The organism is Pleomorphomonas koreensis DSM 23070 (assembly GCF_000425185.1).
Lineage (GTDB): Bacteria > Pseudomonadota > Alphaproteobacteria > Rhizobiales > Pleomorphomonadaceae > Pleomorphomonas > Pleomorphomonas koreensis.
Window position 1 is genome coordinate 241,414 of sequence record NZ_KE384327.1, and the last position, 54,788, is coordinate 296,201.

The following is a 54,788-nucleotide window of genomic DNA, read 5'->3' on the forward strand; positions in this document are numbered from 1 at the left end:
CTCGTCGGCCGGGCCGACGGCGGCGTCGTAGAGGCGGCCGAGGTCGCGGCGGGCGACGCGGCGGCCGGCCTCGAAAAGAACGGCGCCGCCGAGCAGGGCGGCGAAGCCGGCCAGCACCGGCAGCGGCGCGGCGACCAGCGGCGCCAGCACGGTGGCGGCGGCGGCGGCGAGCGCCAGCGTGGCGGCAACGGCGAACAAGACCTTCCGCCACAGCACCCGCGACAGGAGCCGGAAAGACTTCGGCCGTGCGGCCGATGCCGGACCGGCAGGCGACGGCTCCGGGCGCGGCGAGGGGTCGGGCGAGAACTCTGAATGGCCGATCATATCCGTCACGGGGTGCGGCGCGGTCGAGCGGCGTTCCCTGCTGGGCATCCGCCGGCCTCATCCGTCCGGAGGAGACCCGCAGAGGCTAGACCGGCAAGGTTGCCAATCGGTTGATGAGCGGGCGAAATCCGCCGGCCTTGCCGGCCGGCGCCGTCCTGTTCGTCGGGTGGCCGCTCAGGCCGCCCGCGCCCGCCGGTCGGGACCGGTGCGGTAGGCGATGGCTTCGCCGACGTGCATGCGGCCGACGTCGTCGGCGCCGTCGAGATCGGCCAGCGTGCGCGCCACCTTCAGCACGCGATGATAGCCGCGCGCCGACAGCGACAGCCGCTCGGCCGCCTGGCCGAGCAGGGCGAGGCCGGCGGCGTCGGGCGCCGCCACGCCGTCGATCACCGCGGCCGGCGCCGTGGCGTTGGTGACCGACGCATCGAGGCCGAGGGCGGCGTAACGTTCGGACTGGAGGACGCGGGCCTTGGCCACGCGCGCGGCAACGGCCGACGACGGCTCGCCGGTCCGCCGCGCGCCGATCAGGTCGGACGCCGACACCGCCGGCACCTCGACGGTGAGGTCGAAGCGATCCATCAGCGGCCCCGAGATGCGCTCCTGGTAGTCGGCGGCGCAGGCCGGCCCGCGCCGGCAGCTGTGGCCCGGCGTGCCGGCGAGGCCGCAGCGGCAGGGATTCATGGCGGCGACCAGTTGGAAGCGGGCCGGATAGGCGACGCGATTGTTGGCGCGGGCGATCACCACGTCGCCGGTCTCCAGCGGCTGGCGCAGGCTGTCGAGCACCGCCGGGCTGAACTCCGGCAATTCGTCGAGGAACAGCACGCCGCGATGGGCGAGCGACACCTCGCCGGGCCGCGCCCGGGCGCCGCCGCCGACCAGCGCCGCCATCGACGCCGAATGGTGCGGTGCCCGGAACGGCCGGCGGTCGCTGAGCCGGCCATCGGCCAGCGTGCCGGCGATCGAGGCGATCATCGAGATTTCCAGCAGCTCCTGCGGCTTCAGTGCCGGCAGGATGGACGGCAGGCGGCTGGCCAGCATCGACTTGCCGGAGCCGGGCGGCCCGACCATCAGGAGGTTGTGGCCGCCGGCCGCCGCCACCTCGAGCGCCCGCCGGGCGCTTTCCTGGCCCTTGACGTCGGCGAGGTCGGGCAGCGACGCCAGGACGTCGGCCACCTTGGGCTCGGGCCGGGTCATCACCTGCGTGCCCTGGAAGTGGTTGACGACGGCGATCAGGCTGATCGGCGCCAGGATCGGCATGTCGGCATCGGCCCAGGCGGCCTCCGGGCCGGAGGCGCGCGGGCACATCAGGCCAAGCCCCTCGGCGTTGGCGGCGATGGCGGCCGGCAGCACGCCGGCTACCGGCGCGATGGTGCCGTCGAGGCTGAGTTCGCCGAGCACCACGTAGTCGGCCAGCGCGTCGGCCGGCAGCGCGCCCATCGCCGCCATCAGGGCGAGGGCGACGGGGAGGTCGTAGTGACTGCCCTCCTTGGGAAGGTCGGCCGGCGCCAGATTGACGGTGATGCGTTTGGCCGGCAGCGCCAGGCCGGAGGCGGCCAGCGCCGCCCGCACCCGCTCGCGGCTCTCAGTCACCGCCTTGTCGCCGAGGCCGACGATGGTGAAGCCCACCTTGCCCGGTCCCATGTGGACCTGAACGTCGACCGGCGTCGCCTCGACACCCTGAAAGCACACGGTCCTGACGTGGGTGACCATCGTTCGTTCTCCCGAGCCACCACAACCTAAACGGACATACGATTGCATGTCAAGAACGAGAAGGGAACGAAAGGGGTCTTTATGTTCCAGCGGCGGTTGTCTGCCCCGATACTGGCCAGACGACCGGGCCGATCCGCCAGCCAGCGATCGGCACCGGCCTCCTGGAAGGCCCCAGAGAATGCTTACCCGGCAAACAGACCGACGAGCCGTTTCGGCTTTCTTAACCTTGTTAGGCGATTCTTGTGATGAAAAAAGTTCCATAAAAACTACCGGATTACGCGGATCGCATCCGCGAACGAGGTGATGATGGGTGCCAGGCCTTCCGAAATCGCTCTCAAGCGTTCCCCGCCGCAGCAACAGGCAACCGGCCTGCCGGATGCGAAGCTCGACGGGCGGCTGACCGCGCTGTTCGAGAGTGCCGATCCCGATTCCCAACTGAGGCAGATGATTGCCGACGGTCTGCGGCCGGAGGCCCTTCGCCGGGGTATCGAGGCGCACATGTCGTCGGTGCTTGCCGAGGCGCTGCGCCGGTCGGCCTGGGTGTTCGGCCGGTCGAGCGAGGCGGAGCGGCTCTGCCTCGCCTACGCCCGCATCGTGGCGGCCCTGGAACAGCTCGCGGCGAAAAGCGAGCACGAGGCAACCATCGCCGAGCTGCGGGTCTGCCATCAGGTGAGGACGCTGCAGGGCCTGGCCAAAACGGTGGTCGGCGTCAACGCGGTTGCCGTCGAACTGGCCGGGCTGTCCGACAACGTTGGCGAGCTGGCCGTCAGTTCCCAGGCGATGGCCAGCGCCACGGCGGAGATGGTCGCCTCGATCGGCGAGATTTCGCGTTCCAGCCATGAGGCGCTCGGCCAGTCGCGCCTGGCGTCGGAGGCGACGGTGCAGTCCGGCCAGGCGGTGGAGCGGCTCGGCACCGCCATCTCCAACATCAGCTCGGCGACGCGGGAAACCAAGGAGAAAGCCTCGGCGCTGGCCGACGCCTTCGATCACATCGCCCAGATCCTCACCGTCATCGACGTCATCGCCAAGCAGACCAACCTCCTGGCGCTCAACGCCACCATCGAGGCGGCGCGGGCCGGCGAGGCCGGCAAGGGCTTTGCCGTCGTCGCCTCGGAAGTGAAGGTGCTCGCCAACCAGACGGCCAGCGCCACCGAGAACATCGGCAGCCGCATCGAGGGCATGCGGCAGGTGATCACCGGCATGACCGAGGCGATGACCCGCACCGAGGCGGCCGTCGGCTCGGGCGAAGGGGTGATCACCGAGGTGTCCGGCTCGATGGGGCGGATCGGCGGCCTGGTGTCCGGTATCCTGGGACGCATCGATTCCATTGCCGCGGTGCTCGAGGAGCAGCAGGCGGCCAGCGCCGAGATCGCCGCCTCGGTGGAGGCCGGGTCGAAGCTCGCCCAGCATAACCGCGAACTCATCCAGACGATGGCCGGCAAGCTGGAGGCCAGCAACCTGCAGACCGAGGAGCAGGCCACCAGCCTGTTCCAGGCCGCCGAGGGGCAGGCCATGATGATCGAGATCGCCAAGATCGATCATATCCTGTTTAAGAAGCACATCGTCGACGCGCTGCTCGGCCACCGCAGCTACCCGAGCGCCAGCGTGCCGGATCATCACTGCTGCCGGCTCGGCAAATGGTACGACAGCTTCAAGGATGCAAAAATCCGGGCGTCGGCCGAGTTCCGCGCGCTCGAGGTGCCGCATCAGCGGGTGCACCAGGAGGCGAAGGCCACGCTGGAGATGCGTGAGCAGGGCCGGAACCCGGAAGCACTGAGCCATCTTGCGGCACTCAACGAGGCCGGCGACGAGGTGGTGCGGCGGCTGGAGGACCTCGGCCGCAGCGCCTTTGCCTGCGACGCAGCCTGACGAGGGGTCGGCGCCAGTCTCGGGAAATCCGGAGAATCGATTGCAGGCGGCATCGGCATTACTGTCGATGCCGCCGACACTCTTGCACCCAGCGCTGGATGCATACCACCGGCGCTCGGGCTTGCCGATCGGAGCCACCGTCGACTTAACGACGCATCAATGGCCGGCGGCTTGAGTTTCAATCCATAAAAGCAACAAGGATCGGATCCGCCATCCCCACCTGCATCTCTTCTTGCGGACGACCACTTCGCTGATGGTCGCCGCCTTCGTCCTCCTGTTGGCCGGCACCGTCGACTGGGCGGCCGGCGCGGTTGAAACGACGTCGCGGCAGGTCGTCGCCTTCCCGATAAGCGTTGCCGCCAGAACGGCTGGCGGGTTGCTTTCTTTCAAAAGCCGGCTCTCCGAAGAACGGTTCCGTCTGTTCATGGCAGCCATGCGCAACAAAATGTCGGACTCGCCCTGTAGTCGCTTAACATGAGCAGCACATTCGTCTAACAAGCCGGTCTCCGGACCATCCCCGGCGCGCCGCCGCCGGGACCGGACACCGACCAGACGAACGGAAAGCCATGTCCAGCACAACTCTCGCCGCGCCGGTCGCCCGCCCCGGCAACTCGCGCACTCGCGTCATCCTCGCCAGCCTCGTCGGCACCACCATCGAATTCTACGATTTCTACGTCTACGCCACGGCCGCCGTGCTGGTGTTCCCGCACCTGTTCTTCCCGGCCGGCAACGACACCACGGCGCTTCTCTCCTCCTTCGCCATCTTCGGCGCCGCCATGGTCGCCCGGCCGCTCGGCGCGCTGTTCTTCGGCCATCTCGGCGACAAGCGCGGCCGCAAGGTGACGCTGGTCGCCGCCTTGCTCACCATGGGCATCGCCACCTTCCTGATCGGCTGCCTGCCGACCTATGCCTCGGTCGGCTGGCTGGCGCCCTTCCTGCTGGTGGTGTTGCGCCTCACCCAGGGATTTGCCATCGGCGGCGAGTGGAGCGGCGCGGCGCTGGTCGCCACCGAGAACGCGCCGGCCGGCAAGCGCGCCTTCTACGGCACCTTCCCGCAGCTCGGCGCGCCGATCGGCTTCATCATCGCCAACGGCCTGTTCCTGATCATCTCGGCGGCGCTGCCCACCGACGATCCGACGCGGCCGTCGCTGGCCTTCCTCGACTGGGGCTGGCGCATCCCGTTCCTGTTCTCGGCGGTGATGGTGGTGGTCGGCCTCTGGGTGCGCTTCAGCCTGGTGGAGAGTGCCGCCTTCGAGAACACCGTGAAGACCGGCAAGGTGCGCCGGCTGCCGATGGCCGACGCCGTCCGCCATCACGGGCGCGAGCTGGTGCTCGGCACCTTCTACATGCTGGCCACCTACGTGCTGTTCTACCTGATGACCACCTTCTCGCTGAGCTACGGCCGCGCCGCCACCACGGCGGCGGTGCCGGGCCTCGGCTACGACTACCGCACCTTCGTCACCATGATGATCGTCGGCGTGGTGTTCTTCGGCGTCTTCACCATGGTCTCCGGCCCGTGGGCCGACCGCTGGGGCCGGCGGCGGACGCTGCTGTGGGTGACGGCGGCGATCATGCTGTTCGGCCTCCTCTGGGTGCCGATCCTGTCGCTCGGCAGCTTCGGGGTGATGGCCTTCCTGATCGTCGGCTTCACGCTGATGGGCATGACCTTCGGACCGATGGGCGCGCTGTTGCCGGAGCTGTTCCCGGCCAACGTCCGCTATACCGGCTCGGGCATCTCCTACAACGTCTCGTCGATTCTCGGCGCCGCCGTGGCGCCGTTCATCGCCGTGGCGCTGTGGACCTACGGCGCCGGCAGCCCGTTCTGGGTCGGCGTCTATCTGACGGTGATGGCCGGCCTCACCTTCGTGTCGCTGCTGCTCGGCAAGGAAACCAGCGGCGTCGACATCGACGCCTGAGCCACCACCGCGAAGCATGAAAAGACGGTCGCCCCCGGGCGGCCGTTTTTTGTTGTCCCGGGCGCCGTAGTCTCCTATAAGAGACGAATGGATACTATCGAAGACGAAACCGGTGCCCGGCTTGCCGCCCGCATCCGCCTCGAACGCGAGGGCCGCGGCTGGTCGCTGGCCGACCTCGCGGCGCGTTCCGGCGTCGGCAAGGCGACCATCTCCAAGATCGAGCGTGGCGACGCCTCGCCGACCGCCGGTGTGCTGGTCCGCCTCGCCGCCGCCTTCGACCTGACGCTGGCCAGCCTGCTCGTCCGCGCCGAGGCCGGCGCCGACCGGCTGATCCGCGCCGCCGACCAGCCGACGTGGCGCGATCCGGCCACCGGCTATCTGAGGCGGCAGGTGTTTCTGAGGCCCGATCATCCGCTGGAAATCGTCGAGGTGACCATGCCGCCGGGCAGGAGCGCCCTGTTGCCGGCCGCCTCCTATGCCTTCATCCGCCAGGTTGTCTGGCTGATCGAGGGCGAACTGGCGATCACCGATGCGGACGGCCGCCACGCGCTCGCCGCCGGCGACTGTCTCGGTTTCGGCCCGCCGGCCGACGTCACCATCGCCAATGAGAGCGACGTGCCCGCCCGCTATGTGGTGGCGCTGACCAGGAGCTAAGATGCCCGATATCCGCCCGCTTCTTCCCGACGATGCCACCCTCGACGCGCTCACCGCGCTGCTCGTCGAGACGGTGGCGGCCGGCGGCTCGGTCAGTTTCATGGACCCGCTGCCCCCGCAGGACGCCCGCGCCTTCTGGCGGGAATCGCTCGCCGCCGTCGCCCAGGGCAAGCGGGTAGTGCTCGGCGCCTTCGACGGAAACGACCTCGTGGGCACGCTGACGCTGCTGCTCGACTGTCCGCCCAACCAGCCGCACCGAGCCGAGTTCGCCAAGATGATGACCCGGCCGGACCATCGCGGCCGCGGCGTCGCCACGGCGCTGATCGTCGAGGCTGAAAGGATCGCCCGCGACCGGGGGCGGACGCTGATCGTGCTCGATACGGCGAGCGACGGCGGCGCCGGGCCGCTCTATGAGCGCTGCGGCTTCCGTCTGGCCGGCGAGGTGCCGAACTATGCGCTGAAGCCGCAGGGCGGCCTCACCGGCACGCTCTTCTATTACAAGGAATTGCGCCGCAATTCGTAGAGCATGACGCCGGTGGCCACCGCGAGGTTGAGGCTGTCGGCCCGGCCGGCCATCGGAATCTTGACGCGGACGTCGCAGGCCGCCGACATCGGCTCGCTGAGGCCGGCCTGCTCGTTGCCCATCACCAGCACCGTCGGGGCATGGGCCTCCACCTTGCGATAGTCGTGCGTCGCCTTGAGATGCGTGCCGACCAGGCGGACGCCGGACGCCCTGGCCCAGGCGACGAAGGCGTCGCGGCCGGTCTTCACCAGCGGCACGTGGAACAGCGAGCCCATGGTGGCACGCACCGCCTCGAAGGAGAAGGGATCGCAGGTGTCGCCGATCAGCACGACGCCCTTCGCCCCGACCGAATCGACCGTACGGATGATGGTGCCGAGGTTGCCGGGGTCGCGCACCTCTTCGAGCGCCACCCAGACCTCGCCCTCGCCCACCTTGACGTCGGCGAGCGGCCGCAGGCGCTGGCCGAACACGCCGACCACCATCTGCGGATTGTCGCGGCGGGTGATCTTGGCGAGCACCGCCTCGCTCATCTCCAGAACGTCGCCGCCGCGCGCCCGGACGGCGGCCGCCGCTTTCGCCACATGCGGCTGGTCGCGCACCGCCGGCGCATAGGCGACGGCGGCGATCGGCCAGTGCTCCTCCAGCGCGTCGGTGACCAGCTTCAGCCCCTCGCCGAGAAACTGCCCGGTTTCCTCGCGCGCCTTCTTCATGGCGAGCGCCCGGATGTCCTTGACGACCGGGTTGGTCAGCGAGGTGATCTGCCGCACGGCGCCGGGCGCCTTTTCCCTGTCGGCCATGGCTCAGGCTCCGATAAAACGGGAATACATCGAGGTGGCGAGCAGCCGGCCGGGCCGGGCGGGATCGCCGGTCTCGCGCACCGCCAGCTCGCCCGACGAGATCGTGCCGGGGCGGTGGCCGAGGAGATCGGCCGTCACCTCGTGGATGGACAGGAAGGAGGCGCGGATGGCATAGGCCGTCAACACCGCAAACGACGGCCCCGGCGCCAGAAGCTGGCGGGTGAGGTCGAGCAGATGCGGCAGGTCGGCTTCGAGCGACCACACCTCGCCCTCCGGACCGCGGCCGAAGCGCGGCGGGTCGAGCAGGATGCCGTCATAGCGCTTGCCGCGCCGGATGTCGCGCTCGGCGAATTTCACCGCGTCGTCGACGATCCAGCGGATCGGCGCCGCGTCGAGGCCGGCCAGCGCCTGGTTCTCGCGGCCCCAGGCCACCGATTTCCTGGAGGCGTCGACATGCGTCACCTCGGCGCCGGCCTCGGCGGCTACAATCGAGGCGACGCCAGTGTAGCCGAACAGGTTGAGCAGCCTTGGCTTGTCCGGTCCGCGATGGGCCTTCAGCCGCTCGGCCATGAAGGTCCAGTGGGCGATCTGCTCGGCGAAGATGCCGACGTGGCGGAAGGCGGTCAGCCGGCAGACGACGGGAAGGCCCATCACCCGCATCTCCCAGGCGGTGCCGATGCCCTCGGCCGTACGCCAACGGCCGGGGCCGTCCTCCTCGACGTCGCCGGTGAAGGCGGCGCCGGCCGCCGCCCAGGCCGACGGATCGAGCCGGCGCGGCCCCATGGCCTGCGGTTCCGGCCTCACCACGACGAGATCGCCGTAGCGTTCGAGTTTTTCGCCTTCGCCCATGTCGAGGAGGCGATAGTCGTCCCAGCCGTCGGTGACGAGCAGCGAGCCGACCTGTTCCTCGGCGCGGCGCGGGCCTAGCACCGCCGGCATCGGCCGCTTCGGGGCGGCGGCGCCCGACGGCCGGGCCGGGCCGCGGGGCTCCCTCGCGGATTCGGTCGGGCGCGGCTCCGGCCGGCGGGATGGCGGTTTCGGGGCGAAGGGCGGCTTGGCCAAGGCGGAGGTTCCGGGCAAGGAAGGATCTTCGGCCCCTTATACACGGCCGCCGGCCGGAATGAAGGCGGCTTCCCCTGTCTTTGATCGATCCCGCCCTTTACGGCCCTTCCCCGACGAGGCTACAAGGACGCGACCGCGCGGGGCCCGTCCCGCCCAGACTTCAACGGAGAGATCCATGCGCCCGTCCCGCCGTGCCCCCGACGAGTTGCGTCCCGTCAGCCTCGAACGCGGCGTGTCGCGCCATGCCGAAGGCTCCTGCCTGGTCAAGTTCGGCGACACCCACGTGCTGGTCACCGCCTCGGTGGACGAGAAGGTGCCGCCGTGGCTGCGCGGCGGCGGCAAGGGCTGGGTGACCGCCGAATACGGCATGCTGCCGCGCGCCACCGGCGAACGCATGAAGCGCGAGGCCGCCGCCGGCAAGCAGTCGGGCCGCACCCAGGAAATCCAGCGGCTGATCGGCCGATCCTTGCGCGCCGTCGTCGACCTGATCGCCCTCGGCGAGCGGCAGATCGTCATCGACTGCGACGTCATCCAGGCCGACGGCGGCACCCGCACCGCCTCGATCACCGGCGCCTTCGTGGCGCTCCACGACGCCATCGAGTGGATGCGCCGCCGCAACCTCGTTCCCGCCCAGGCCAAGGTGCTGCGCGACCACGTCGCCGCCATCTCCTGCGGCATCTCCGACGGCGTGCCGGTACTCGACCTCGACTATATCGAGGATTCCTCGGCCGAGACCGACGCCAACTTCGTGATCACCGGCTCGGGCGGCCTCGTCGAGATCCAGGGCACCGCCGAGGGCGCGCCCTTCTCGGAAGAGGAATTGCAGAAGCTGCTGAGCCTCGCCAAGGGCGGCATCGCCAGGCTGATCGACTTGCAGAAGGCGGCCATCGCGTCGTGACGGAGAGAGACATGACCGAACACCGCCGTATCGACGGCAAGCGGCTTGTCGTCGCCACCCACAACAACGGCAAGCTCCGGGAATTCTATTTCCTGCTGGGCGGCCTCCCCATCGAACTGGTGTCGGCCGGCGACCTCGGCCTGCCGGTGCCGGTCGAGGACGGCACCACCTTCGTCGAGAATGGCCGCATCAAGGCGCTGGCTGCCGCCCGCGCCTCGGGCGCGGTGGCGCTGGCCGACGATTCCGGCCTCTGCGTCGAAGCGCTCGACGGCCGGCCCGGCGTCCACACCGCCGACTGGGCCGGGCCCGACCGCGACTGGTCGATGGCCATGCGCCTCGTCGAGGAGGAATTGCAGCGGGTCGGCGCCACGACGCCGGCGGCGCGCAAGGCGAATTTCGTGTCGCTCCTGTGCCTCGCCTGGCCGGACGGCCACACCCAGGAATATCTCGGGGAGCGCGAGGGCACGCTGGTCTGGCCGCCGCGCTCCGGCGACTTCGGCCACGGCTACGATCCGGTGTTCCTGCCCGACGGCGAGACGAAGACCTTCGGCGAGATGACCGAGGCCGAGAAGCACGGTTCGATCTGGACGTCTCCGGGGCCGCTGTCGCACCGCTCGCGGTCGCTGAAGCTCTTGGTCGAGGACGCCTTTCCTGCCGATCTCCGACCGTGAAGGACCACTGAATGCGCGAGCGGGACCTTCTTGCAGAAGCGGAACCGGCGGCGGCGGGTACGCCGGACGTCGGTTTCGGCGTCTACGTCCACTGGCCGTTCTGCGCCCGCAAGTGTCCCTATTGCGACTTCAACAGCCACGTGCGGCCGAAGGGCATCGACGAGGCCGGCTATCTTGCCGCCATGCAGCGGGAGATCGCCGCCCACGCCCGCCTGACGCCCGGCCGCACCGTGACCTCGGTGTTCCTCGGCGGCGGCACGCCGTCGCTGATGCAGCCGCAGAGCGTCGGCCGTCTCCTCGAACTGATCGGCAGCCACTGGCAGATGTCGGCCGATGCCGAGATCACCCTCGAAGCCAACCCGTCGTCGGTGGAGGCCGACCGCTTCCGTGGCTACCGGGCGGCCGGCGTCAACCGGCTGTCGCTCGGCGTACAGGCGCTCGACGAGGACGCCCTCAGGTTCCTCGGCCGGCTGCACAACGCGGGCGAGGCTTTGCGCGCGCTCGAACTGGCGCGTACGACCTTCCCGCGCCTCTCCTTCGACCTGATCTATGCCCGGCCCGGCCAGAGCCTTGCCGCCTGGGAGGCGGAACTCCGGCGGGCCATCGGCTTTGCCGCCGACCACCTGTCGCTCTACCAGCTGACCATCGAGCCGGACACCGCCTTCGAGAAGCTCCAGGCCGCCGGCAAGCTGACGATCCCCGACGCGGACGCCGCCGCCGACCTCTACGAGCTGACGCGCGCGATTACCGGCGAGGCCGGCCTGCCGGCCTACGAGATCTCCAACCATGCCGCGCCGGGCGGCGAGAGCCGGCACAACCTCCTCTACTGGCGCTATGGCGAATATGTCGGGCTCGGCCCCGGCGCCCACGGCCGCATCGTGCTCGGGGATGACCGCGCCCGCCTCGCCACCGTCGCCGAGCGCAACCCGGAAGCCTGGATGCAGCGCATCGCCGAGGTCGGCAACGGCGTCATCGAGACCGAGGAGATCGTCGGCGAAACGGCCGGCGACGAGATGCTGTTGATGGGCCTCCGCCTCGTCGAGGGCATCGACGTCGCCCGCTACCGCCGCCTGGCCGGCCGCGGCTTCGATCCGGAGCGCGTCTCCGACCTCGTCGCCCATGGCATGGTCGAGGTGCTGCCGGACGGCCGCATCCGCACCACGCCGGCCGGCGCCTTCGTGCTCGACGCCGTGGTTGCCGATCTGGCGGCTTGAGGGTTACAACCTCGACGCAGGCTTCGGCTTCGAGCCGTCGGAAAAGCGCGACAGGCGAAAATGCCGCGGGTCGACGAAGGGCGTCGCTCCCGTGACGAGGTCGGCGACCAGCCAGCCGGCGCCCGGCCCGATGCCGAAGCCGTGGCCGGAAAAGCCGGTGGCAACGACGAGACCGGCAAGGCTTTCCGTCTCGGAGATCACCGGCACCACATCCGGCGTCACGTCGATGAAGCCGGCCCAGGCCTGGACGATGCGTGCCTCCCGGAACGGCGGGAAGCGGCGCTTCAGTTCGCCCATGGTGCGGCGCAGGAAGCGGAGGTCGGGCTTGGGGTCGAGGACGCGCGTCTTCTCGTAAGGAGAGACCTTGTCGAGCGGCCGGGTCGGCCAGTCGTCGATGTCGCGGAAGAACCGCTCCCCGAAGCCGAGCGACAGGTGTTTCCAGTCGGAGGCGAGCGCCGGCAGGAAGTCGAGCGCGAAGCGGAAATGATCGGGCGTGAGGGCGGCGACGTTGGCGATGCCGTTGGCCACCGTCAGCCCACCGTCCGCCCGCTTGCGGATGCCGATCACGTCGTCCCAGATGCCGGCGTCGGGGCCGCCGGTCACCGGCGCGGTGCGCGATACCGTCGAGCGCATCTTGAGCTGCGGCAGTGTCAAGCCGAGGTCCTTCAGGAAGCGCCGCGACCAGGCGCCGGCCGCCAGCACCACGCGCTTGGTCCTGATGGTGCCGCGCTCGGTGACCACCGAGACGATCTCGCCGGCCGCCGTCTCGAGGCCGCGCGCCGCGCAGTCGGTGAGGATGACGGCGCCCTTGGCGCGTGCCGCCAAGGCGATGGCCGGCGCCGCCTTCTGCGGCTCGGCGCGGCCGTCGCTCGCACACCACAGGCCGGCCGGCGGCGGCGACAGGTCGTCCTTCATCACCGCCTTGACCGCCTCGCCCTCGATCACCTCGGCGGAAATTCCGTGCCCGGCCGCCGCCTTCACCCAGTTGCGATAGCCGTCGATTTCGCGCGCCCGGCGGGCGGCGAAGAAGATGCCGGTCTCGCGGAAGCCGGTGTCGCCGACACCGTGGGCACCCATCTCGCGCCATAGCCGCATCGCCTCGCGGATCAGGTCGAACTCGCGCGGATCGCGGTCGGCCTGCCTGACCCAGCCCCAGTTGCGGCTCGACTGCTCGCCGGCGATGTGGCCCTTCTCGAGGAGCACCGGCTTCAGGCCGCGCTCCGCCAGATAGAGGGCGGCGGTGGTACCGACGATGCCGCCGCCGACGATCACCACATCGGCCTCCTTCGGCACGACGATGTCGGACGCAACGGGATCGACCTGCGGCCCCATGATGAAAGCTCCCCGGAAGGCGCCGGCTGATGCCGGCCCGAAGGTTTTACGCCAAATGGCCGGCCGATCCAGTCCGGCAGCTTCCGAAGGCGGCGGCAAATGGAGTATTTTCGTCGCCATCCGGCGCGTCCGGTGCCCGGACGGGTTCGGGCCAGCGGCCTATGCCCGTTCGCGCCGACCTCACAGCCTGAACAGCCACTCGTGCTCGGGCGCGTTGTGGAACTTCCAGGTCCGTGTCGGCCCGGCCATGACGTTGAGATAATAGCTGTCGTAGCCGTGAAGCGTCGCCACCGGATGGTAGCCCCTCGGCACCATGGCGACGTCGCCGTCCTCGAGCGCCATCGCCTCGTCGAGGCTGCGGTCGTCGGTGTAGACGCGCTGGAACACCCAGCCCTGCGCCGGATTGACGCGGTGGTAGTAGGTTTCCTCGAGGCAGCTTTCGGTCGGCAGGTCGTCGACGTCGTGCTTGTGCGGCGGATAGGACGAGGTGTTGCCGGCCGGGGTGATCACCTCGACGACGATCAGCGAATCGGCCGGCTCGCCCTCCGGCAGGATGCCGGTGACCAGCCGCGTGTTGCGGCCCTTGCCGCGCGTCTCCTGGACGAGGCCGGCCGGGTCGATGTGGCGGGCCGGCCGGGCGCCGCGCTTGCCGGGCGCCGAGCAGACGCCGAGGGTGACCTCGGTGGCCGCCTTCACAGACCAGCTGGCGCCGGCCGGTACGTAGACGGCGTGCGGCTTGCCGGAGAACGGCGTCATGCGCTCGCCGATCAGCCCGAAATCCTCGGTGCCGGCGGTGACCACCGCCCGCCCCTCGATCAGCACCAGACAGGCCTCGCGATCCTCGGTATCGGCGAAACTGGTCTCGCCCGGCCTGAGCCGCACGACATCGAAGCCGACATAGGTCCAGCCGGCGCTGTCCGGCGTGATCGAGATCACCTTGCCGTGGTCGCCCGACGGACGGACGCGCAGATTCGGCATGACCTTTCCTCCCTCCATCGGCCCGACCCGGCCGAAGCCGGCCCAAGTGTAGCCCCGCGCGTGGCGCGCGTCGAGAAAGACAGCCTGCTCCTGGACCATGTCCGGCAAACTGGAATTTGCCGGACATGGTCCCGTCATGCGGTGTGACGCAATTCCGGACGCAAAACCGGTTCCCACTTTTGCTGGAATTGCTCCCAAATGCCAAACGGCGCGCCTCCTCCCGGAAGACGCGCCGTCCTTATCAGGCTCGAAAGCCGGTCCGCCTCAGTTGGCGGCGCCCTGCTGCTGCTGCTGCATCTGCTGCAGGCGGGCGAGATACTGCTGGTAGAGCTGGACGAAGTCGATCGGGTCGATCAGCAGCGGCGGGAAGCCGCCGCGGATGACGGCGTCGGCGATGATCTGGCGCGCGAAGGGGAACAGCAGGCGCGGGCCTTCGATGTTGACGTAAGGATGCAGGTGCTGCGACGGCACGTTCTGCACGCTGATCAGGCCGCCGTAGGTCAGTTCGACGTTGAAGATCACTTCCTCGCCGATCGCCGCCTTGGCCTCGAGATGCAGGTCGATCTCGTAGTCGCTCTGGCTGCGCTGGCGCGAGTTGACGTTGACGCCGATGGAAATCTGCGGCGCCGTCTCGCGCGCCCTCAGGCTGTCGGGCGCCTTGGGATTCTCGAACGACAGGTCCTTGACATACTGGGCAACCACGCTCATCGACGGCTGGGCCTCGGCGGCGCCGTTCTCGGGCTGAACCGAACTCATGTATCGCACTCCTCCGGCCAGCCGGGGCGAGGACGCCCGCCAGGGTGACCCATTGTTTGTCGAGGCCGTTTCCCGGCCTTTTCGCGGGTTCGAGCGCTATCAGGCTTGGCCGGCGAGATCAAGACCGATCGCCGCGCTCGTCGGACGGCGGCTCGGGCGGCAGGCTCCTCGAGCCGCCGGACCAGGGCGAATCGCCGTTGCCGCCGCCGCGGCTCCACTCGTCCTCGTCGAGGTCGACGACGCCGTCCTCGCTGCGGCGGCGGCCCGTCGACATGGTGGTCACCGTCAGGCGGGCGGCGATGGTGGCGATGATCAGCCGCCGAACCGGCGCGAACAGCAGCAGGAAGGCCATCAGGTCGGACAGGAAGCCCGGCAGGATCAGCAGGAAGGCGGCCAGCAGCACCATGAAGCCGTCGAGCAGCGTGCCGGCCGGCATGCGTCCGGCCGCCAGTTCGGCCTGCACGCGGCGCATCAGGCCGAAGCCCTCGTAACGGAGCAGCGCCAGCCCGCCGAAGGCGGCGAGCAGCACCAGGCCGACGGTGTTGATGACGCCGAGGTGGCTGCCCACCCAGACGAGCGCCGCGATCTCGGCGATCGGCCAGGCGAGGAGGAGAAGCGGCAGGGCGGGCGTGAGGCGCATGGCGGTTCCGGTCGATGAGTGTCCGGGACCATGATGCGCCGGCCGGGCGGCGGCATGCAAGGGCGGCCCCTCCCCCGATGGTCGCAGCGAGCGGCCTCGCCGCCGAATTCACCCCGAATTCACCCCAAGTCCGTCTTTCCCTTGCCGCCGCCGTCGCCTACATAGGCAGGCGACACTGATTGCGATGCTGCGCCGGCACTGCGCCACCTGGGGCGCCAACTGAGGGAAACGATGCTCGGATGAACGCCTTCCTCGATCTCACCAGCCTCATCTTCCTCGTCATCGCCGTGGTGATCTTCTGGCGCCTCAGGAATGTGCTCGGCACCCGCACCGGCAACGAGAAGCCGCCGTTCGATCCCTTCGCCGGCCGCAAGCCCGACGCCATCGAGCCGCCGCCGGCCGGCGACAACGTGGTGACGCTGCCGCGCGAAGGCCGGCCCGACCCGCGCGAGGCGGTGCTGGCCCGCATCGACGAGGTGGCGCCGGCCGGCCATGCCAACTCCGGCCTCAAGGCGATCGTCGCCGTCGACCGCAATTTCGACCTCGACGCCTTCCTGGGCGGCGCCCGCGCCGCCTACGAGATGATCGTCTCGGCCTTCGCGGCCGGCGACCGCGATACGCTGAAGCCGCTGCTCAGCCGCGAGGTGTTCGACGGCTTCTCCGGCGTGCTGGCGGCGCGCGAGGCGCGCGGCGAGAAGATCGACTTCACCTTCGTCGGTATCGACCGGGCCGACGTGGTCGACGCCGGCGTCGAGAACGGCATGGAACAGGTGACGGTGCGCTTCTCTTCACAGCTGATTTCGGTCACGCGCGGCCGCGACGGCTCGGTGGTCGAGGGCGATCCGCAGAAGGTCGCCGAGGTGACCGACGTCTGGACCTTCGCCCGCGAGGCGCGATCGTCGGACCCGAACTGGAAGCTGGTCGCCACCGACGCCGGGGACTGACCTCATCTTGGCCGACCTCGCATCCGTCGGCCGCCTCGTGGCGGTCACCTTTACCGATCTCCCCGGCTGGGCCGACGACGACCACGCCGCCGCCTTCGCCGCCTTCCGCCGCTCGGCTGTCCGCCTTGTCGAGAAGCCGCCGACCGGCAAGCTGCTCGGCCCGGACGCCGCGGCGCTGGCCGACAAGGGGCGACTGGCGCTCGCCCTAAGCGAGACGGTCGACGCCGCCGCCGCCCGCGCCTTCTTCGAGGCGCATTTCCAGCCCTTCCGCGTCGAGCCAGCCACGGGCGACGGCTTCATCACCGGCTTCTACGAGCCGGAGGTCGAGGCGCGGCTAAGGCCGTCGCTGGCCTTTCCGGTGCCGATCCTGGCGCCGCCCGCCGGCCTGCGCGAGCTGACCGAGGCCGACGACCGGCGCAACCTCGATCCGGCGCTGACCTGGGCCATCGACGACGGCGGCCGCCTTCTGCCCTGCCCGGAGCGCGGTGCGGTGATGGCCGGCGCCCTCGACGGCCGGGCGGCGCCGATCGCCCATGTCGCCAGCGCCGTCGACGCCTTCTTCATCCACGTGCAGGGGGCGGCCCGGCTGAAGCTGCCGGACGGCGAGGTGCTGCGCGTCACCTTCGCCGCCAAGAGCGGCCACCCCTATTTTCCGGTGGCGCGGCTGATGCTGGAGCGCGGCGTCGCGGCGAGCCCGGCCGAGGCCACCGCCGATGCATTGCGCGCCTGGCTGGCCGGCCTGTCGCCGCAGGAGCGGCGGGCGGCGCTGTCGCGCAACCGCTCCTACATCTTCTTCCGCGAGGCGCCGGTGCCCGATCCGGCGCTGGGGCCGGTGGCCGCCGCCGGCGTGCCGCTGACGCCCGGCCGGTCGCTGGCCGTCGACCGCGCGCTGATCACCTTCCACGCGCCGGTCTACGTCGAGGCCGATCTCCCCGGCGGACCGTTCCGGCGGCTGATGGTGGCGCAGGATACCGGCTCGGCCATCCTCGGCCCGGCGCGCGGCGACATCTTCTTCGGCTCGGGCGAAGCCGCCTTCGCGGCGGCGGCGCGGGTGCGCGATCCCGCCCGCTTCGCCCTTCTCAAGCCGCGGGAGGGCTGAGGGCATGTCCCGCCGCAAAGGTCGGCCGCTCGCCCCGGAGGAGGAGGAACTCTGGCGGGCGGTGAAGAAGACCGTGACGCCGCTGCGGCCGGAAAAGCTGACGCCGCCGCCGGCGCTCGCCGCCGCTCAGCCGGAACCCGAGCGGCCGCTCGTCCGCCTGCCGCCGGCCACCACCGCCGCATCGCCGCAGAAGCCGGCACTGCCTAAGCTGCATCCGTTCGGCAAGCGCGAGCGGCAGGCGGTCAACCGCGGCCGCACGGCGATCGACGGCCGGCTCGACCTGCACGGCTTTCGCCAGGACGAGGCGCACGCCCGCCTGTCCGGCTTTCTCCACTATGCCCAGGCCGCCGGCTGGAAGGTGGTGCTGGTGATCACCGGCAAGGGCCGGCCGGGCGGCGACTTCCAGAGCCTGCACGACCACGAGCGCGGCGTGCTCAGGCGCGTCGTGCCGATGTGGCTGAGCCTGCCGGATTTCCGCTCGGTGGTACTCGGCTACGAGGACGCCGGACCGGTGCATGGCGGCGGCGGCGCCCTCTACATCCGCATCCGCAAGAGGAAATGACCGGAGACCGGGTCCGGCAGGCCGGGACCCGCGTGAGAGGTGAAGGATGACCCCGTTCGGCGCCCGGCTGCGCGACCTCCGTCAGGCGCGCGGCATGACCATGAAGGCGATGGCGGCGGCGATCGGCGTGTCGCCGGCCTATCTGTCGGCGCTCGAGCACGGCAAGCGCGGCCGGCCGAGCTGGGACCTGCTGCAGCGGATCATCGGCCACCTCAACATCATCTGGGACGAAGCCGAGGAGCTGGAACGGCTGGCCGGCCTGTCGCATCCGCGCGTCGTGGTCGACACCGAGGGCCTCGGCCCCAAGGCGACCGAGCTTGCCAACCGCCTCGCCAGGAGCATCGGCCGCCTCGACGAGGCAACGCTCGACCGGCTGCTCGACATCCTCGGCAAGGATCGAGACTAGCCGCCCACCGCCCGGAGCGGCAGCGTCAAGAGATAGGCCGGCAGCGTCACCACCGCGCCGGCGGTGCTGCCGACCAGATCGCCAAGCCCCTGGCCGACGCCGCGAGCCGTATCCGAGAAGCTGTCGCGGCCGGTGGCCAGCCGGTCGCCGTGTCTCAGGCGCTCGCCGAGACGGGTGACGAACTCGGGCAGGGCGACGGCAAACTTGTTGTGGGCGAACGAATCGGTGGCCGCGGTGGCCGAGAGGTCGATGACGATCACCCCGAGGTCGGCGATGGCCGCCTTGTCGTCGGTATAGGCGCCGAGGCGCGGCTTCTCGCCGGCGATCAGCCCCGACAGCCACAGCGCCTGGTCGTCGGAGGAGGAGAACAGCAGGAAGGGATATTTCGGCCGGCCGATCACCCGCATCTCCGCCTTGAACACGCCGACGTCGATATCGGGGGCGGCCAGCACCACGGTGCGCAGCTTGCCGCCGAAATCGCCGTGGCCGGCGATCTTGGCCTGCCGCAGCGCCTCGACGGTCGCCCAGTTGCCCATGGAATGGGCGAAAACATAGAGGTTTTCGACGCCGCTGTCGGCGGCAAGGCTCAGGAGCTGTTCGAGGCCGTCGCGGGCCAGCGTGGCGCTGTCGCGATCGTAGACGTAGTCGAACAGCGAGCCGCGCGACGCCCAGGTGAACAGCACCGGCACGCCGTCGAAGCCGGTGTCGTGGACGATCTGGGTGGCGCGGAACACCGCCTCGTCGAAATCGGTGTTGAAGCCGTGGACGATCACCGCCACCGAGCGCCGGCCCTTCGGCAGGGCGGCAAGACGCGCCGACAGCCGCGCCTTGAAGGCGGCGGCGCCGTCGACATAGGCGAGCGACCGTGCCACGAACTGCTTCTGCGGATCGCCGGGCAGCGGCGACGGCCATTCGATGTTGCCGGTCTTGTGGCCGGGCGGCACGGAGATCGAGAGGTCGGCGAAATCGAGCTGGCCGGCCCGCTCGCCGTTGAACATCGCCGGCCCTGTCGCCACCCGCTCGCGCGTCGCCGCCACCAGGAGCGCGTGCTCGGTGGCCTCCGGCGCCGCCGCCGTCACGACCTCGAGGGCGCCGCCGCTGGGACGCGAGCCGGCGCAGGCGGCAAGCAGCAGAAGGACGGGCAGAAGGACGTAAAACGGGAAACGCATGACGATCCATAACCGGTGGTGGCGGCACTCTAGCCGACAACCGGCGGCAGGGCCAAGCCGCATTTTCCCGGCCTCCCGGCTTTATGCGCCGCTGGATGCATTTCGGGCACGGCGCGCCGCGAAACGCCGCTCGGCGCCGCGCCAAAGGTCGTGTCCCCCGGCTTCGATCGACGGCCTGCACTGGACAATCATCGGTGGGAAGTGCCATGACGTCGGAGATTGTCCGTCGTTCGCGCTGTTTCCGGGATCGTCAACCATGCCCGCCGTCAAGATCGCCGACGTCGCCGAGGCCGAGGCTTTCCTCGCCGCCCATCCCGACGTCGTCCAGTTCGAGTGCCTGCTGACCGACTGCTCCGGCGTGCAGCGCGGCAAGCTGCTGCGCCGTGCCGAGCTGATCGGCGCCTACCGGGCGGGACGGCCGCTGCCCTGCTCGGTGCTGTCGCTCGACATCAAGGGCGCCGACGTCGAGGAGACCGGCCTCCTATGGGAGACGGGCGACGCCGACCGCATCTGCCGGCCGGTGGCCGGCACGCTGGTCCGCTCGCCGTGGCGGACGGTGCCGACCGGCCAGTTCATCCTCACCTCCTTCGAGACCGACGGCATGGGCTCGGCCAGCGATCCGCGCCACGCGCTCGGCCGCGTCGTCGAGAACGCCCGTGCCCTCGGCTTCCATCCGGCCGCCGCCGTCGAGCTGGAGTTCTACCTTCTCGACGGCAAGGCGGCGGCCGAGGGCCGCCTGACGCCGCCCACCGCTCCCAACGGCTTCCGCCAGACCGACCTCCAGGCCTGCCTGGTGCAGGATCTCTCCGACTTCTCGGACCTGCTCGAAGCAATCTATGCCGCCGCCGAGACGGCCGGCCTGCCGGCCCGCACGCTGATCTCGGAGTATTCGCCCGGCCAGTTCGAGATCGTGCTGGAACACCGCGCCGATCCGCTGCGGGCGGCCGACGACGCCATTCTCTGGAAGCGTCTGGTCAAGGGCGTCGCCGAGCGCCACGGCTACGTCGCCACCTTCATGGCCAAGCCCTATGCCGACTTCGCCGGCTCGGGCGCCCATTTCCACGTCAGCCTCTCAGACGATGCCGGCCGCAACCTGTTCGCCGGCGACGAGCCCGAGGGCAATCCGCTGCTCAGGCAGGCGATCGCCGGCCTTGAGACGACCATGGCCGAGAGCATGGCCATCCTCGCCCCCAACGCCAACAGCTTCAGGCGCTTCAAGCCCAACTCCTACGCGCCGCTCGGCCCGGCCTGGGCCATCGACAACCGCTCGGTGCCGATCCGCGTCACCGGCGGCCCGCCCGAGACGCGCCATCTCGAACAGCGCGTCGCCGGCGCCGACGTCAACCCTTACGTCGGGCTCGCCGTGGTGATCGCCGGCATGATCGAGGGCATCGAGCGGCGGCTAACCCCGTCGCCGCCGATCGTCGGCAACGGCTACGCGCAGGTGCCGCCGTCGCTGCCGCGCTTCTGGCCGGAGGCGCTCCGCCGGGCGCGCGCTTCCGACTTCCTGAAGCGGCGGCTCGGGGAGCGCTTCACCGACATCTACCTCACCATCAAGGAAGCCGAGTGCGACCGCTTCTTCGCCGAAGTGAGCGACCGCGACATCCACTGGTACCTGCGGCTGGCGTGACCTTCGTCAGCCCTTGTCCTTGATCTTCAGGAACTTCGGGCCCTTGCCGAGGATCTTGTCGTCGATCTCGCCGATGGCGGCGAGGTTCTTGCGGGCGTAGTCGAGCTGACCGAGCAGGTAGCGGATGGCGTTGAGCCGCGCCCGCTTCTTGTCGTTGGACCGGACGACGATCCACGGGCTGAGGTCGGAGTGGCTGGCCTTCAGCATGCGGTCGCGGGCCGCGGTATACTCGTCCCACATGCCGAGCGCCTTGAGATCGACCGGCGACAGCTTCCAGATGCGCAGCGGATCGTGGCGGCGATCGTGAAAGCGCTTCAGCTGCATCTCGCGGCCGATGTCGAGCCAGATCTTGATCAGCACGATGCCGTCGTTGATCAGCATCTTCTCGAAGCTCGGCACCTCCTCCAGGAACAGGTTCGCCTCTTCCGGCGTGCAGAAACCCATCACCGGCTCGACCACGGCGCGGTTGTACCAGGACCGGTCGAAGAAGACGATCTCGCCGCGCGTCGGCAGCTCCTTGACGTAGCGCTGGAAATACCACTGGCCGCGCTCGACGTCGGACGGCTTGGACAGCGCCACGTGGCGGGCCGAACGCGGGTTCATGTATTCGAGGAAGGTGGAAATGGTGCCGCCCTTGCCGGCGGCGTCGCGCCCCTCGAACAACAGGACGATGCGCTGGCCGGTGTCGTTGGCCCATTTCTGCAGCTTGACCAGCTCGATCTGCAGAACGCGCAGTTCCTCGACATAGGCCTTTTCCTTGATCGCCTCCTTGTAGGGGTAGCCGCCGGAGCCGAGCGCCTCCATCTCGATCTCCTCGGGGAGATAGGGATTGTCGAGGTCGAAGGTCATCTTGCCGAGCGTGATCGGCGGCGCGTCGGGCGCCTGCGTCGCCAGCACGGCGGCGCCCTCTCGGGCGGCGATCAGTTCGGCGTTCGATATGAAGCGACGCGACAGCCCGCCCGTCGATTTGTCTTTCTTTCCCATACGCTTTCCCCCAGACTCCGGCCGCCACCGCCATGCAACGAGTGTCACAAAAGACGATTATCAATGTGACAGGATCCGAGTTTCCGCTTAAGGACGCGTGAATGCAATGAGCCTGCCGCCGGATAGGCCGGAGAGAAATGACACCCCGCCGGAGGGACGCGGCCGTCTGGCCGAGGCTCTGGCCGAGGGGCGCCTCAAGGTGGTGCTGGCGGCGGCCGCCGTATTCTGGCTGGTGCTGTTCCTCGCCGCCGGCCTTCGGCCGATCGTGGCGCTGCTCGGCCTCCTCGCCACCGCCGGCGCCGCCCTCGCCGTATTGCCGGCCGGCGGCACGGCGGCGCGGCCGCAGCCGCTCGACCGCTATCCGGCCCGCCGCTGGCCGGACACCGGCATGAAGCTGCTGCTCGACGGCATGGAGGAGCCGGCCTTCCTCACCGACGCCGACGGCATGCTGCGCTACCAGAACGCCGCCGCCGCCGCCGAGTTCGGCCCGGCGCGCGTCGGCGATCCCCTGGCCTTCAAGCTGCGCGTGCCGGACATCCTCGAGGCGCTCAACCGCGCCGGCCAGGGCGAAAGCGTGCCGCCGGTGCGCTTCACCGAGCGCGGCCCGGCCGAACGGCATTTCATCGTCCGCTGTTCGCCGCTGCGCCTGCCGCGCCCCGAGCCGCGCCGGCGGCCGGACTTCGTGCTGGTGCGCCTCCGGGACGAGAGCGAGGCCGTCCGCCTCGACCGCATGCGCACCGACTTCATCGCCAACGCCAGCCACGAACTCAGGACGCCGCTCGCTTCGCTGACCGGCTTCGTCGAGACGCTGCTCGGCCCGGCCCGCCGCGACGAGGCCAACCGCGAGCGCTTCCTGGCCATCATGCTGGAGCAGGCCCGCCGCATGGGCCGGCTGATCGACGACCTGATGTCGCTGTCGCGCCTCGAAATGAAGGCGCACGTCCGGCCGACCGGCGCCGTCGACCTCGCCGAGGTGCTGCCGGCGGTGGCCGACATGATGGCGCCGGTGGCGGCCGGCCGACAGGCGACGATCAGCGTGGCCGCGAGCCCGGCGGCGCCGGTCAGCGGCGACCGCGACGAGCTGATGCAGGTGTTCGCCAATCTCGTCGAGAACGCCGTCAAATACGGCCGCGACGGCGGTCGCATCGGCCTCTCCCTCACCGGGGAGACCGGCGACGACGGCCGGCCCGGCTTCCGCGCCGGCGTGACCGACGACGGGCCCGGCATTCCCGCCGATCACCTGCCGCGCCTCACCGAGCGCTTCTATAGGGTGGATGCGGCGAGAAGCCGCGAGCAGCACGGCACCGGCCTCGGCCTTGCCATCGTCAAGCACATCGTCAACCGCCACCACGGCCGTCTCGCCATCCGCTCGGAGGTGGGCGTCGGCACCACGGTAAGCGTCTGGCTGCCGCGGCGGCCGGGGCCGGAGGCCGAGATGACAAAAACCGCCGAGGACGCGGCGACCGAAACCGGGGCGATCTGAATTCCTATTTCAAATCAATATATTGCATTGTCACAATCTTGTAGCGGTTCCGTCATAGAAGGGTAGTGTCCGATCGCTAGGGTCCGTGGGCGTGACGGGTTGGGCACAGCTGCCGGGCTTTCCGGGCTCCCGCCGTCGCGATCCTAGACCGTTAGGAGTGCACCCGTGAAATTCTCCACCGCTGCCGGCGCCTTCGTGCTCGGCCTCTCCGCCACCGGTACCGCCGCCCTGGCGGCCGAGCAGATTCACATCGCCGGCTCGTCCACCGTCCTGCCTTACGCCACCATCGTGGCCGAGGCCTTCGCCGAGGCCAACCCGAACTTCAAGGCGCCGATCGTCGAAGGCGGCGGCACCGGCGCCGGCCTCAAGGAGTTCTGCAAGGGCGTCGGCGACGCCACCATCGACATCGCCGACGCCTCCCGGCCGATCAAGGCCGAGGAACTCGACGCCTGCAAGGCGGCCGGCGTCACCGAGGTGCAGGAAATCCGCATCGGCTACGACGGCATCGTCTTCGCCTCCGACATCAAGGGCCCGGACTTCGCCTACGAGCCGGCCGACTGGTTCAACGCCCTCGGCGCCCGGGTGCTGAAGGACGGCCAGCTCGTCGACAACCCCAACGCCAAGTGGTCCGACGTCAAGGCCGGCTTCCCGGACTGGGACATCGCCGCCTACATCCCCGGCGAGAAGCACGGCACGCGCGAAGTGTTCGAGGAGAAGCTGCTCCTGGCCGGCTGCAAGGCCACCAAGGCCTATGACGCCTTCATCGCCTCCGGCCTCGCCGCCGCCGACGCCCAGAAGGCCTGCGTCAAAGTGCGCAAGGACGGCAAGGCGATCGACATCGACGGCGAGTATAACGAGACGCTCGCCCGCATCGATTCCAACAAGACCGGCATCGGCGTGTTCGGCCTGGACTTCTACCAGAACAACAAGGACAAGCTGAAGGTCGCCACCGTCTCCGGCATCGCCCCGACGGTCGACACCATCGCCAAGGGCGAATATCCGGTGTCGCGGCCGCTGTTCTTCTATGTCAAGAAGGCGCATCTCGGCGTCGTCCCCGGCCTCAAGGACTACGTCGAGTTCTTCCTGGCCGACCAGATGATCGGCCCGCGTTCGCCGACCGTCGCCAAGGGCCTGGTGCCGGCGCCGAAGGAAGAGCGCCAGAAGATGCTCGCCGACTTCCAGGCCGGCAAGACGCTCTGAGCGATCGCAACCTGAAACGGCAAGGGCCTCCGAGCGAGGCCCTTTCCTATCGTGCCGCCAACTGGCGGACGCAAGAAACGGGGAGGCCGAATGGGTCCGCTCTGGCTGCTCGCGCTAATCGCGGGCCTTTCCTTCTTCGGCTACGTACTGGGCCGCTGGAAGTCCGTCGTGCTCTCCGGCAAAGGCGCGCTCGCCGCCCGGCCCGGCTATTACGGCGCCTACGTGCTGGTGTGGACGGCAATGCCGGCTCTGGCCATCCTGATCGTCCTGTCGCTGGCCAAGCCGCTGATCGTCGACCGCACGGTGCGCGCCAACCTGCCGGAGACGGTGCTCGCTGATACGACGCAGCTGTCGCTGCAGATCTCCGGCGTCGAGCAGGTGGCGGCCGGCCTGAAGCTCGCCACGCCCGACGAACTCCAGAACATCCGCATCGGCGTGGTGACGGCGCGCTCGGTGTTCGCCCGCCACGGCCTGCCGCTCGGCGAGGACGTCAAGCCCTACCAGCTGGTCGCCGCCGGCGCGCTCAACGTCGTCTCGGACGGCCTCGACACCGCCATCGACGCGGCGGTGGTGGCCGCCCTCGCCTTCGGGCTGATCTTCGCCTTCGCACGGGTGCGTCCACGCCTCCGGGCGCGCAACCTCGTCGAGAACACCGTTCTCGCCCTCTTGATCGCCGCCTCGTCGGTGGCCATCCTGACCACCGTCGGCATCGTGCTCAGCCTGCTGTTCCAGGCCTTGCAGTTCTTCTCGATGGTGTCGCCGATCAACTTCTACTTCGGCACCATCTGGGACCCGCGCTTCGCCGCTGCCGGTTCGACGGAAAGCGGCCAGTTCGGCTTCCTGCCGCTGTTCTGGGGCACCATCTACATCTCGTTCTTCGCCATGCTGGTGGCGGTGCCGGTCGGCTTGTTCTCGGCCGTCTACATGGCCGAATACGCCGGCTCCAAGGTGCGCTCGATCGCCAAGCCGCTGATCGAGATCCTGGCCGGCATCCCGACCATCGTCTACGGCTTCTTCGCGCTGACCACCATCGGGCCGTTCATCCGCGACTGGCTGGCCGTACCGCTCGGCCTCGGCACCTCGGGCAACAACGTGCTCACCGCCGGTCTGGTGATGGGCATCATGATCATCCCCTACGTCTCCTCGCTCAGCGACGACATCATCACCGCCGTGCCGCGCTCGCTGCGCGACGGCTCGCTGGCGCTCGGCGCCACCCGCTCGGAGACCATGCGGCAGGTGATCCTGCCGGCGGCGCTGCCGGGCGTGGTCGGCGCGGTGCTGCTCGCCGTCTCCCGCGCCATCGGCGAGACGATGATCGTCGTGCTGGCGGCCGGCGTCGCCGCCCGCGCCTCGCTCAACCCGTTCGCCGAGATGACCACCATCACCGTCAAGATCGTCAACCAGCTGACCGGCGACCTCGAGTTCACCAGCCCGCAGACGCTGGTGGCCTTCGCGCTGGGCATCACGCTGTTCGTCATCACGCTCGGCCTCAACGTGCTGGCGCTGACCATCGTCCGCAAGTATCGGGAGCAGTACGAATGACCGATCGCGCCCTTCCGCTCCCTCCCTCGCAGCTTTCCGGCCCCGACGTCCGCAAGATCTCCAGGATCGACATCGGCCTCAAGCGCCGTTATGCCGCCGAGCGGCGCTTCCGCACCTTCGGCCTCATGGCGGTGGCGCTCGCCCTCACCTTCCTGGCGCTGCTGTTCGGCTCGATCGTCCTGCGCGGCTACACCGCCTTCCAGCAGACGCGCATCACCATGATCGTCGATTTCGATCCGGCGATCATCGCCCCGGACGGCGACCGCTCGCCGGCGGCGATCATGTCGGGCAACGCCTTCCGCTTCGACGACCTGATCGCCGCGGCGCTCGTCCGGACGCTGGAGATCGACCCCAACGACGAGGACGCCCTCTACGACGGGCTCGATCTCCTGTCCAAGGGCTCGGGGCCGATGCTGCGGTCGATGATCGCCGCCGACCCCACGCTGATCGGCACCAAGAAGGCGGTCGCCTTCTATGCCACCGGCGACGTCGATTCCTTCGTCAAGGGAACGATCCCCGCCGACGTTCCGGAAAGCCAGCGCCTCATCAAGGACAAGCACATCGTGCTGATCGACAGGCTGAAGGCGGACGGCGCGCTGCGCCTCGCCTTCAACACGGCCCTGTTCACCAACGGCGCCTCGACACGGCCGGAGATGGCCGGCGTCGGCGTGGCGCTGGTCGGCTCGCTCTACATGATGCTGGTGGTGCTGGTGCTGTCGCTGCCGCTCGGCGTCGCCGGCTCGATCTATCTCGAGGAATTCGCGCCCAAGAACCGCTGGACCGACCTGATCGAGGTCAACATCAACAACCTCGCCGCCGTGCCATCGATCGTCTACGGCCTCCTCGGCCTCGCGGTGTTCATCAACTTCGCCCATCTGCCGCGCTCGGCCAGCCTGGTCGGCGGCCTGGTGCTGACGCTGACCACGCTGCCGACCATCATCATCGCCACCCGCGCCGCGCTGAAGGCGGTGCCGCCGTCGATCCGCGAGGCCGGCCTCGGCATCGGCGCCTCGAAGATGCAGACGGTGTTCCACCACGTGCTGCCGCTGGCCATGCCGGGCGTGCTGACCGGCACCATCATCGGCCTCGCCCACGCGCTCGGCGAGACGGCGCCGCTCCTGATGATCGGCATGAAGGCGTTCATCGTCGACTATCCGTCGACGCCGCTCGACCCGGCGACGGCGCTGCCGACCCAGATCTACATGTGGGCGACCGAGCCGGAGCGCGCCTTCACCGAGCGCACCTCGGCGGCGATCATCGTGCTGCTCGCCTTCCTGCTCGCCATGAACAGCATCGCCATCCTGCTCCGCCGCGCCTTCGAGCGCCGCTGGTGATTTCCGGAGTTCCCGCCATGTCCGCAGTCCAGGCCACCGTGCCCTTCGAGACCGTCCGCACCCCCGACGCGGCGGGCCGGCCGATCAAGATCCACACCCGCAACGTCAAGGTGACCTACGGCCAGAAGCAGGCGCTGCACGGCGTCTCCATCGACATCGCCGAGAAGGCGGTCACTGCCTTCATCGGTCCGTCGGGCTGCGGCAAGTCGACCTTCCTGCGCTGCATCAACCGCATGAACGACACCATCGCCGGCGCCCGCGTCGAGGGCACCATCACCCTCGACGACCAGGACGTCTACGATCCCGATCTCGACGTGGTCGAACTCCGGGCGCGCGTCGGCATGGTGTTCCAGAAGCCCAATCCCTTCCCGAAGTCGATCTTCGACAATGTCGCCTACGGGCCGCGCATCCACGGCCTCGCCCGTTCCAAGGCCGACCTCGAGGAGATCGTCGTCACCTCGCTGCAAAAGGCCTCGCTCTTCAACGAGGTGAAGGATCGCCTGACCGAGCCGGGCACCGGCCTGTCCGGCGGCCAGCAGCAGCGCCTCTGCATCGCCCGCGCCATCGCCGTGTCGCCGGAGGTGATCCTGATGGACGAGCCCTGCTCGGCGCTCGACCCGATCGCCACCGCCAAGATCGAAGAGCTGATCGACGAGTTGCGCGCCAACTTCACCATCGTCATCGTCACGCATTCGATGCAGCAGGCGGCGCGCGTGTCGCAGCGCACCGCCTTCTTCCACCTCGGACACCTGATCGAGGAAGGCCCCACCGACCACGTCTTCACCAATCCGCTGGAGCAGCGGACGCTGGACTACATCACGGGCCGCTTCGGCTGACCGGAAACGGCAGGAGATTTCGCATGGAACATACTGTTTCCGCCTATGACGACGACCTCAAGGCCATCGCCCGCATGGTGACCGAGATCGGCGGCCTCGCCGAGCGCGCGGTCGGCGATTCGGTGACGGCGCTGACCCGCCTCGACATCGACCTCGCGCGGCGGGTGATTGCCGGCGACCGCGAACTCGACCGGCTGCAGCGCGACATCGAGGACAAGGCGATCCTGGTGATCGCCCGCCGCCAGCCGATGGCCAGCGATCTCCGGGAGATCGTCGGCGCCATGCGCATCGCCAACGACATCGAGCGGGTGGGCGATCTCGCCAAGAACATCGCCAAGCGCGCCGTCGCCATCAACGGCGTGTTCCCGCACAAGCAGCTGATCAACGGCGTCGAGCATCTCTGCGAGATCGCCCTCCACCAGCTCAAGATGGTGCTCGACGCCTATGCCAGCCACGACGACCAGGCAGCCGGCGCCGTCCGCCGGCGCGACGACGAGATCGACGCGCTCTACACCTCGCTGTTCCGCGAACTCCTCACCTACATGATGGAGGATCCGCGCAACCTCACCTTCTGCATCCATCTGCTGTTCTGCGCCAAGAACATCGAGCGGATCGGCGACCACGCCACCAACATCGCCGAATCGGTGCACTATGTGGTGACGGGCCGTTCCTACGAGGACGAACGGCCGAAGGCCGACGCGTCGATCGCCAGCACCATCGCCGGAACCTGATCAAGCGGGAGCGGAACACGACCATGGCCAAGGTGATGATCGTCGAGGACGAGGAGGCGGTGTCGCTGATGCTGCGCTACAACCTCGAGGCCGAGGGCTTCGAGGTGGAGCAGGCCTTCCGTGGCGACGAAGCCGACATCCGGCTCAAGGAGATCACGCCCGACCTCCTGCTGCTGGACTGGATGCTGCCGGGTATTTCCGGCATCGAGCTGTGCCGCCGCCTCCGGGCGCGGCCGGAGACCGAGCGGCTGCCGGTGATCATGCTGACGGCGCGCGGCGAGGAAGCGGAACGGGTGCGCGGCCTCGCCACCGGCGCCGACGACTATGTGGTGAAGCCGTTCTCGGTTCCCGAGCTGATCGCCCGCGTCAAGGCCATGCTGCGGCGCGCCAAGCCGGAGACGGTGTCGAGCCTGCTCATGGCCGGCGACATCGAACTCGACCGCGAGACGCGGCGCGTCCGCCGTTCGGCGCGCGAGGTGCATCTCGGGCCGACCGAATTCCGCCTTCTGGAATTCCTGATGCAGTCGCCGGGCCGGGTGTTCTCGCGCGAGCAACTGCTGAACGGCGTCTGGGGCCATGACGTCTATGTCGACGAACGCACCGTCGACGTCCATGTCGGCCGCCTGCGCAAGTCGATCAACCGTGGCCGCGCCAAGGATCCGATCCGCACGGTGCGCGGCTCGGGCTATTCCTTCGACGAGAAGTTCGCCACGGGTTGAGGGGCGTTCCATTCCGCCCAAGATGTTACGCCTCAGTGGGCCATGACAGAATATATAAATGAAACAATAGCATAGATCGTCTTCCTCCGCGAAGGCGACGGATCTCGGGGCGGAAGGGCATGGGACAGGCGTCCTGCGTCCACGGGAGACGGTCGCGGCTTCTGACCGCTTACCTTCGGCGCCGCGATGGTCTAGGTTCCCTCCGATCATGCAAGAGGGGCCGGACATGCTGGCGGGCAAACGCATCCTGATCGTCATCGGCGGCGGCATCGCCGCCTACAAGGTGCTGGAGGTGATCCGGCGCCTCAAGGAGCGGGGCGCGACGGTGAGGGTGATCCTGACGCGCTCGGCCAAGGAATTCGTGACGCCGATCACCGTTGGCGCGCTGTCGGGCGAGACGGTGTTCAGCGAGCTGTTCAACCCCGCCGAGGAGCAGGACATCGGCCATATCGTGCTTTCCCGCGACACCGACCTGATCCTGGTGGCGCCGGCCACCGCCAACCTGATCGCCCGCATGGCCAACGGCCTCGCCGATGAACTGGCCACCGCCAGCCTGCTCGCCGCCGCCGCGCCGATCATCGCCTGTCCGGCCATGAACCAGCGTATGTGGGCGCATCCGGCGACGCAACGCAATGCCGCCCGCCTTCTCGCCGACGGCGTCCGCTTCATCGGCCCGGCCGAGGGCCGCATGGCCGAGCGCGGCGAGGCCGGCGTCGGCCGCCTCAGCGAGCCGATGGACATCGTCGCCGGCGTCGAGGCCTTCTTCGCCGCCGCCGCGACGCCGAAGCCGCTGGCCGGTCGCCACGTGCTGGTCACCTCCGGCCCGACCATCGAGCCGATCGACCCGGTGCGCTTCATCACCAACCGCTCCTCGGGCAAGCAGGGCCACGCGGTGGCCGCCGCCGCCGCCCGGGCCGGCGCCCGCGTGACGCTGGTCTCCGGACCGGTTTCGATAGCCGATCCGGCCGGCGTCGACGTCGTGCGCGTCGAGACGGCGCTTGAGATGCTGGAGGCGGTGTTCGCGGCGCTGCCGGCCGACGCGGCGGTGATGGCCGCCGCCGTCTCAGACTGGCGGCCCGCCGGGGTGGCACCTCAGAAGATCAAGAAGGCGGCCGGCGATCCGCCGCCGCTCGCCTTCGTCGAGAACCCCGACATCCTCGCCAGCCTCGGCCACAGCGACAGAAGGCCGAAGGTGGTGGTCGGATTCGCCGCCGAAACGACCGACGTCGAGACCAACGCCGGCCGCAAGCTCCAGGCCAAGGGCGCCGACTGCATCGTCGCCAACGACGTGTCGCCCGAGGGTGGCGTGTTCGGCGGCGACCGCAACAGCGTCCGCATCGTCTCGGCGGCCGGCATCGATGCCTGGCCGACGCTGTCCAAGGACGAGGTGGCCGAACGGCTGATCGCGCTGATCGCCGGCCGCCTCGCTTGATCCCCTTTGATTCGCCTCCGTAACGCACCCTGATTTTCAAGGATTTCCCATGGTCGACGTTGCCGTTCTCCGCCTGCCGCATGCCGAGGGCCTGCCGCTGCCGGCCTACCAGAGCGACGGGGCGGCCGGCCTCGATCTCCTCGCCGCCGTCGAGGCGCCGCTGACGCTGCCGCCGCTCGGCCGGGCGCTGGTGCCGACCGGCCTCGCCCTGGCGCTGCCGGCCGGCTATGAGGCGCAGGTGCGGCCGCGCTCGGGGCTGGCCGCCAAGCACGGCGTCACCGTGCTGAACTCGCCCGGCACCGTCGACGCCGACTATCGCGGCGAGGTGAAGGTGATCCTGGTCAATCTCTCCGACGCGCCGTTCTCCATCACCCGTGGCGAGCGCATCGCCCAGATGGTGATTGCGCCGGTCAGCCGCGCCCGCCTCTTCGAGACGGACACGCTCGATGACACGGCGCGCGGCGCCGGCGGCTTCGGATCGACCGGCCGTTCCTGACGCCGGAGCAATCCTTTTCCTGTTTTGACCGTTAAATGGGATCATTTTCCAAACGGGCCGCCGGTTGCAGCCTTGGTTGACTGGTGGCGTTCTCCGGCCGCCGATAGAATGGCGCAAATTTCCCGGACAGACCCCATCAGCCCACGAGGACATCCCATGAGCGATCTTTCCCGCCGCGGTCGCGGCAAGGTCTACGCCTCCATCACCGACACCATCGGCGACACGCCGCTGGTCCGCCTCGACAAGCTGGCCAAGGAGAACGGCGTTCAGGCGACGATCCTCGGCAAGCTGGAGTTCTTCAACCCGATCGCCTCGGTCAAGGACCGCATCGGCGTGGCGCTGATCGAGGCGCTGGAGGCCCAGGGCAAGATCAAGCCCGGCGAATCGACGCTGATCGAGCCGACCTCGGGCAACACCGGCATCGCTCTCGCCTTCGTCGCCGCCGCCAAGGGCTACCGGCTGATCCTGGTGATGCCGGAATCGATGTCGATCGAGCGGCGCAAGATGCTGAAGCTGCTCGGCGCCGAGCTGGAGCTGACCGAGGCCGCCAAGGGCATGAAGGGCGCCATCGCCCGGGCCGGCGAGCTGGCCGCCAGCATTCCCGGCGCCATCATTCCGCAGCAGTTCGAGAACCCGGCCAACCCGGAGGTGCACCGCGTCAGCACCGCCGAGGAAATCTGGAACGATACCGACGGCGCGGTCGACATCGTGGTGTCCGGCATCGGCACCGGCGGCACCATCACCGGCGTCGGCCAGGTGCTGAAATCCCGCAAGCCCGGCGTGAAGATCGTGGCGGTGGAGCCGAGCGAGAGCCCGGTGCTGTCGGGCGGCACGCCCGGCCCGCACAAGATCCAGGGCATCGGCGCCGGCTTCGTTCCGACGGTGCTCGACACCAAGGTCTACGACGAAATCCTGCCGATTTCCTCCGAGGAGGCGCTGGCCACCGCCCGCCAGGTGGCCAAGCTCGAAGGCGTGCCGGTCGGCATCTCCTCCGGCGCGGCGCTCCGGGCGGCGATCAAGGTCGGCCAGCGGCCGGAGAACGCCGGCAAGACCATCGTGGCGATCGTGCCGTCGTTCGCCGAGCGCTATCTCTCCACGGCGTTGTTCGAGGGGCTGGCCTGATCCTCCTCGGCCGCCTTGTCGGACGCTTTCCCGGCGGCCGGTGCCTTCAGGGTGCCGGCCGCCTTCTTCTTGGCGAGATCGACGAAGAAGGCGAGGATCAGGTCGCCGACGCCGGCATCCGACACCAGCGCCGCCGCGTCGACCGGGTTGAAGAAGCGCACCTCGCGCTGGCCCTTCTCCTGCCAGTCGTCGAGCTGCTTTTCGACGGCCATCGGAAACACCTCGACCAGCACCTTCTCCTGGCGCTTCGGAAACTGCTTGACGTAGGTGAAGCGGCCGCAGGGCTTCGTCGCGACGGTGCCGATCAGCCCGGCCTCCTCCATCGCCTCGGTCTCGGCGGCTTCGTAGGGCTTTAGACCCTTGATCGGCCAGCCCTTGGGCAATATCCAGCGGCCGCTGTCGCGGGTGGTGATCATCACCACCTCGTAGCCGTGCGCGGTCAGCCGGTAGGGCAGGGCGGCGACCTGCCGGAATTTCTCAACGGGCGGCTTGGTCACGGGCCTTCCCTTCGGAACGTCGATCGCCGCGTCTCGGCGGAAAAGCCGGTTCGGGACGCCATTGATGCGCTCTATGCCATGATTTGCCGGCTAAGAACATCCCGCAGGGCCGCTCAGGCCGTTTCCGCCCGCTCGTCCGCCTCGACATAGGCGTTCCACAGCGCCTTGTCGCCGATGGCGGCGATGAAGGCGGCATGCGCCTCGGCCTCAGTGGCGGTGAGGCGCGACGGCAGCGGCGCGGGGCGCGGCCGCACCACGGCCCGGCCGCCGGCCGCGTCGGCGCCCGAATGCACCGTCATCGTCAGGTCGAGGCCGGCTTGCCGGCCGCCGGTCAGCTCCAGATAGACCTCGGCCAGCAGCTCGGCATCGAGCAGGGCGCCGTGCTTGACGCGCCTCGAACGGTCGATGCCATAGCGGCTGCACAGCGCGTCGAGGCTGGCCGGGGCGCCGGGATGCTTGCGGCGGGCCATCATCAGCGTGTCGACGACCCGCTCGTTGCCGAAGGCGACGCGGCCGGACGCCTTCAGCTCGAAATTGATGAAGCCCATGTCGAAGCTGGCGTTGTGGGCGACGAGCTGGGCGTCGCCGACAAAGGCGACGAAGGCGTCGGCGATGTCGTCGAAACGCGGCTTGTCGGCCAGGAACTCGTCGGACAGGCCGTGAACGTCGAAGGCTTCCCTGGGCACCGACCGGCCGGGATTGATGTAGGCGTGGTAGTTGCGGCCGGTCGGAAAGCGGTTGACCACCTCGACGCAGCCGATCTCGACGAGGCGATCGCCGCTTTTGGGATCGAGGCCGGTGGTTTCCGTGTCGAAGACGATTTCGCGCATGGCCGAATCCTGCCCGCCGGCGATGGCGAATTCAAGGACGCCGGGCCGGCTTGTCCCCCGCCAATTCCGCGAGGAAGGCTTCAACCGACGCCCGCGCCGCCGGAATGCCATCGCCCGTGGGCACCACCCAGTCGGCGCGTGCCCGCTTTTCCGCGTCGGGCATCTGGCGAGCGAGGAGCGCGGCGAATCTCTCCTCGGTCATACCCGGCCGGGCGAGCACGCGTGCCCGCTGCACCTCGGCCGGCGCCGACACCACCACCACCTTGTCGACGTCGCGGTGGCGGCCGGTCTCGAAGAACAGGGGAATGTCGAGCACCGCCGCCGCGGCGCCGGCAGCGCGGGCGGCGGCCAGGAAGTCCGCCTCCGCCCGCCGCACCGCCGGATGGACGATGGCTTCCAGCCGCCGGAAGGCTTCGGCGTTGCCGGCGAGCCGCGCCGAGAGACGGGCGCGGTCGACGCGGCCGTCCACCGTCGCGCCGGGAAAGGCTGCCTCGATCGGCGCGGCGAGCGGCCCGTCGTAGAGGGCGTGCACAGTGGCGTCGGCGTCGAATACCGGCAGACCCTTTTGCCGGAACAGATCGGCGGTGGTGGTCTTGCCCATGCCGATCGAGCCGGTGAGGCCGATGACGATCACAGGTCGGCCTCGATCAGGGCGCGCAGGCCCGGCGTCACCGCCGGCCGGCGGCCGAACCAGCGCTCGAAGCCCGGCACCGCCTGATGCAGCAGCATGCCGAGACCATCGACGCTGCGGAGGCCACGCGCTCGGGCGGCGGCGAGGAACGGCGTTTCGAGCGGCACATAGACGATGTCGGTGACCACCGCTCCGGCCGGCAGGCCCGCCATGTCGAGGTCGATGGCGCCGTCGCCCTTCATGCCGAGCGAGGTGGTGTTGACGACGAGGCCGGCCGTCGCCGCGTATCGATTCGCCGCCGAAAGGATGTCGGCGGTGGCTTTGCCGGGATAGCGGCCGGCCAGCTCCTCGGCCCGAGCCAGCGTGCGGTTGACGATCCGCACCGTGAAGCCGCGCGCCACCAGGGCATCGACGATCGCCACCGCGGCGCCGCCGGCCCCCAGCACCAGCGCCTCGCCGGGATCGGCGTCCCAGCCGGACGCCCGCTCGTCGAGGTTGGCGAGGAAGCCGACGCCGTCGGTATTGTCGGCGCAAAGCAGGCCATCCTCGAGCCACAGCGTGTTGGCGGCGCCGATGCGTTCGACCACCGGCGTGCGATGCGCCGCCGCGCGCGCCGCCGTCTCCTTGTGGGGAATGGTGACGTTGCCGCCGGCAAGGCCGCTGGCGGCGAAGCCGGCAAAGAAGGCTTCGGCCTGCTCGGGCGCGACAGCCAGCCGGTCATAGCCGCCATCGATGGCGAATTCCCTCAGCCAATGGCCATGAATGAGCGGCGAGCGCGACTGGCCGACAGGCCAGCCGATGACGGCGGCGCGGATCATCGTTCGATCACCCCCTCCTCGCGCAGGAAATGAAGAAGCGGCAGCAGCGGCAGGCCGAGGATGGTGAAGTGGTTGCCGTCGACCGCCGAGAACAGTTGAACGCCGTAGCCTTCGAGCTGGTAGGCGCCGACCGAGCCGACAGCCGCCTCGCCGACCACCGCCAGATAATGGCTGATGAAACGGGCCGACAGCGGCCGCATGGTCAGCCGGGCCGAATCGACGGCCCGATGCAGCACCTCGCCGCCGCGAGCCAGCGACAGCGCCGAATGCAGCTCGTGGCTGCGGCCGGACAGGCGGGTCAGCTGACGGCCGGCCTCCTCGCGGTCGCGCGGCTTGTGGAAGCGCTCGTCGCCGAGCGCCAGCGTCTGGTCGGCGCCGATGACCAGGTCACCCGGCCGGCGCATCGATACCTCCACCGCCTTGACGTCGGCCAGCGCCTGGGCGACGTCGGCGGCGCCGAGGCCGCCGAGATCCTCCTCGACCAGGCGTTCGTCGACGTCGGCCGGCACGCGCTTGAAGATCAGGCCGGCGCCGGTGAGCAGGGCGGCGCGGGCGGGACTGGCCGAGGCGAGAATGAGGCTCATGGTTCACCCGGCACGCTATCGGAGAAGGAGTCGAGCGCCTTGCCGTAGCGATGCTGATCCCAAAGGGCGAGGATGGCGGCGGCGGTTTCCTCGATGGAACGGCGCGTCACATCGATCATCGGCCAGCCGTGTTCGGCGCACAGGCGCTTGGAATAGAGGATTTCCTGGGCGATCGACGCCTTATCGACATAGGGCGAATTCTGGCTGCGGTCGGCGAGCGCCAGAAGACGGTTCTGGCGGACATGCATGATCCGCTCGGCGGTGGCGATCAGGCAGACCACCAGCGGCCGTTTGGCGGCGATCACCTTGTCGGCGACGGTAATGCCCGGTACCAGCGGCACGTTGGCGGTGCGGATGCCGCGATTGGCGAGATAGATGGAGGTCGGCGTCTTGGAGGTGCGGCTGATGCCGATCAGGATGACGTCGGTTTCCTCGATATCGTCGGGCAGGGCGCCGTCGTCGTGGGCCAGCGTGAAGTTCAGCGCGTCGATGCGCTTGAAATAGTCGGCGTCCATGGCGTGCTGGGCGCCGGCCTTGCCGATCGCCTGCACGTTGAAGAAGGAGCGGAAGACGTCGAACACCGGCCTCAGCACGTCGATGCAGGGAATGGCCGCCGCCTGACAGGCCTCCTCGAGCTTGGAGGCAAGATCCTGCTGCACCAGCGTGTAGAGCACGATGCCCGGCGCCGCCTCGATGTCGGCGATCACCCGCTCGATGTGCCGCACCGAGCGGACCAGCGGATAGATATGCTCGATCGCCACCATGGATTCGTACTGGGCGGTAGCCGCCCGGCCAACGGCCAGCAGCGTCTCGCCGGTGGAATCGGAGACGAGGTGGATGTGGAAATAGGTCTGGCCCCGCTTCATGGCCGGCATGCTCCGAAAGGACGGCGCAGAGCATCTCAGAAGGCGCCTCCGTTGGCGAGTTCTTTTTCAGGACGTCCGATCAATGACTTGGCTTGTTTTCGTCCAACGACGATCCACAGATACTCGTCGTGCCTCGGGACGGGGGTGGATAAAAGCCGCCCTCGGCAACGCCCCGGCCGGGGGCTGTGGAGAGGCCGGCAAACCATCAACAATCGACGCCGATGGGCATGATCCTAACGCCGCCTGTGGGCGCTGTGCAAAAGCGACGCGCCTCCTTAACCGTTCATTAACTGTTCGGCGGTCATCCCCATTAACCTTTCGTTAAGACTTGCGGCGTTCCGCCATCCGTTAAAGTTTTCCACAAAAGCCACAGGCTTGGCCTGCCGGCGGCACCAGCGGCACCGGCCCTCGGCGCCCGTCACGGTTCGGATTGTGGAGAGGCGACAATCCCTGCTATCCCTCGCCAATAAGAAAAAGAAAATCTCTTCAAAAGGATTCTTGACTTGGAAACCACGGACGGCGCGACGCCTCAGAACACGGACGACGGGACGGCGAAGCGATGCCTTCTCAGGGTCATCGATGGTGAGCGGCTGTGGCCGCCGCCTGTCTGGATGATGCGGCAGGCCGGCCGCTATCTGCCCGAGTATCGGCAGGTGAGGGCAAAGGCCGGTTCCTTTCTCGATCTCTGCTACACGCCGGATCTCGCCACCGAGGTGACGTTGCAGCCGATCCGCCGCTTCGGCTTCGACGCGGCCATTCTGTTCTCCGACATTCTCGTCGTGCCGCAGGCGCTCGGCCAGAAGGTATGGTTCGTCGACGGTGAGGGGCCGCGCCTCTCGCCCATCGATCTCGCCCGTCCGGGCCTCGAGCCGGAGCGGCTGGTCGAACGTCTGGCGCCGGTCTTCGAGGCGGTTAGCCGCATCCGCGCCGCGCTGCCGCCGGAGACGACGCTGCTCGGCTTCTGCGGCGCGCCCTGGACGCTCCTCACCTACATGATCGCCGGCCGCGGCACGCCCGACCAGTTGCCGGCTCGCAAGGCGGTGCTGCTCGACCCCGCCGGCGTCGATCGCCTGATCGATGTGCTGGTCGAGGCGTCCATTGGTTATCTCGCCGCCCAGCTGCGGGCCGGCGCCGACGCGGTGCAGATCTTCGACACCTGGGCCGGCGGGCTTGACGATGCCGGCTTTCAGCGGCTGGTGATCGAACCGACCCGTCGCATCGTCGAGGGCCTGCGGCGCGAGGTGCCGGGAGCGCGGGTGATCGGCTTTCCCAAGGGAGCGGGCGGCCATCTGCCGACCTATGTGCGAGAGACCGGCGTCAACGCCGTCGGCATCGACTGGCAGGCCTCGCTCGATTTCGTCCGCGACCATGTGCAGCCGCTGAGGCCGGTGCAGGGCAATCTCGATCCGCTGCATCTCGTCACCGGCGGCGCGGCGCTCGACGCCGCCGTCGATCGCATCCTCGACCGGCTGGGCGGCCGGCCGCTGATCTTCAACCTCGGCCATGGCATCACGCCGGATGGCGACATCGACAACGTCACGCGCATGCTCGGGCGGCTGCGCGGGGCAGGGCAACGATGATCGGCCACGCCTACGACTGGATCAAGATCGGCCATCTGTTCTCGGTATTTGCCTGGATGGCTGGCATCTTCTACCTGCCGCGCCTGTTCGTCTATCACGCCGACGCCGAGCCCGGCTCGGTGCAATCGGAAACCTTCAAGGTGATGGAGCGGCGGCTGATCAAGGGCATCATGCAGCCGGCGATGATCGGCAGCTGGGGCTTCGGCCTGTGGCTCGGCATCAAGGGCGACTGGTTCACCGGCGCGTCCTGGCTGTGGCTGAAGATTGCCTTCGTGGTGGCGCTCACCGCCTACCACGTCCATCTCGACGTCTGGCGCAAGGCCTTCGCCCGCGACGCCAACCGCCATACCTCGCGCTTCTTCCGGATGATCAACGAGCTGCCGACGCTGATCCTCCTGGCCATTCTGGCGCTGGTGGTGCTGAAGCCGTTCTGACGCTGCCCCGGCCGGACGCTTGCCGTGCCCGGCCGAACGGGGTATAGAAACCGAGTCCCTCGCCTCGCGAGCAGGCGCCTTCCGGACATCGTTCCGAGAAGTTCCTCCGTGGCGGCTCCCCGCCGTCGCTGCCTGTTCGCGTCTTTCGGAAAAGTTCGTCGTTGCGTATCCCCGTTGCGGGGAGGCACGTGTTTTCGGCGTCTTTTCCCGTTTCCAGCCAAGAGATGCCGCATCCATGTCGGAGATGAAGCTCCAGGATCTCAAGAAGAAGACCCCCACCGAACTCCTGGCCGTCGCCGAGGAGCTGGAGGTGGAGAATGCCTCGACCATGCGCAAGCAGGAGCTGCTGTTCGCAATCCTGAAGCAGCTGGCCGACCAGGAGGTCGAGATCATCGGCGAGGGCGTCGTCGAGGTGCTGCAGGACGGCTTCGGCTTCCTGCGTTCGCCGGATGCCAACTATCTGCCCGGCCCCGACGACATCTACATCTCGCCGGCCCAGATACGCCGCTTCTCGCTGAGGACCGGCGACACCGTCGAGGGCCAGATCCGCAGCCCCAAGGAAGGCGAGCGCTATTTCGCGCTGCTCAAGGTCAACACCGTCAATTTCGAGGATCCCGAGAAGGCGCGCCACAAGGTGCACTTCGACAACCTGACGCCGCTCTATCCCGACGAGCGCTTCCGCATGGAGGTGGAGGGCGTTCCGTCGAAGGACTTCTCGGCCCGGGTCATCGACATCGTGGCGCCGCTCGGCAAGGGCCAGCGCGCGCTGATCGTCGCGCCGCCGCGTACCGGCAAGACGGTGCTGTTGCAGAACATCGCCCATTCGATCACCACCAACCATCCGGAATGCTATCTGATCGTCCTGCTTATCGACGAGCGGCCGGAAGAAGTGACCGACATGCAGCGCTCGGTGCGCGGCGAGGTGGTGTCCTCCACCTTCGACGAACCGGCGACGCGCCACGTGCAGGTGGCGGAAATGGTCATCGAGAAGGCCAAGCGCCTGGTCGAGCATGGACGTGACGTGGTCATCCTGCTCGATTCGATCACCCGCCTCGGCCGCGCCTACAACACGGTGGTGCCGTCCTCCGGCAAGGTGCTGACCGGCGGCGTCGACGCCAATGCGCTACAGCGGCCGAAGCGCTTCTTCGGCGCCGCCCGCAACATCGAGCAGGGCGGGTCGCTGACCATCATCGCCACGGCGCTGATCGACACCGGCAGCCGCATGGACGAAGTGATCTTCGAGGAGTTCAAGGGGACCGGCAACTCGGAAATCATCCTGGACCGCAAGATCTCCGACAAGCGCGTGTTCCCGGCCATCGACATCCAGCGCTCGGGCACCCGCAAGGAAGATCTGCTGGTGGTGCCGGACAAGCTCAAGAAGACCTTTGTCCTCCGCCGCATCCTCAATCCGATGGGCACCACCGACGCTACCGAGTTCCTGCTCGACAAGCTGCGGCAGACGCGAACCAACAACGACTTCTTCGATTCCATGAACACCTGATAGGCTGTTTCACGTGAATCATCGGCCGCGGATCGATTCGCGGCCGATACGTCGTTCCCGATCGGCCGGAGCCTTACGGGGTGCCGTGCCGTTTTGACGGAAGTACTCGCTCTTGTTGCTTTCGCAAAGGCGCCACGGAGCGCTCCGAGTCGCCTCCGAAACGCTTTCACAAAATGCTGAATCTCTCGCCGAGGATTGAGTCGTGACCGATACGATCTTCGCTCTGTCGTCCGGTCCGTTGCCAAGCGGCATCGCCGTGCTTCGTATGACCGGACCGGCGGTCCGACTCGTGCTCGAAACGACCGTTGGAGCCCTCCCGTCGCCGCGGCGAGCGGTGCTGCGGGATGTGCATGGTGACGACGGCGAGGTGATCGACCGGGGCCTGATCCTGTTCTTCCCGGCGCCTGGCAGCTTCACCGGCGAGGATGTCGCCGAGTTTCACCTGCATGGCGGCCGGGCGGTGGTGGCCGCCTTCCTGGCCTTTCTCGGTAGCCTGCCGGGGCTGCGGCTGGCCGAGGCTGGCGAGTTCACCCGCCGCGCCTTCGACAATGGCCGCCTCGATCTTACCGAGGTCGAGGGTCTGGCCGACCTGATCGCCGCCGACACCGACAGCCAGCGGCGGCAGGCGCTGCGCCTGGCCGGCGGCGCCTTCCGCGCACGGGCCGAGGACTGGCGGCAGCGGCTGATCGAAATCCGGGCGCGTGTCGAGGCCAATCTCGATTTCGCCGATGAAGACGACGTGCCGGAGGCCGTGGCCGCCGACGTGGGCATCGACGCCGGCCTGCTGCGGGCGGAGATGGAGCGCGAGTTGCAGGCCGGTCGGCGCGGCGAGCGCATCCGCGACGGGTTCGAGGCTGTGGTGCTCGGTCCACCCAACGCCGGCAAGTCCAGTCTGGTCAATGCGCTGGCCGAGCGCGACATCGCCATCGTCACCGATATTCCCGGCACGACGCGCGACCTCCTGGAAGTCCGGCTCGACCTTGGCGGCTACGCGGTCACGCTGGTCGATACCGCCGGGCTGCGGCAAGGCGCAGGCGATGCCATCGAGGCCGAGGGTATCCGGCGGGGGCGGGCGCGGGCGGCGGCGGCCGACCTGATCGTCTGGCTGGACGAGGATGGCACCGGCCCTTCCACCGATGTCGCCGGCCTTGGCGTGCCGCTGCTGGCGCTGCGCAGCAAGGCGGACTTGCACGATGGTGCTACCGAAGCCGTATCGATCCACGATCGCCGGACGCTCGACCGGCTGCTCGACCGCCTGACGCGGGAGGCTGCTGACCGATTGGCCGGCGAGGCACCGCTGGTCAGCCGGGCGCGGCAGCGGCAATGCCTGGAACAGGCAGTCAAGGCGCTGCGCCGGGCGGAGCGGCCGGATCTGCCGGTGGAGATCGCCGCCGATCGATTGCGCCAGGCCGGCGACGCGCTCGGCCGGCTGACCGGCCGCATCGACGTCGAGGAAGTGCTCGGCTCGATTTTTTCCACCTTCTGTATTGGCAAATGATCGATTCCTATCCGAAACGAGTCGGCCGGCATGGTGAATCGGGTCAGCGTCGGATCGGCAGAGTGGGGATGGAAAATTAACGGTGTTTCACGTGAAACACTCCCCAGCCTGTGGAAAACTCAACGGATTCGCCGCCGAACCGATTCCGGAAATGCGCCTTCAATAGGTGACGGATCGGGTTGCGGCTAAGAAAATGGCGGAAATCCGCGCTTTTCGTCTTTGACCTCGGGCGGCGGTTTGCCCTATTAAGGTCCTGTCTCTCTGCCAACAGACATGACGGCGGTGGTGGAAAAGCACCGTGGACAGCGGCTTCTCCGGCCCAAGAATCCATTCAGCAAGGTGACCAGCAGGACATGGATGCGTTTGACAGCTTCGATGTCGTCGTCATTGGCGGCGGCCATGCCGGCGCCGAGGCGGCGCATGCGGCGGCGCGGACCGGCGCCCGCACGGCGCTGGTGACGCACAGTTTTGCCACCGTGGGCTCGATGTCCTGCAATCCAGCCATCGGTGGCCTCGGCAAGGGCCATCTGGTGCGCGAGATCGACGCGCTGGACGGGTTGATGGGCCGGGTGGCCGACGCCGCCGGCATCCAGTTTCGCCTGCTCAACCGCCGCAAGGGACCGGCGGTGCGCGGGCCGCGCGCCCAGGCCGATCGCAAGCTCTACAAGGCGGCGATGCAGGCCGAACTGGCGGCGGCCGCCAATCTGACGGTGATCGACGGCGAGGCGGACGATCTCGAAACATCCAGCGGCCGGGTAACGGCCGTGCTGCTTGCCGACGGCCGCCGGCTGGTGACGGGTGCCGTGGTACTGACCACCGGCACCTTTTTGACCGGCCTCATTCATCTCGGCCCCAAAACGACGCCGGCCGGCCGCATCGGCGAGCCGCCGGCGCTCGGCCTGTCGAAGACGCTGGCCCGGCTTGGCCTCAGGCTTGGCCGCCTGAAGACCGGCACGCCACCGCGTCTCGATGGCCGCACCATCGACTACGCCGGCCTGGAGCGTCAGCCGGGCGACGATGAACCCGAGCCTTTCTCGACGCTGACTGCGACGATCGCCCGGCCGCAGGTCGCCTGCCACATCAGCCGCACCACCGACGCCACCCACGCGGTGATCCGCGCCAACGTTCATCGCTCGCCGATGTATTCCGGCCAGATCGGCAGCCGCGGCCCGCGTTACTGTCCGTCGATCGAGGACAAGATCGTCCGCTTCGGCGATCGCGACGGCCATCAGATCTTCCTGGAACCGGAAGGGCTCGACAGCGACCTCGTCTACCCCAACGGCATCTCGACCTCGTTGCCCGAGGACGTGCAGCAGGCGATCGTTGCTTCCATTCCGGGCCTCGAGCGGACACGCATCGCCCAATACGGCTATGCCATCGAATATGATCACGTCGATCCGCGCGAACTCTATCCGACGCTGGAGACCAAGAAGCTCGGCGGTCTCTATCTCGCCGGCCAGATCAACGGCACCACCGGCTATGAGGAGGCGGCGGCTCAGGGGCTCGTCGCCGGCCTCAACGCCGCCCGCCGGGCCGGTGGTGGCGACGGCGTGGTGTTCGACCGGGCCGAGGCCTATCTCGGTGTGATGATCGACGACCTCGTTACCAAGGGGGTGAGCGAGCCCTATCGCATGTTCACCTCACGCGCCGAATACCGGCTGTCGCTCAGGGCCGACAACGCCGACCAGCGCCTGACGGCGCGGGGGATCGCGCTCGGCCTCGTCGGCGCCCGGCGGGCGAACGCTTTTGCCGCCAAGATGCAGGCGCTCGATGCCGCCCGGTCGCTCGCTCGGGCGCTGACGCTCAGTCCGCGCGAGGCGGAGAACCATGGCCTTGCCCTCAACCGCGACGGCGTGCGCCGCTCGGCCTACGACCTCCTTTCCTATCCGGAGATGTCGCTGGCGCGGCTCGCCGCCATCTGGCCCGACCTCGGTCGTTTCGATACCGTGGCGGCGTCGGCACTGGCGACCGAGGCGCTCTATGCCGTCTATCTCGACCGGCAGGACGCCGACATCGCCGCCTTCCGCCGCGATGAGGGGCGGGCGCTGCCGGCTGACCTCGATTATGCCCAGGTGATCGGCCTTTCCAACGAAGTGCGGCACAAGCTCGAAACCGTCCGCCCGGCGACGCTCGGCCAGGCCGGCCGCATCGACGGCGTGACGCCGGCCAGCCTGACGCTGCTTCTCGCCCATCTGCGCAAGCTGGCGGCGCGGCGGCCGCTGTCCAGCGGCAACGAGGAGGTGGCCTGATGGCTGTCAAGGCGCCCCCGTCCCCGCCATCCGACGCCGACGGTCTCGACGCAGTGCGGGCAATCATGCCGCTTGATGCGGCGATGGAGACGCGTCTTGCCGCCTATGTCGACCTGGTGCGCAAGTGGCAACCGGTCAAGAACCTGGTGGCGCCGTCGACGCTGCCGGATATCTGGCGCCGGCACGTTGCCGACGGTGCCCAGGCGCTGGCGGCGTTGCCGGCTGCGCGGCGCTGGCTCGATCTCGGCTCGGGCGCCGGCTTTCCCGGCCTCGTCACGGCGATCCTGTTGGCCGATGTCGAGGGCGGCCATGTGACGCTGGTCGAATCCAACGGCCGCAAGGCGGCTTTTCTGCAGACCGTGGCGCGTGAATTGAAGTTGCCGGCGCGGATCGTTTCGGAACGGATCGAGTCGCTGGCGGAACGATCCACAACGGACCCGGAAGGATTCGGCGTCGATCGATTCGAAGCCGTATCGGCGCGGGCGCTGGCTTCGCTCGACCGGCTGCTCGACTATGCCGAACCCTGGCTGGCAGCCGGCGCCACCGGCGTTTTCCACAAGGGCCAGGATTTTGCGGCGGAATACCGGCAAGCCGCTGCGTCCTGGGCCTTCGATCTGGTAGAAAAGCAGAGCCGGATCGAGCCAGACAGCCGCATTGTCATCGTCACCCATGTCCGCCGCCTGTCGCCCGGCCTTTCAAAGCAGGATGCCCGCCGATGACCCGTCTTCCCGACATCCCCCGCGTGCTGTCGCTGGCCAACCAGAAGGGCGGCGTCGGCAAGACCACCACCGCCATCAACCTCGGCACGGCGCTGGCCGCCATCGGCGAGGAGGTGCTGATCGTCGACCTCGATCCGCAGGGCAACGCCTCGACCGGCCTCGGCATCGACCGCAAGTCGCGCAAGGTGTCGACCTATGACGTGCTGATCGGCGAAGCCGAGCTGAGCGAAGCGCTGGTGCCGACGGCGGTGCCGCGGCTCACCGTGGCGCCGTCGACGCTGGACAACCTCGGCGTCGAGCTGGAGATCGCCGCCTCGGCCGATCGCGCCTATCGCCTGAGGAAGGCGATCGCCCGTCACGCCGAGAAGGTGGCGCTGGATGCCGCTGGCCGCGAGAAGCATTTTACCTATGTGCTGATCGACTGCCCGCCGTCGCTCAATCTCCTCACCATCAACGCGCTGTCGGCGTCGCATTCCATCCTGGTGCCGCTGCAATGCGAGTTCTTCGCGCTGGAGGGCTTGTCGCAGCTCCTCTCCACCGTCGAGCAGGTCAAGCGCAGCCTCAATCCCGAGCTTGGCATCCACGGCATCGTGCTGACCATGTATGACGGTCGTAACAACCTCAGCGCCCAGGTGGTGCAGGACGTGCGGGCCAACATGGGCGACGCCGTCTACGAGACGATCATCCCGCGCAACGTCCGCGTTTCCGAGGCGCCATCCTATGGCAAGCCGGCGCTGCTCTACGATCTCAAATGCACCGGCAGCCAGGCCTACCTGAAGCTGGCATCGGAAATCATCCAGCGCGAGCGGCGCTTCCGCGCCGCCGCTTGAAAGGAAGACACGTCATGAGCAGCGTCGGCGACGAGAGCGGACGGCGGCGGCTCGGCCGGGGACTGGCGGCATTGATCGGCGACGCCGGCTCCGAGTTCGAGGTGGTGGAGCGGGTCCGCGGCATCCGCAAGGTGGCGATCGATCTGATCCGCGCCAATCCCCGCAACCCGCGCCGGCTGTTCAAGGAGGAGGACCTCGAGGAGCTGGCCGGCTCCATCCGCCAGCACGGCATGATCCAGCCGGTGGTGGTCCGGCCGGCGCCCAACAACGGCAGCGGCTACGAGCTGATCGCCGGCGAGCGACGCTGGCGGGCGGCGCAGAAGGCCGGCCAGCACGAGATCCCCGTGGTGATCCAGGACGTCACCGACCGCGAGGCGATGGAGATCGCCATCATCGAGAACGTCCAGCGGCAGGACCTCAACCCGCTGGAAGAGGCGATGGGCTACGACCAGCTGATCCAGGAGTTCGAGTATACGCAGAACGATCTGGCGGCGGTGATCGGCAAGAGCCGCAGCCATGTCGCCAACACGCTGCGCCTCCTGAAGCTGCCCGAGCCGGTGAAGCAGTATCTCAACGACGGAGCGCTCACCGCCGGCCACGCCCGGGCGCTGATCGCCGCGCCCGACCCGGCGGCGCTGGCCCGGCGCATCGTCGAGGAGGGACTGACGGTGCGCTCGGCCGAGACGCTGGCCCAGGCGACCATTGCCGAGCCGCACGGCCGGGCGAAGGGGGCGAAGCCCGACAAGGACGCCGATACCAAGGCGCTGGAAAAGCGGCTGGCCGACGCGCTGGGCATGGCGGTGGAAATCCGCCATCGGTCGAACGGCGCCGGCGAATTGCGTCTCAAGTACGGCACGCTTGATCAGCTCGACGAGATCATCCGCCGTCTGGAGGGCTAAGGCTGCCTCCATTCGATTCGCAAACGAAACGCCCCGGCAGGTCATCCGCCGGGGCGTTGTCGTTTCGGGACCGTATCCGGATCGAGCGGCAGTAACAGGCACGAATTAACGCTGCGACAGCGCCTTCACCATGCGATCGATGCCGTCATCGAGCAGGGCGCGCGGACAGCCGAAGTTGAGGCGGACATGGTCGGGCGTGCCGCCGAAGTCGGCGCCGGGGTTGAAGCCGACGCGGGCCTTGTCGAGGAAGAATTTCTGGGCGTCGCCCAGGTCGAGGGCCGAGCAGTCGAGCCAGGCGAGGTAGGTTGCCTCCGGCGCAGAGATGCGGATTTCCGGGATCTCCGCCGCGAGCCGGGCCATCAGATGGTCGCGGTTGGCTTCGAGGTAGGCGAGCAGCGCCGCCTTCCAAGGCCGGCCGTAGCGCAAGGCCGCCTCGGTGGCGACGAGGCCGAGCACGTTGGCCCCTTCGCTCAAGCCGAGGTGAGCGGCGACGAAGCGCTGGCGCAGCTCGGCGTCGGGAATGATGGCATAGGCGGTCTTCAGGCCGGCGATGTTGTAGGTCTTGCTGGCCGCCATCAGCGTGATGGTGCGGCGGGCGATCTCCGGCGACAGCGCGGCGATCGGAACGTGCTGCCGGCCGCCGTAGACGATATCGCAATGAATCTCGTCCGAAACGATTACCGTATCAGAGGCGAGGCAGGCGCCGGCGATCGCTTCGAGTTCGGTCCGCGTCCGCATGCGGCCGGTGGGGTTGTGCGGGTTGCACAGCAGGAAGGCGGCGGCACCCTCCAGCGCGACGGTCAGGCGGCCGAGATCGACGCCGGAGCCATCGGCGACCGGCCGTACCGGCACGTCGACGCGGGTGAGATCCCAGTGGCCGGCGGCGGCGAGGATCGGCGGATAGACCGGTGTCTCCACCACCAGGCGATCGCCGGGGCGGGTCACCGTCTTGAGCGCCTGGTTGAAGCCGGGGACGACGCCTGACAGGAAGACGACATCGGCCGGCGAGATGGTCCAGCCGTGGAGGTCCTGCATGTCGGCGGCGATCAGCTCGCGCAGTGCCCGCGGCACCGGGCCGCCATAGCCGAATACCGCATGGTCCAAGCGGGCACGAAGGGCGTCGACGATCGGCTCGGCGACGGCGAAGTCCATATCGGCCACCCACATCGGCAGCACGTCCGCCGGATAGCGGTCCCATTTCGAGGTGGGCACCTGCCGTCGATCGATGACGGTGTCGAAGTCGTGGAGGCTCATGGAAGAAAATGTCCCTGTCGCGGAAGAGGATCAGGCGACACTAGACCGAAAGGCTTATGCCGATCCAGCCCTCGGCGTTCCCGTTGGCGTCGCCAGGGCGGCGTCAGCCGGCGCGCTTCGGCTCGATGAGATCCCAGCGGTTGCCGTAGAGATCCTCGAAGACGGCGACGGTGCCGTAGGCCTCGGAACGCGGCGCTTCCAGGAAGCGGACGCCGCGCGCCGAGAACAGCGCATGGTCGCGGGCGAAGTCGTCGGTTTCCAGAAACAGGAAGACGCGGCCGCCCGTCTGGTCGCCGATGCGCGCCGTCTGCTCCGGACCGTCGGCGCGGGCAAGCAGCAGCGCGGTGCCGAGGGGCGGACCGACCCGCACCCAGCGCTTGCCGTCGTCGAGCGGGGTGTTTTCGAGGAGCGAGAAGCCGAGTGCGCCGACATAGAAGGCGATGGCGTCGTCATAGTCGGCGACCAGCAGCGCCATTTGGGCGATGGTCCGCGTCACGCTTCCGGCCGCTCGATGGCGTGGCGCGTCAGGAGCGGCAGCTGGGCGACCGAGAACAGCAGCGTCAGCGGCATGATGCCCCACACCTTGAAGGCGATCCAGAATTCGGTCGACTGGGTTCGCCAGATCGCCTCGTTGAGGACGGCCAGCAGCAGGAAGAACAGGCCCCAGCGGATGGTCAGCTTGCGCCATCCGGCCGCGTCGAGGTGGAAGGCGCCGTCGAAGACGTAGCCGAGCAGCGTCTTGCCGAAGGCGAGACCGCCGAGCAGCACGCCGCCGAACAGCGCGTTGACGATTGTCGGCTTCATCTTGATGAAGGTGTCGTCGTGCAGCACCAGCGTCAGCGTGCCGAACACGGCGACGACGATGCCGGTGACCAGCGGCATGACGGCAAGCCGGCGGTTGATCGCCCAGGACGCGGCGAGCGACACGGCCATCGCCGCCATGAAGGCGCCGGTGGCGACGAAGATGCCGAAGCGGCCGTTGGCGAAGAAGAAGACGAGAAGCGGGCCAAGCTCCAGTGTCAGCTTGAGCCACGGGTTCTCAGCCTTGCGGCCCGCGGCGGGGGCGTCGGTCATCGGTTGCTCCTCATGACGGCGGCGGAGGTGTCGGGTGGGGCGGGCGCCCCGTGCCGTCACTTGTACTTGGAATAGTTGATCTCAAACCATTCGGGATTGGTGGGATTGCCCACCTTGGTCTCGTAGATGGCAACGGTGGTGTCGTAGCCCTGATCGTCGGTCACCGTCCACTGCTTCAGCTCGGTGGTGCGGGCGTCGAAATAGAGCGTCAGGTGGCTGGTGACGAAGGTGCCGGGGTCCTGCAAGCGGATGACGATGAAGTCGGAATCGGCGCTGACCGACTGCACCACCGCCTCTTGCAGGAGGTTGATGTTCTTGTCGAGCAGGAAGCGCAGCGGCGTCTCCGACAAGAGGTAGAGCGTCTGCGACTGCATGGCCTTGTCGTCGACCGCCACCGTGCGGCCGTCGACGATGATGTCGAGCTTGGACGGCGGATAGTAGCGGAAGCGCATCTTGCCCGGCCGGCTGATGACGAAATAGCCGTTGGTCTCGCTGCCGTCCGGCGCCGTCTGCAGGAACTTGCCCTCGAAGGTGGTGATCGAGTTGAAATAGCGATTGACCGCCTGCACCGTGGCGAGCTGCTCGGGCGACAGGTTGGCGAGGTTGGGCTTGGCGGCGGCGGGCAGCGGCGCGAGCGCCAGCGTCAGGCCGGCTGCAAGGCCGGTCAGGACCGCGCGACGCGTCGTCTTGGGGGTTTGAAACATGGCGGCACCCTCTCAGGCCTCGGGCCGGGTCTCCTTGCGAAACTGCCCGATAAAGCGATGCTATCACTTAAGGGTCGGAAGATGGCGAAACAAGGTAGCGCGGCTCGTCCTCCGTCGTCTTGACAAGACGGCGGCGGACGCCAAAGACAGGCAAAGGGATCGCCCCCTGGGAACGGAGGACAGCATGACGATTTCCGAAGCGCTCGGACGGGTGCGGGCAGCGATCGAGGGCGCCGAGGAAGAGGCCGGCCGGCCGGCCGGATCGGTGACGCTGATCGCCGTGTCCAAGACCTTCGGCGAAGCCGACGTCCGCGCCGCCGTCGCCGCCGGCCAGCTGGTCTTCGGCGAGAACCGGGTGCAGGAAGCGGCGACGAAGTTCCCGGCGCTGAAAGCGGAGTTCCCGGCAATCGAGCTGCATCTGATCGGGCCGCTGCAGTCGAACAAGACGCGCGAGGCGGTGGCGCTGTTCGACGTCATCCACAGCGTCGACCGCGACAAGATCGCCGCGGCGCTGGCCGGGGAGATGGCGGCGCAGGGCCGCTTCCCGAAGCTGCTGGTCCAGGTCAACACCGGCGAGGAGCCGCAGAAGGCCGGCGTGCGGCCGCGCGAAACGGTGGAATTCGTCAAACGCTGCCGCGAGGCGCATGGCCTCGCCATTGCCGGGCTGATGTGCATCCCGCCGGTCGGCGATCCGCCGGCGCCGCATTTCGCGCTGCTCGACGAACTGGCGCGGCGATGCGGCGTCGCCTTCCGCTCGATGGGCATGTCGGCCGATTACGAGACGGCGATCGGCCAGGGCGCGACGCACGTGCGGGTCGGCAGCGCCATCTTCGGCTACCGGGATTACGGTGCCGGCTGAGCAGGCACCCCGTTCAGCGCCTTGTCGACGGCCGGCATCAGCTCGGTGGCGATGCGGTCCGGCGTCAGCGGGCCGACCAGCTTCAAGGCGATGCGACCGTCGGCCACCACGAAGGTTTCCGGCACGCCATAGACGCCCCAGTCGATGCCGACGCGGCCGCTCTGGTCGGCGCCGACGGCGGCATAGGGGTTGCCGAGGCCGTTGAGGAAGCGCAGCGTCTGCTCCTCGGGGTCCTTGTAGGCAAGGCCGTAGAGGCGGACGCGGCCTTCCTCGGCCAGCTTCATCAGCAGCGGATGCTCGATGCGGCAGGGCGCGCACCAGCTGGCGAAGACGTTGACGACAAAGACGCCCTTCTCGAGGTCGGAGGCGGCGAAGCCGGGCACCGGCGCGCCGTCGCGGGCGAGGCCGGTGACGGGATCGAGGCGGAACGCCGGCACCGGCTTGCCGATCAGCGCCGACGGCACCTCGGACGGGTCGCCGGCGCCGAGCCGGCCGTAGAACAGGGCGGCCAGCGCCACGAACAGCAGCAGCGGGATGAGCGCCAGGATGCTGGCGCGGCGGCGTTTCGGTTCGCTCACGCCCCCGTCTCCAGCGACGGCGCCGTCGGGGCGGTTTCGGGGGCCAGACGGGCGGCGGCGCGGGCCGAACGGCGGGTCAGCCCGCGTGCCTCGAGGGCGGCCATCGTCTTCAGGAGGCGGCGATGGTCGAGGACCACCCAGAGCGTCAGGCCGAGGGCGGCGAGGGCCGCCGCCGCGTAGCTCAGGAGGATGAAACCGGCATAGGGACCAAGGGCGATCATCGGGCGGCTCCGGCGGCGGTGAGGCCCAGGGCGCGGATGCGCCGGCGAAGGATCTCGTTGCGCATGGCGGCGAGGTGCAGCGTCAAGAGAAGGGCGGTGAAGGCCAGCGCCATGGCGCCGAGCGGCACCAGCATGGCGGCGTCGATGGTCGGGCCGCCGACGCGGAACACCGAGGCCGGCTGGTGCAGGGTGTTCCACCAGTCGACCGAGAACTTGATGACGGGGAGGTTCACCGAGCCGACCAGGATCAGGATGGCGGCGGCGCGGGCGGCCCGCGTCGGGTCCTCGATGGTGCGCCAGAGGGCGATCAGGCCGAGATACATGATGAACAGCACCAGCACCGAGGTGAGGCGGGCGTCCCACTCCCAGTAGGTGCCCCACATCGGCCGCCCCCACAGCGAGCCGGTGATCAGCGCCAGCGCCGTGAAGGTGGCGCCGATCGGCGCGGCGGCGCGGGCGGCGACGTCGGCCAGCGGATGCCGCCAGACCAGCGTGCCGAGCGCCGAGACGGCCATCACGCCATAGGCCAGCATCGACAGCCAGGCGGCGGGCACGTGGATATACATGATCTTGACCGTCTCGCCCTGGAGATAGTCGGCCGGCGAGCGGGCGACCAGGACGAGGCCCGCCGCGAACAGCAGCGCGGTGATACCGGCCAGCCAGGGAATCAGGCGGCCGGCCAGCGCCAGGAAGCGGGAGGGATTGGCGAGTTCGGCGAGGGACATCGGGACCTCGGGGCGGTGCGGGGTGGGCCGTTGCGGTCTCGACCCATTCTAAACTGAACTGATAGCGGCTTCGCCGCCCGCCGGCAATCCGGAGCCGCCCGAGGGTACGCCGTCTTTCGTCGCGCATCCGCTCGTCCGAAAATTCTCACAACTTTCGGGCAGATGCTTAATCGTCGATGCCGGCGATGGCGCGGGCGAAGTCGCGCGCCGCGAAGGGTTCGAGGTCGTCCAGCCCCTCGCCGACGCCGATGAAGTGCACCGGCAGGCCGAATTTCTCGGCGATGGCCACCAGGATGCCGCCGCGCGCCGTGCCGTCGAGCTTGGTCATGACGAGGCCGGTGACGCCGGCCGTGCGGCCGAAGGCCTCGACCTGGGAGACGGCGTTCTGGCCGGTGGTGGCGTCGAGCACCAAGAGCACGTCGTGCGGCGCCGTCGGATCGATCTTCCTGATGACGCGGACGACCTTCTCCAGCTCGGCCATCAGCTCGGCCTTGTTCTGGAGGCGGCCGGCGGTGTCGATCATCAGCACGTCGATGCCCTCGGCGCGGGCGCGGGTCAGCGCCTCGAAGGCGAGGCCGGCCGAATCGGCGCCGACCTCGCGGGCGACGATCGGCACGCCCGCCCGGCCGGCCCACACTTTGAGCTGGTCGATGGCGGCGGCGCGGAAGGTGTCGCCGGCCGCCAGCATTACCTTGTGGCCCTCGGCGGTGAATTTCGAGGCGAGCTTGCCGATGGTGGTGGTCTTGCCGGAGCCGTTGACGCCGACCACCAGCACCACCTGCGGCGCCTTGCCCGGCTTGAGCGCGAAGGGCACGGCGACCGGGGCCAGCACCTTCTCGACCTCGGCGGCCAGGACGGCCTTCACCTCGGCGTCGGTGATGTCCTTGCCGTAGCGCTCGGCCGACAGGCGCTCGGCGATGGCCGCGGCGACGGCGACGCCGAGGTCGGCCTGGATCAGCACGTCCTCCAGTTCCTCCAGCGTGTCGCCGTCGAGCTTGCGCTTGGTGAAGATCGAGACGATGCCGCCGCCGATCGCCTGCGAGGAGCGCGACATGCCGCCGGTGAGGCGCTGGAACCAGGAGGGGCGGGGCGTTTCGGGCGCCAGCGCCGTATCAGGTGCCGGCTCGGGCACGGCGACGGGCTCCGCCGGCGCTGGCGATGATTCCGGCGATGATTCACGTGTGTCCGGCACCCCGGCCTTGCCGCCGAACCAGCGGCCGATCAGGCCCGGCTTCTTGTCGTCCGACATGTCGTTCGGTCCTCCGCCTCAGGCGGCTCTGGAGATTAGGGTGCGGTCGGTGTGGCCGGTGACGACGGCCGGCACGATCTCGCCGGGCGCGCCCCGGTCGATCTCGGTCAGCGTGAACTGTTCGGTGCGGCCGAGCCCGTCTTTTTCGACCAGCACGGCATGGCGGCGGCCGGCCTCGGCGTCGAGATGGGCGCGGAAGGCGACGTCGCCCTTCTCCCTCAGGCGGGCGGCGCGCGCCTTGATCTCCGGCCGTGCCACCTGCGGCATGCGGGCGGCCGGCGTACCGGGGCGCGGCGAATAGGGGAAGACGTGGAGATGGGTGAGGCCGCAGTCGTCGACGATGGCGAGCGAGTTCCGGAACATGTCCTCGGTCTCGGTGGGGAAGCCGGCGATGATGTCGGCGCCGAACACCATGTCAGGGCGGAGGCGCCGCGCCTCGTCGCAGAAGCGGACGGCGTCGGCCCTGAGATGGCGGCGCTTCATGCGCTTCAGGATCAGGTCGTCGCCGTGCTGGAGGGAGAGGTGCATGTGCGGCATCAGCCGTTCCTCCTCGGCGATGGCAACCATCAGGTCGGGGTCGGCCTCGATCGAATCGATCGACGAGATCCTGAGGCGGGACAGCTCCGGCACTTCCTTCAGGAGGACGCGCGTCAGGCGGCCGAGCCGCGGCCGGCCGGGCAGGTCGTCGCCGTAGGAGGTGAGGTCGACGCCGGTCAGCACCACCTCGGCGTAGCCGTTTTCGACGAGGCGGCGCACCTGGCTCACCACGTCGCCCATCGGCACCGAGCGGGAATTGCCGCGGCCGAACGGGATGATGCAGAAGGTGCAGCGGTGGTCGCAGCCGTTCTGCACCTGCACGAAGGCGCGGGTGCGGCCCTCGAAGCCGTCGACGAGGTGCAGCGCCGTCTCGCGCACGCTCATGATGTCGTTGACGCGGGTTTTCTCCTCGGCCGATACGCCGAAGTCGGGGATGGCGCTGTAGGCCGCCTCGGAGAGCTTGTCGGCGTTGCCGACCACCAGATCGACCTCGTCCATCTCGGCGAACAGCTCGGGCGAGGTCTGGGCGGCGCAGCCGGTGACGACGATGCGAGCGCCGGGATCGGCGCGGCGGGCGCGGCGGATCGCCTGTTTGGCCTGTCGCACCGCCTCGCCGGT

The 54,788-nt window shown here is 68.9% G+C and carries 57 protein-coding genes (2 of these 57 only partly in view); 32 read left to right on the forward strand and 25 right to left on the reverse strand.

Annotated elements, in window-relative coordinates:
* Positions 1–198 carry the 5' portion of an ATP-binding protein gene (locus tag H512_RS25400; RefSeq protein WP_156899601.1) on the reverse strand. 2,139 nt of this gene lie to the left of the window's left edge, so only the first 198 of its 2,337 coding nucleotides appear in the window; it begins with the start codon at positions 196–198; its stop codon lies beyond the left edge, outside the window.
* Between the two features lie 300 nt (positions 199–498).
* Positions 499–2,034: a YifB family Mg chelatase-like AAA ATPase gene (locus tag H512_RS0121195; RefSeq protein ID WP_026785105.1), complete on the reverse strand. Its 1,536-nt coding sequence runs from the start codon at positions 2,032–2,034 to the stop codon at positions 499–501.
* A 303-nt stretch (positions 2,035–2,337) separates the two neighbouring features.
* On the opposite strand from H512_RS0121195, the gene H512_RS0121200 reads away from it, so the two are divergent.
* The 5 genes from H512_RS0121200 to H512_RS0121220 all read left to right on the forward strand — a co-directional run bounded on the left by H512_RS0121200 (position 2,338) and on the right by H512_RS0121220 (position 6,996).
* Positions 2,338–3,903 (forward strand): methyl-accepting chemotaxis protein, encoded by a 1,566-nt coding sequence (locus H512_RS0121200; RefSeq protein ID WP_084798682.1) that lies wholly within the window; start codon positions 2,338–2,340, stop codon positions 3,901–3,903.
* Between the two features lie 253 nt (positions 3,904–4,156).
* Positions 4,157–4,381 carry a hypothetical protein gene (locus tag H512_RS0121205; RefSeq protein ID WP_026785107.1) on the forward strand — a complete coding sequence of 75 codons (225 nt, stop codon included), beginning with the start codon at positions 4,157–4,159 and terminating at the stop codon, positions 4,379–4,381.
* Positions 4,382–4,469: 88 nt separating this feature from the next.
* Positions 4,470–5,819 (forward strand): MFS transporter, encoded by a 1,350-nt coding sequence (locus H512_RS0121210; RefSeq protein ID WP_026785108.1) that lies wholly within the window; start codon positions 4,470–4,472, stop codon positions 5,817–5,819.
* An 87-nt stretch (positions 5,820–5,906) separates the two neighbouring features.
* On the forward strand, positions 5,907–6,473 hold the full coding sequence (locus H512_RS0121215; protein WP_026785109.1) for a helix-turn-helix domain-containing protein: 567 nt from the start codon (positions 5,907–5,909) through the stop codon (positions 6,471–6,473).
* Between the two features lies 1 nt (position 6,474).
* Positions 6,475–6,996: a GNAT family N-acetyltransferase gene (locus H512_RS0121220; RefSeq protein WP_036793080.1), complete on the forward strand. Its 522-nt coding sequence runs from the start codon at positions 6,475–6,477 to the stop codon at positions 6,994–6,996.
* Here the strand turns inward: H512_RS0121220 and H512_RS0121225 are convergent.
* Together H512_RS0121225 and H512_RS25405 are read right to left on the reverse strand one after the other, a co-directional pair.
* The gene (locus H512_RS0121225; RefSeq protein WP_026785111.1) at positions 6,969–7,793 is read right to left on the reverse strand and encodes a TrmH family RNA methyltransferase; all 825 of its coding nucleotides are present in this window, start codon (positions 7,791–7,793) and stop codon (positions 6,969–6,971) included. The two genes, H512_RS0121220 and H512_RS0121225, sit on opposite strands and share 28 nt — an antisense overlap.
* 3 nt (positions 7,794–7,796) lie before the next feature.
* Positions 7,797–8,732, reverse strand: a complete 936-nt coding sequence (locus H512_RS25405) for a class I SAM-dependent methyltransferase (protein WP_053240125.1) — start codon at positions 8,730–8,732, stop codon at positions 7,797–7,799.
* Positions 8,733–9,030: 298 nt separating this feature from the next.
* Between H512_RS25405 and rph the strand changes: the two genes are divergently transcribed.
* From rph to hemW, 3 genes are read left to right on the forward strand one after another with little or no spacing between them, the layout of a single operon-like run.
* Positions 9,031–9,753: a ribonuclease PH gene (rph, locus tag H512_RS0121235; RefSeq protein WP_026785112.1), complete on the forward strand. Its 723-nt coding sequence runs from the start codon at positions 9,031–9,033 to the stop codon at positions 9,751–9,753.
* An 11-nt stretch (positions 9,754–9,764) separates the two neighbouring features.
* Entirely contained in the window at positions 9,765–10,424 is a 660-nt protein-coding gene (locus H512_RS0121240) for a non-canonical purine NTP pyrophosphatase (protein ID WP_026785113.1), read from the forward strand.
* An 11-nt stretch (positions 10,425–10,435) separates the two neighbouring features.
* Entirely contained in the window at positions 10,436–11,638 is a 1,203-nt protein-coding gene (hemW, locus tag H512_RS25410; protein WP_053240126.1) for a radical SAM family heme chaperone HemW, read from the forward strand.
* Positions 11,639–11,641: 3 nt separating this feature from the next.
* Here hemW and H512_RS0121250 read toward each other — a convergent pair whose 3' ends face one another.
* From H512_RS0121250 to H512_RS0121265, 4 genes are all read right to left on the reverse strand, one after another.
* Positions 11,642–12,970: an NAD(P)/FAD-dependent oxidoreductase gene (locus H512_RS0121250; protein WP_026785114.1), complete on the reverse strand. Its 1,329-nt coding sequence runs from the start codon at positions 12,968–12,970 to the stop codon at positions 11,642–11,644.
* A 180-nt stretch (positions 12,971–13,150) separates the two neighbouring features.
* On the reverse strand, positions 13,151–13,948 hold the full coding sequence (gene iolB / locus H512_RS0121255) for a 5-deoxy-glucuronate isomerase (protein WP_026785115.1): 798 nt from the start codon (positions 13,946–13,948) through the stop codon (positions 13,151–13,153).
* Between the two features lie 264 nt (positions 13,949–14,212).
* Entirely contained in the window at positions 14,213–14,704 is a 492-nt protein-coding gene (gene secB, locus H512_RS0121260; RefSeq protein WP_026785116.1) for a protein-export chaperone SecB, read from the reverse strand.
* 118 nt (positions 14,705–14,822) lie between these two features.
* Positions 14,823–15,344 (reverse strand): FxsA family protein, encoded by a 522-nt coding sequence (locus H512_RS0121265; RefSeq protein ID WP_026785117.1) that lies wholly within the window; start codon positions 15,342–15,344, stop codon positions 14,823–14,825.
* 239 nt (positions 15,345–15,583) lie between these two features.
* On the opposite strand from H512_RS0121265, the gene H512_RS0121270 reads away from it, so the two are divergent.
* From H512_RS0121270 to H512_RS0121285, 4 genes are read left to right on the forward strand one after another with little or no spacing between them, the layout of a single operon-like run.
* The gene (locus H512_RS0121270; RefSeq protein ID WP_026785118.1) at positions 15,584–16,288 is read left to right on the forward strand and encodes a Tim44/TimA family putative adaptor protein; all 705 of its coding nucleotides are present in this window, start codon (positions 15,584–15,586) and stop codon (positions 16,286–16,288) included.
* 7 nt (positions 16,289–16,295) lie between these two features.
* A complete protein-coding gene (locus H512_RS0121275; protein ID WP_026785119.1) occupies positions 16,296–17,387 on the forward strand; it encodes an MltA domain-containing protein in 1,092 nt (363 codons plus the stop codon).
* A gap of 4 nt (positions 17,388–17,391) precedes the next feature.
* A complete protein-coding gene (locus H512_RS0121280) occupies positions 17,392–17,949 on the forward strand; it encodes a Smr/MutS family protein (RefSeq protein ID WP_026785120.1) in 558 nt (185 codons plus the stop codon).
* Positions 17,950–17,995: 46 nt separating this feature from the next.
* A complete protein-coding gene (locus H512_RS0121285; protein WP_026785121.1) occupies positions 17,996–18,355 on the forward strand; it encodes a helix-turn-helix domain-containing protein in 360 nt (119 codons plus the stop codon).
* Here H512_RS0121285 and H512_RS0121290 read toward each other — a convergent pair.
* A complete protein-coding gene (locus H512_RS0121290; RefSeq protein ID WP_036793083.1) occupies positions 18,352–19,524 on the reverse strand; it encodes an alpha/beta hydrolase in 1,173 nt (390 codons plus the stop codon). The two genes, H512_RS0121285 and H512_RS0121290, sit on opposite strands and share 4 nt — an antisense overlap.
* Before the next feature lie 256 nt (positions 19,525–19,780).
* Between H512_RS0121290 and H512_RS0121295 the strand changes: the two genes are divergently transcribed.
* On the forward strand, positions 19,781–21,154 hold the full coding sequence (locus tag H512_RS0121295; protein ID WP_026785123.1) for a glutamine synthetase family protein: 1,374 nt from the start codon (positions 19,781–19,783) through the stop codon (positions 21,152–21,154).
* 6 nt (positions 21,155–21,160) lie between these two features.
* On the opposite strand, the gene ppk2 is transcribed toward H512_RS0121295, so the two are convergent.
* Positions 21,161–22,003, reverse strand: a complete 843-nt coding sequence (gene ppk2, locus H512_RS0121300; RefSeq protein ID WP_053240151.1) for a polyphosphate kinase 2 — start codon at positions 22,001–22,003, stop codon at positions 21,161–21,163.
* A gap of 241 nt (positions 22,004–22,244) precedes the next feature.
* Between ppk2 and H512_RS25415 the strand changes: the two genes are divergently transcribed.
* The 10 genes from H512_RS25415 (at position 22,245) to cysK (ending at position 33,033) form a co-directional block, all read left to right on the forward strand.
* Complete coding sequence (locus H512_RS25415) at positions 22,245–23,621, forward strand: ATP-binding protein (protein WP_053240127.1); 1,377 nt, start codon at positions 22,245–22,247, stop codon at positions 23,619–23,621.
* A 165-nt stretch (positions 23,622–23,786) separates the two neighbouring features.
* Positions 23,787–24,821, forward strand: a complete 1,035-nt coding sequence (locus H512_RS0121310) for a substrate-binding domain-containing protein (RefSeq protein WP_026785125.1) — start codon at positions 23,787–23,789, stop codon at positions 24,819–24,821.
* Between the two features lie 90 nt (positions 24,822–24,911).
* Positions 24,912–26,363, forward strand: a complete 1,452-nt coding sequence (gene pstC, locus H512_RS0121315; RefSeq protein ID WP_026785126.1) for a phosphate ABC transporter permease subunit PstC — start codon at positions 24,912–24,914, stop codon at positions 26,361–26,363.
* Entirely contained in the window at positions 26,360–27,697 is a 1,338-nt protein-coding gene (gene pstA / locus H512_RS0121320; RefSeq protein ID WP_026785127.1) for a phosphate ABC transporter permease PstA, read from the forward strand. Before pstC ends, pstA begins: the two co-directional genes overlap by 4 nt.
* A gap of 17 nt (positions 27,698–27,714) precedes the next feature.
* Positions 27,715–28,533: a phosphate ABC transporter ATP-binding protein PstB gene (pstB, locus tag H512_RS0121325; protein WP_026785128.1), complete on the forward strand. Its 819-nt coding sequence runs from the start codon at positions 27,715–27,717 to the stop codon at positions 28,531–28,533.
* A 23-nt stretch (positions 28,534–28,556) separates the two neighbouring features.
* Entirely contained in the window at positions 28,557–29,264 is a 708-nt protein-coding gene (gene phoU / locus H512_RS0121330; RefSeq protein WP_036793085.1) for a phosphate signaling complex protein PhoU, read from the forward strand.
* Positions 29,265–29,287: 23 nt separating this feature from the next.
* A complete protein-coding gene (gene phoB / locus H512_RS0121335; protein ID WP_026785130.1) occupies positions 29,288–29,983 on the forward strand; it encodes a phosphate regulon transcriptional regulator PhoB in 696 nt (231 codons plus the stop codon).
* A 226-nt stretch (positions 29,984–30,209) separates the two neighbouring features.
* The gene (gene coaBC, locus H512_RS0121340) at positions 30,210–31,415 is read left to right on the forward strand and encodes a bifunctional phosphopantothenoylcysteine decarboxylase/phosphopantothenate--cysteine ligase CoaBC (RefSeq protein ID WP_026785131.1); all 1,206 of its coding nucleotides are present in this window, start codon (positions 30,210–30,212) and stop codon (positions 31,413–31,415) included.
* Positions 31,416–31,464: 49 nt separating this feature from the next.
* Complete coding sequence (dut, locus tag H512_RS0121345; protein WP_026785132.1) at positions 31,465–31,911, forward strand: dUTP diphosphatase; 447 nt, start codon at positions 31,465–31,467, stop codon at positions 31,909–31,911.
* A gap of 156 nt (positions 31,912–32,067) precedes the next feature.
* The gene (cysK, locus tag H512_RS0121350) at positions 32,068–33,033 is read left to right on the forward strand and encodes a cysteine synthase A (protein WP_026785133.1); all 966 of its coding nucleotides are present in this window, start codon (positions 32,068–32,070) and stop codon (positions 33,031–33,033) included.
* Here cysK and H512_RS25420 read toward each other — a convergent pair.
* The 6 genes from H512_RS25420 to H512_RS0121380 all read right to left on the reverse strand — a co-directional run bounded on the left by H512_RS25420 (position 32,997) and on the right by H512_RS0121380 (position 37,259).
* Positions 32,997–33,530, reverse strand: coding sequence for an NUDIX hydrolase (locus H512_RS25420; RefSeq protein ID WP_053240128.1), 534 nt, complete (start codon positions 33,528–33,530; stop codon positions 32,997–32,999). The two genes, cysK and H512_RS25420, sit on opposite strands and share 37 nt — an antisense overlap.
* A gap of 113 nt (positions 33,531–33,643) precedes the next feature.
* On the reverse strand, positions 33,644–34,360 hold the full coding sequence (dnaQ, locus tag H512_RS0121360; protein WP_026785134.1) for a DNA polymerase III subunit epsilon: 717 nt from the start codon (positions 34,358–34,360) through the stop codon (positions 33,644–33,646).
* A gap of 31 nt (positions 34,361–34,391) precedes the next feature.
* Positions 34,392–34,994: a dephospho-CoA kinase gene (gene coaE / locus H512_RS0121365; protein ID WP_026785135.1), complete on the reverse strand. Its 603-nt coding sequence runs from the start codon at positions 34,992–34,994 to the stop codon at positions 34,392–34,394.
* The gene (locus tag H512_RS0121370; protein ID WP_026785136.1) at positions 34,991–35,809 is read right to left on the reverse strand and encodes a shikimate dehydrogenase; all 819 of its coding nucleotides are present in this window, start codon (positions 35,807–35,809) and stop codon (positions 34,991–34,993) included. Before H512_RS0121370 ends, coaE begins: the two co-directional genes overlap by 4 nt.
* The gene (locus H512_RS0121375) at positions 35,806–36,393 is read right to left on the reverse strand and encodes a Maf family protein (protein ID WP_026785137.1); all 588 of its coding nucleotides are present in this window, start codon (positions 36,391–36,393) and stop codon (positions 35,806–35,808) included. Before H512_RS0121375 ends, H512_RS0121370 begins: the two co-directional genes overlap by 4 nt.
* Positions 36,390–37,259: a pyruvate, water dikinase regulatory protein gene (locus H512_RS0121380; protein WP_026785138.1), complete on the reverse strand. Its 870-nt coding sequence runs from the start codon at positions 37,257–37,259 to the stop codon at positions 36,390–36,392. Before H512_RS0121380 ends, H512_RS0121375 begins: the two co-directional genes overlap by 4 nt.
* 611 nt (positions 37,260–37,870) lie before the next feature.
* Here H512_RS0121380 and hemE point away from each other — a divergent pair.
* The 8 genes from hemE (at position 37,871) to H512_RS0121420 (ending at position 46,969) form a co-directional block, all read left to right on the forward strand.
* Positions 37,871–38,839, forward strand: coding sequence for a uroporphyrinogen decarboxylase (hemE, locus tag H512_RS0121385; protein ID WP_245585478.1), 969 nt, complete (start codon positions 37,871–37,873; stop codon positions 38,837–38,839).
* The gene (gene hemJ / locus H512_RS0121390) at positions 38,836–39,273 is read left to right on the forward strand and encodes a protoporphyrinogen oxidase HemJ (RefSeq protein ID WP_026785140.1); all 438 of its coding nucleotides are present in this window, start codon (positions 38,836–38,838) and stop codon (positions 39,271–39,273) included. The genes hemE and hemJ overlap by 4 nt, the downstream gene beginning before the upstream one ends.
* 235 nt (positions 39,274–39,508) lie before the next feature.
* Complete coding sequence (gene rho / locus H512_RS0121395; protein WP_026785141.1) at positions 39,509–40,774, forward strand: transcription termination factor Rho; 1,266 nt, start codon at positions 39,509–39,511, stop codon at positions 40,772–40,774.
* Between the two features lie 202 nt (positions 40,775–40,976).
* Entirely contained in the window at positions 40,977–42,272 is a 1,296-nt protein-coding gene (gene mnmE, locus H512_RS0121400; RefSeq protein ID WP_026785142.1) for a tRNA uridine-5-carboxymethylaminomethyl(34) synthesis GTPase MnmE, read from the forward strand.
* A 353-nt stretch (positions 42,273–42,625) separates the two neighbouring features.
* Complete coding sequence (gene mnmG, locus H512_RS0121405; RefSeq protein ID WP_026785143.1) at positions 42,626–44,521, forward strand: tRNA uridine-5-carboxymethylaminomethyl(34) synthesis enzyme MnmG; 1,896 nt, start codon at positions 42,626–42,628, stop codon at positions 44,519–44,521.
* Positions 44,521–45,240 (forward strand): 16S rRNA (guanine(527)-N(7))-methyltransferase RsmG, encoded by a 720-nt coding sequence (gene rsmG, locus H512_RS0121410; RefSeq protein ID WP_210162737.1) that lies wholly within the window; start codon positions 44,521–44,523, stop codon positions 45,238–45,240. Before mnmG ends, rsmG begins: the two co-directional genes overlap by 1 nt.
* Positions 45,237–46,070, forward strand: a complete 834-nt coding sequence (locus tag H512_RS0121415) for a ParA family protein (protein ID WP_026785145.1) — start codon at positions 45,237–45,239, stop codon at positions 46,068–46,070. Before rsmG ends, H512_RS0121415 begins: the two co-directional genes overlap by 4 nt.
* Before the next feature lie 14 nt (positions 46,071–46,084).
* Positions 46,085–46,969, forward strand: coding sequence for a ParB/RepB/Spo0J family partition protein (locus H512_RS0121420; RefSeq protein WP_026785146.1), 885 nt, complete (start codon positions 46,085–46,087; stop codon positions 46,967–46,969).
* Positions 46,970–47,074: 105 nt separating this feature from the next.
* Here H512_RS0121420 and H512_RS0121425 read toward each other — a convergent pair whose 3' ends face one another.
* The 4 genes from H512_RS0121425 to H512_RS25425 all read right to left on the reverse strand — a co-directional run bounded on the left by H512_RS0121425 (position 47,075) and on the right by H512_RS25425 (position 50,001).
* Entirely contained in the window at positions 47,075–48,223 is a 1,149-nt protein-coding gene (locus tag H512_RS0121425) for a MalY/PatB family protein (RefSeq protein WP_026785147.1), read from the reverse strand.
* 103 nt (positions 48,224–48,326) lie between these two features.
* Entirely contained in the window at positions 48,327–48,698 is a 372-nt protein-coding gene (locus tag H512_RS0121430) for a VOC family protein (protein ID WP_210162742.1), read from the reverse strand.
* Positions 48,699–48,715: 17 nt separating this feature from the next.
* Positions 48,716–49,297 carry a septation protein A gene (locus H512_RS0121435; RefSeq protein ID WP_026785149.1) on the reverse strand — a complete coding sequence of 194 codons (582 nt, stop codon included), beginning with the start codon at positions 49,295–49,297 and terminating at the stop codon, positions 48,716–48,718.
* Positions 49,298–49,353: 56 nt separating this feature from the next.
* Positions 49,354–50,001, reverse strand: a complete 648-nt coding sequence (locus H512_RS25425) for a LolA family protein (RefSeq protein WP_053240130.1) — start codon at positions 49,999–50,001, stop codon at positions 49,354–49,356.
* A gap of 184 nt (positions 50,002–50,185) precedes the next feature.
* Here H512_RS25425 and H512_RS0121445 point away from each other — a divergent pair, with 184 nt between their 5' ends.
* Positions 50,186–50,860: a YggS family pyridoxal phosphate-dependent enzyme gene (locus H512_RS0121445; protein ID WP_036793088.1), complete on the forward strand. Its 675-nt coding sequence runs from the start codon at positions 50,186–50,188 to the stop codon at positions 50,858–50,860.
* Here H512_RS0121445 and H512_RS0121450 read toward each other — a convergent pair.
* From H512_RS0121450 to mtaB, 5 genes are all read right to left on the reverse strand, one after another.
* Positions 50,845–51,438 carry a DsbE family thiol:disulfide interchange protein gene (locus tag H512_RS0121450; RefSeq protein ID WP_026785151.1) on the reverse strand — a complete coding sequence of 198 codons (594 nt, stop codon included), beginning with the start codon at positions 51,436–51,438 and terminating at the stop codon, positions 50,845–50,847. The genes H512_RS0121445 and H512_RS0121450 overlap by 16 nt on opposite strands.
* A complete protein-coding gene (ccmD, locus tag H512_RS0121455; RefSeq protein ID WP_036793090.1) occupies positions 51,435–51,659 on the reverse strand; it encodes a heme exporter protein CcmD in 225 nt (74 codons plus the stop codon). Before ccmD ends, H512_RS0121450 begins: the two co-directional genes overlap by 4 nt.
* Positions 51,656–52,384: a heme ABC transporter permease CcmC gene (ccmC, locus tag H512_RS0121460; RefSeq protein WP_026785153.1), complete on the reverse strand. Its 729-nt coding sequence runs from the start codon at positions 52,382–52,384 to the stop codon at positions 51,656–51,658. Before ccmC ends, ccmD begins: the two co-directional genes overlap by 4 nt.
* 166 nt (positions 52,385–52,550) lie before the next feature.
* Positions 52,551–53,633 carry a signal recognition particle-docking protein FtsY gene (gene ftsY, locus H512_RS0121465; RefSeq protein WP_026785154.1) on the reverse strand — a complete coding sequence of 361 codons (1,083 nt, stop codon included), beginning with the start codon at positions 53,631–53,633 and terminating at the stop codon, positions 52,551–52,553.
* 18 nt (positions 53,634–53,651) lie between these two features.
* A protein-coding gene (mtaB, locus tag H512_RS0121470; RefSeq protein ID WP_026785155.1) for a tRNA (N(6)-L-threonylcarbamoyladenosine(37)-C(2))-methylthiotransferase MtaB crosses the window boundary here: on the reverse strand, positions 53,652–54,788 show its 3' portion. 120 nt of this gene lie beyond the right edge of the window; the window shows 1,137 of its 1,257 coding nt (coding positions 121–1,257); its start codon lies beyond the right edge, outside the window; the stop codon is at positions 53,652–53,654.

What these genes read in the sequence shown, in the direction of transcription:
- H512_RS0121195 (WP_026785105.1), bottom strand. Translation starts at nt 2,034, where the DNA reads ATGGTCACCCACGTCAGGACCGTGTGCTTTCAGGGTGTCGAGGCGACG.
- H512_RS0121200 (WP_084798682.1), top strand. Translation starts at nt 2,338, where the DNA reads ATGATGGGTGCCAGGCCTTCCGAAATCGCTCTCAAGCGTTCCCCGCCG.
- H512_RS0121205 (WP_026785107.1), top strand. Translation starts at nt 4,157, where the DNA reads ATGGTCGCCGCCTTCGTCCTCCTGTTGGCCGGCACCGTCGACTGGGCG.
- H512_RS0121210 (WP_026785108.1), top strand. Translation starts at nt 4,470, where the DNA reads ATGTCCAGCACAACTCTCGCCGCGCCGGTCGCCCGCCCCGGCAACTCG.
- H512_RS0121215 (WP_026785109.1), top strand. Translation starts at nt 5,907, where the DNA reads ATGGATACTATCGAAGACGAAACCGGTGCCCGGCTTGCCGCCCGCATC.
- H512_RS0121220 (WP_036793080.1), top strand. Translation starts at nt 6,475, where the DNA reads ATGCCCGATATCCGCCCGCTTCTTCCCGACGATGCCACCCTCGACGCG.
- H512_RS0121225 (WP_026785111.1), bottom strand. Translation starts at nt 7,793, where the DNA reads ATGGCCGACAGGGAAAAGGCGCCCGGCGCCGTGCGGCAGATCACCTCG.
- H512_RS25405 (WP_053240125.1), bottom strand. Translation starts at nt 8,732, where the DNA reads ATGCCGGCGGTGCTAGGCCCGCGCCGCGCCGAGGAACAGGTCGGCTCG.
- rph (WP_026785112.1), top strand. Translation starts at nt 9,031, where the DNA reads ATGCGCCCGTCCCGCCGTGCCCCCGACGAGTTGCGTCCCGTCAGCCTC.
- H512_RS0121240 (WP_026785113.1), top strand. Translation starts at nt 9,765, where the DNA reads ATGACCGAACACCGCCGTATCGACGGCAAGCGGCTTGTCGTCGCCACC.
- hemW (WP_053240126.1), top strand. Translation starts at nt 10,436, where the DNA reads ATGCGCGAGCGGGACCTTCTTGCAGAAGCGGAACCGGCGGCGGCGGGT.
- H512_RS0121250 (WP_026785114.1), bottom strand. Translation starts at nt 12,970, where the DNA reads ATGGGGCCGCAGGTCGATCCCGTTGCGTCCGACATCGTCGTGCCGAAG.
- iolB (WP_026785115.1), bottom strand. Translation starts at nt 13,948, where the DNA reads ATGCCGAATCTGCGCGTCCGTCCGTCGGGCGACCACGGCAAGGTGATC.
- secB (WP_026785116.1), bottom strand. Translation starts at nt 14,704, where the DNA reads ATGAGTTCGGTTCAGCCCGAGAACGGCGCCGCCGAGGCCCAGCCGTCG.
- H512_RS0121265 (WP_026785117.1), bottom strand. Translation starts at nt 15,344, where the DNA reads ATGCGCCTCACGCCCGCCCTGCCGCTTCTCCTCCTCGCCTGGCCGATC.
- H512_RS0121270 (WP_026785118.1), top strand. Translation starts at nt 15,584, where the DNA reads ATGAACGCCTTCCTCGATCTCACCAGCCTCATCTTCCTCGTCATCGCC.
- H512_RS0121280 (WP_026785120.1), top strand. Translation starts at nt 17,392, where the DNA reads ATGTCCCGCCGCAAAGGTCGGCCGCTCGCCCCGGAGGAGGAGGAACTC.
- H512_RS0121285 (WP_026785121.1), top strand. Translation starts at nt 17,996, where the DNA reads ATGACCCCGTTCGGCGCCCGGCTGCGCGACCTCCGTCAGGCGCGCGGC.
- H512_RS0121290 (WP_036793083.1), bottom strand. Translation starts at nt 19,524, where the DNA reads ATGCGTTTCCCGTTTTACGTCCTTCTGCCCGTCCTTCTGCTGCTTGCC.
- H512_RS0121295 (WP_026785123.1), top strand. Translation starts at nt 19,781, where the DNA reads ATGCCCGCCGTCAAGATCGCCGACGTCGCCGAGGCCGAGGCTTTCCTC.
- ppk2 (WP_053240151.1), bottom strand. Translation starts at nt 22,003, where the DNA reads ATGACCTTCGACCTCGACAATCCCTATCTCCCCGAGGAGATCGAGATG.
- H512_RS25415 (WP_053240127.1), top strand. Translation starts at nt 22,245, where the DNA reads ATGAGCCTGCCGCCGGATAGGCCGGAGAGAAATGACACCCCGCCGGAG.
- pstC (WP_026785126.1), top strand. Translation starts at nt 24,912, where the DNA reads ATGGGTCCGCTCTGGCTGCTCGCGCTAATCGCGGGCCTTTCCTTCTTC.
- pstA (WP_026785127.1), top strand. Translation starts at nt 26,360, where the DNA reads ATGACCGATCGCGCCCTTCCGCTCCCTCCCTCGCAGCTTTCCGGCCCC.
- pstB (WP_026785128.1), top strand. Translation starts at nt 27,715, where the DNA reads ATGTCCGCAGTCCAGGCCACCGTGCCCTTCGAGACCGTCCGCACCCCC.
- phoU (WP_036793085.1), top strand. Translation starts at nt 28,557, where the DNA reads ATGGAACATACTGTTTCCGCCTATGACGACGACCTCAAGGCCATCGCC.
- phoB (WP_026785130.1), top strand. Translation starts at nt 29,288, where the DNA reads ATGGCCAAGGTGATGATCGTCGAGGACGAGGAGGCGGTGTCGCTGATG.
- coaBC (WP_026785131.1), top strand. Translation starts at nt 30,210, where the DNA reads ATGCTGGCGGGCAAACGCATCCTGATCGTCATCGGCGGCGGCATCGCC.
- dut (WP_026785132.1), top strand. Translation starts at nt 31,465, where the DNA reads ATGGTCGACGTTGCCGTTCTCCGCCTGCCGCATGCCGAGGGCCTGCCG.
- cysK (WP_026785133.1), top strand. Translation starts at nt 32,068, where the DNA reads ATGAGCGATCTTTCCCGCCGCGGTCGCGGCAAGGTCTACGCCTCCATC.
- dnaQ (WP_026785134.1), bottom strand. Translation starts at nt 34,360, where the DNA reads ATGCGCGAAATCGTCTTCGACACGGAAACCACCGGCCTCGATCCCAAA.
- H512_RS0121370 (WP_026785136.1), bottom strand. Translation starts at nt 35,809, where the DNA reads ATGATCCGCGCCGCCGTCATCGGCTGGCCTGTCGGCCAGTCGCGCTCG.
- H512_RS0121375 (WP_026785137.1), bottom strand. Translation starts at nt 36,393, where the DNA reads ATGAGCCTCATTCTCGCCTCGGCCAGTCCCGCCCGCGCCGCCCTGCTC.
- H512_RS0121380 (WP_026785138.1), bottom strand. Translation starts at nt 37,259, where the DNA reads ATGAAGCGGGGCCAGACCTATTTCCACATCCACCTCGTCTCCGATTCC.
- hemE (WP_245585478.1), top strand. Translation starts at nt 37,871, where the DNA reads ATGATGCGGCAGGCCGGCCGCTATCTGCCCGAGTATCGGCAGGTGAGG.
- hemJ (WP_026785140.1), top strand. Translation starts at nt 38,836, where the DNA reads ATGATCGGCCACGCCTACGACTGGATCAAGATCGGCCATCTGTTCTCG.
- rho (WP_026785141.1), top strand. Translation starts at nt 39,509, where the DNA reads ATGTCGGAGATGAAGCTCCAGGATCTCAAGAAGAAGACCCCCACCGAA.
- mnmG (WP_026785143.1), top strand. Translation starts at nt 42,626, where the DNA reads ATGGATGCGTTTGACAGCTTCGATGTCGTCGTCATTGGCGGCGGCCAT.
- rsmG (WP_210162737.1), top strand. Translation starts at nt 44,521, where the DNA reads ATGGCTGTCAAGGCGCCCCCGTCCCCGCCATCCGACGCCGACGGTCTC.
- H512_RS0121415 (WP_026785145.1), top strand. Translation starts at nt 45,237, where the DNA reads ATGACCCGTCTTCCCGACATCCCCCGCGTGCTGTCGCTGGCCAACCAG.
- H512_RS0121420 (WP_026785146.1), top strand. Translation starts at nt 46,085, where the DNA reads ATGAGCAGCGTCGGCGACGAGAGCGGACGGCGGCGGCTCGGCCGGGGA.
- H512_RS0121425 (WP_026785147.1), bottom strand. Translation starts at nt 48,223, where the DNA reads ATGAGCCTCCACGACTTCGACACCGTCATCGATCGACGGCAGGTGCCC.
- H512_RS0121430 (WP_210162742.1), bottom strand. Translation starts at nt 48,698, where the DNA reads ATGGCGCTGCTGGTCGCCGACTATGACGACGCCATCGCCTTCTATGTC.
- H512_RS0121435 (WP_026785149.1), bottom strand. Translation starts at nt 49,297, where the DNA reads ATGACCGACGCCCCCGCCGCGGGCCGCAAGGCTGAGAACCCGTGGCTC.
- H512_RS25425 (WP_053240130.1), bottom strand. Translation starts at nt 50,001, where the DNA reads ATGTTTCAAACCCCCAAGACGACGCGTCGCGCGGTCCTGACCGGCCTT.
- H512_RS0121445 (WP_036793088.1), top strand. Translation starts at nt 50,186, where the DNA reads ATGACGATTTCCGAAGCGCTCGGACGGGTGCGGGCAGCGATCGAGGGC.
- ccmD (WP_036793090.1), bottom strand. Translation starts at nt 51,659, where the DNA reads ATGATCGCCCTTGGTCCCTATGCCGGTTTCATCCTCCTGAGCTACGCG.
- ccmC (WP_026785153.1), bottom strand. Translation starts at nt 52,384, where the DNA reads ATGTCCCTCGCCGAACTCGCCAATCCCTCCCGCTTCCTGGCGCTGGCC.
- ftsY (WP_026785154.1), bottom strand. Translation starts at nt 53,633, where the DNA reads ATGTCGGACGACAAGAAGCCGGGCCTGATCGGCCGCTGGTTCGGCGGC.